Origin of the sequence: Bartonella sp. PS7NMGDW, assembly GCF_042193585.1 — a bacterium.
GTDB classification, from domain to species: Bacteria; Pseudomonadota; Alphaproteobacteria; order Rhizobiales; family Rhizobiaceae; genus Bartonella; species Bartonella grahamii.
On record NZ_JBHILX010000005.1, the window covers coordinates 57672 to 114051 of the forward strand.

Here is a 56380-nt window from a genome sequence, read left to right on the forward strand (position 1 = left end):
GTTTAAAAGTTATCTGGAAACAAATGAAACAAAATTCATCTCAAACGTTGGAAGATTGTATGAAAATTGAAAACCGCATTGCACATCATATGATTAATTCACATGATTTTCATGAAGGTATACGTGCTATGTTAATCGATAAGGACAAAAGACCTCAATGGCAGCCAGATAAACTTTCAAATGTGACAGATGAAATGGTGGATTCTTACTTCCAACCTGTTGAGAAAGAGTTATTATTGTGAAAAATAATTCACACAAACGGATTTCAAAAATCAATTTAATCTATAACTGTTATTTACGGTTTTTGGCACTCATTTGCTTAGTCCTAGGTATTTGTTATTGGATACGCCTTGTTGGTGTTTTTCCAGGTATTCTATGGCGTTTTGATCTTATGCCTTGGCAGTGGCAATTTGCATCAGCTATATTGGCTATTCTCTATCCTATTGCCTTAGTTGGACTTTGGATGTATTCATTATGGGGTATCATCGTGTGGTGGATTGCAGCATTGATTGAAGCAATAACAATATATTATTCTGATTTTATTTATCAGCCATTTCTGCCATTATTTCATGGAATATTGTTTTTAGCTTTCATAATACTGCAAATTGTGATGTTTTTTTTAAAAAGAGTAAAAAATAAAAAAACATCGTGATTGAAATTTTCGAGCCAGAATAACAGGCTCGATTTTCAAACATACGTTCCTCAAAGCGCTAATTCCAGATATACTCTTTCCATAAAGTTCCATAATATATATTATGCGATAATATGATACAGCAAAACAAAAGAAACCCTATTTTAAAACATAAATCATATTTATAATCGTACAATTCACTTTTAAAACTAAATTATGGTATTGAACAGCATATTAAAATATTTGGTCTTTAAGAAAAATTTCTTAAAGACCAAAATAGTTGTAATGAAATTACGTCGTATAAATAATAAAAATTACTGTACTATTTTACAACGTTTTATACGTGCAAGATCACTCAACACAGCATTGCGATTATTTAACGCTGAAATTTCATTACTTTCACTGGATTTAGGATCCATAAAAAACAAAGCAGGCAAAAATACAATACTTGTTGCTGCTAAAGCCACATTTTTATTTCTTGCTTTAGAACGCTCTGCAATTGTATCATTAATCTGACGTTTATTAGCAAAAAACTCCCGTTGAATATCGGCACAACTCATTGATCCGTCATGTAATGTTGTCGTTGAAATATTTTTTTCTAAACGCCCCCCACATGCTGTCAAGGAAACCGCTAAAACCACAATACATACACCCCGCTTAAAATTCTTATACATAAAAGCCTCATTTTTGACATAAAAAACACTAAGTATGTCAAAAATGAAATAAAATAAAGGATAAATTTAAAAGTGTTTTATTTAACTTAAAATATTGCGCATAATAAGCTTACGCATCTGTTTCAAAAGTAAGACCTTGATATGCAGGTTTTACATAGGATGGAACATAATTTATAACCTTGTTGTAATCCAGCGATCTATCCATATGTGTAAGTATTGCTTGTTTTGGCTTTAAATATTCTATCCATTGTAATGCTTGATCAACAGAAAAATGACTCGGATGGGATTTAAATTGGAGAGCGTCAATGATTAGAACATCCAGATCCATTAATTTGGATAAAGTTTTTTCAGGAAATTCACTAACATCCGTACAATAGGCAACATTCCCAATCCGAAAACCTAAGGAATAAATGTTTCCGTGGTTTTGTAAATGTGTATTGACGCTTATTGCTCCGCCCTGCCCCTGAATAATAAATTGACTATCTTCATTGATAAGATGCTCTTTTAAAATGGGAGAATAAGATGAAGCTTTTGGTGTTTGAAAACAATATCCGAAAGCACTTTTGAGATGCTCTAGTGTAAATCTGTCAGCATAGATATCTATTAAACATTTTTGTGCAAGTGCATAGCTGCGTAAATCATCAATACCGTGGATATGGTCTGCATGAGAATGTGTGTAAAGAGCAGCATCAAGATGGCTTACACGCGCATCAATCATTTGTGAGCGAAAATCTGGACCTGTATCAATAACGATTGTTGTTTTGTCTCCTGAAGGTTTAATACGTTCAACTAATAAAGAACTTCTGTAGCGTTTATTTTTAGGGTTATTCGGATCACATGTTCCCCAATCACCATTGGGTCGTGGCACTCCTGGAGAAGGACCACAACCTAATATTGTAAATCGGTATTGATCACACATATCTTTTGCCTTATTTCATTTTACTAAATAAACGAAAAGCATTACGCGTTGTTATTTGAGCTGTTTCTTCAATGCTTAAGCCAATTGTTTCAGCCAAAACAGCTGCTGTATAGCATACAAAAGATGGTTCATTTGTTTTGCCTCGATGGGGATTAGGTGCTAAGAATGGAGCATCTGTTTCTACTAACAAATGCTCATGAGGCACAATTTTTGCTATTTCACGGATTTCAAGTGCACTTTTAAAAGTAAGAATACCTGAAAAAGAAATATAACCACCAAGTTCGATTCCAGCACGAGCAAGTTGCATTCCAGACGAATAACAATGAAGGATAAAAGGAAAAGCTCCTTCTTTTATCTGTTCACGTAATATTTTCTCCATATCGATATCGGCATTGCGTGAATGTATAACAAGAGGAATCTGTGTTTCTCGAGAAGCAATGATATGTTCTTGAAAAACTTTCTTTTGCTCTTCTGGTGTAGAATAATCATAATGGTAATCAAGCCCCCCTTCCCCAAACGCAACAATTTTAGGGTGATTCGAGAGCTGTATAAGCTCTTCCGCTGTAATATTTTGTTCTTCATGCGCATGATTGGGGTGTGTTCCAACGGAACAAAAGACTTGGTCATAGCTTTGCGAGATGGCTAAAAGCTTATCTAACTTATGAACATGGGTTGAAATTGTTATCATACGTTTAACGTCAGCATCTAAAGCCCGTTGGATAACATTATCCAAATCTTGTGAAAAATCTTTAAAATCAAGATGACAATGTGTATCAATCAACATGATGAGTGTCTTCTTTCTTTAAGATATAGCGAGGAAAAATCGGTTCTGGTGGTGGAAGATCAAGCCCTTCTTGAATTTTTGAACGACTTATATGATACAATAACCGATCATCTTCAGCAACCGCAAGGCTATCAAGAAGTTTGGCTGCTGATTGGGGTATGAAAGGCAAAAGCATAATTCCTATTCTCCGCAAGATTTCTACAGTGATATAAAGAACTGTAGAAAATCGCTCTTGGTCATTTTTACGTAAACTCCAAGGTTGTTCGTTGGCAAAATAGCGATTGGCATCCGCTACAATTGAAAAAATAGCTGAAAGTGCTAAATGCATGCTATAGGAAGACATAGCTTGATGTACAGTTTCAAGTACTTGAAGAGATTGTTCTAAAAGCTGTTGATCTTGAGCTAAAAATGAAGTTGGTCTCGGGACTTGTGCATTACAATTTTTGGCAATCATAGACAAGGAGCGCTGCGCTAAATTACCAAGATCATTAGCAAGATCAGCATTAATACGGTTTACAAGGCTTTCATGGCTATAACTACCATCTTGTCCAAATGGCACTTCACGGAGAAGAAAATAACGAACCTGATCAAGACCATAATGATCAACCATTTCAAAAGGATCAACGACATTTCCAATAGATTTTGACATTTTTGCACCACGATTAAGTAAAAAACCATGTGCAAAAATATTTTTAGGCAATTCAATTCCCGCAGACATTAAAAATGCCGGCCAATAGACTGCATGAAAACGAATAATATCCTTACCAATAATATGCGTATTTGCAGGCCAAAAATCACGATTTTTTGAATTTTCATTGAAAAAACCAATTGCTGATAGATAATTTGTAAGCGCATCAACCCAGACATACATCACGTGCTTTGGATTCTCTGGAACAGTAATTCCCCAATTAAAACTTGCGCGTGAAATAGAGATATCTTTTAAACCTGATTTGATAAAACTTATAATTTCATTACGCCGCTCAAATGGAGCAATAAAATCAGGATGTTCTTCATAATATTCAAGAAGAGGCTTTTCATAATGAGAAAGTCTAAAAAAATAACTTTCTTCTTCATTCCATTCAACTGGAGAGCCTAATTCCTTCTCACGACGGATGTTGTCTGGTCCAATTTCCGTATCTTTTTCTTCATAATAGGCTTCTTGGCGAACCGAATACCACCCCGTATAACGACCGAGATAAATATCGCCATTTGCTTCCATCTTTTTCCAAATTTCTTGACAAGCTTGATAATGGCGTTCTTCTGTCGTACGGATAAAATCATCGTTAGAACAATTTAATACTGCAAGCATTTTTTGAAATACAGCACTATTACAATCTGCAAGTTGCTGAGGTGTCATGCCTAATGCTGCTGCGGTTTGTTGCATCTTTAGACCATGCTCATCTGTACCAGAAAGAAAAAATACATTTTTTCCGTTTAATCGTTGAAAGCGGGCTAAGACATCGCTTGCAATTGCACTATAGGCATGCCCAATATGTGGAGCACCATTAGGATAAAAAATGGGAGTTGTTATGTAATATGTGTCACGCATGTCATACTCGTTGTAAAACCCTATAAATAAAAGATATAATGACATAACGTCTGTTCATCGTATTGTCACGGAAAAACTAATCCTCATGAATGATCTTATGAACTTTAAAAAGTAAGTTAATAACAAACTGCTTTTTATCGAGATTAAACAGTTGTATTTCCTCTATTTCTTGATGAATCTCTTGCCATTTTTCCGCATATTTTTTTGAGAGAAATAAGTCTCCCTTTTCAACAAGTATGATAGCTTTTTTTTGAATTTTATTAAGAATTTCATCACAAAATTGTTGAAATTGGAATGTAGAAGAAACAGATGAAAATGTTTGTGCAAGAGTATGTACAATCGTTGCGTTACAAACAGGTTTCTCTAGGAGAGCATCAATTGTTTTAATAATTTCAAGTCCGCCATGGCAAATAAGTAAAGCGGCTTTTCGAGGACTTCCTTCGGATTTTTTAATAATCGTTTCAATTGTTTTCTCATCAGGTAAATCCTGATTGGCGAAAATATGTGTAATAACTTTTTTCATTTCATCGTTATTCAACGGACGGAAAGAAATTTTTTGACACCGTGAATGGATTGTTGGAAGCAATTTTCCGGAAGAATGCGCGATAATAACAAATAACGTTTTTGTAGGTGGTTCTTCAAGTATTTTGAGAATTGCATTTGCTGCATTTCTATTCATATCATCTGCAGAATCAATAATAACAATACGCCATCCATTATCTTGCGATGTTCGGCTTAAAAAATGCATAATATCACGGATATCATCAACGAGTATTCCTGTTTTAAACTTTTGCGTTTTTACATCAAATCGACGTGAAATATACAAAAGACCAGGGTGACTTCCTTGTGTAATTTGGCGCCATGGAGTAGAATAAGGATCGGGTTTCAAGAAAGCCCCCTGTTGAGAACTTAAAATGTTCCAAGCAAGATGAAAGGCTAATGTAGCCTTTCCAATCCCATATTCTCCTTCAAATAATAATGCATGATGCAAACGTTCTTCTTTAAGCATTTGTGTCAAAAAATGACGAACATCCTCATGACCAAAAACAACATCATTCTGGGATGGTGATAAAATTGTATCAATATCATCATATTGGCGTGAGATATTTACATTACTCATGAAAGCTGATCCAACAATACCTGATGACAAATATTTTTTATTTGATGTGCAACGACTTCCACTGAGCCAGTGGCATCAATGACTCGAAATCTATGGGGTTCCTGTTTGGCCAACTGAAGAAAAGCTTGACGCCTTTGTTCTTGAATTTCCAACTGATCTTTTTCAAAATAATCAATTTCTTCTGTTTCTTTTCTTCGTAAATTTGCACGTTTCATACCACACATTGCTGGCATATCTAATAAAAATGTTAAATGAGGCAAGATACCATTGAGTGCAATACACTCTAAAACAGCAAGAAGAGAAGAACTGACTGTATTATTGAGTCCTTGATAAACGCGTGTAGAATCAATAAAGCGGTCACATAAAACGATTTTACCTTTTTGCAAAGAAGGCGCGATAAACTCGGTAACATGGTCGACACGTGCAGCTGTAAACAAAACAGCTTCAATCAACGGTCCATACTGTTGCGCTTGCCCCGACAACAAAATATACCGGATTGCTTCTGCTCCTAGCGTTCCTCCTGGTTCTCGTGTTGTAACAACATCATAACCTTGGTGAGAGAGAAACTCAGCAAGTAAAGAAATCTGCACCGTTTTTCCTACCCCGTCCCCTCCTTCAAATGTAATAAAATAACCTGACACGTATGACCTTAACCTTATTAGCACGTAACTACAAATATTTCCGTAACCATCCAATTGTTATTTCATAGAATGCATTTTTTACTTTTGCAAAGAAACTTCCTTCCTGAACATTCATTCCGGCAAAAACAGGTTTTTCCAGAAGAACCTTTTTATCTTCTAAAATTTGAAGAACGCCAACTGATTGCCCAAAAACGATGGGAGCTTTCAACGGACCATGATATTTAATTTTTGCTTTAACATTTACTTTTTTTTCATTCGAAAGCATAAAACTTATTGGTTTTTTAACAATGAGTGGAACAAAATTTTGCTTACCACCATAAACAGAAGCACGACCAATCGTTTCTTCTTTTGTGAAAATCGTTTTGAGATCAAATGCTGTCATTCCCCATTGAAGAATGTGTTCTATTTCTTTTGTATATTTTTTACCATCTTGCAAACCATTGAGTGCTAAAAAAAGACGTCGATGATTTTTAGAAATGGTGGCAACCATTGAAAATCCTTCTTTTTCGCTGTAGCCAAAACCAAATCCTTCTACACCAATTTCCTTAGAAATAAGAGGGTTTTTATTACGTTGAAAAATATTATTCCACGTAAAATGAGGCTCACGATAAAGTGCATAATAATCCGGATATTCCTGAACAATATGACGTGCTAATATAATCATATCACGCACGGTTACAAATTGTCCCTCTTCGGGTAGCCCTGTTGCGTTAACAAAATGACTTTGAGATAATCCGACCACTTTCGCGCGCTGATTCATCAGTTTTGCAAAATGGGACTCATGTCCAGATATTCCTTCAGCAAGAATAATAGCAGCATCATTTCCATTCATAATAATTAAACCACGTAAAAGATCAGAAACACTGATTTCTGTCTTTATCTTTGCAAACATAGTGGTTGTACCGGAAGGTGCTCCACCTTTACGCCAAGCATTTTCACTTACCTTGAATTTCTGCGTACTCTTTAACAATCCCTTCTTTAAGTGATGAAATACAACTTCTACTGTCATCAATTTTGCTAATGAAGCAGGAAAAAAAGGAATATCACTTTGTTTTTCATAAAGTATTGTCCCTGTATCATCATCGAGTAACAACAATTGTGATGCAGAAATTTGAAAAACTTCTGCTCTCCCCCACGTGTCAAATGCCAATATTCCCCATAAAGTCAATAAGATCCTTAATGTTGTATACATAGCTCTCCTCCCATCCCAAAGATCAACATAAAGAATCTTATATAGGAAAAAACTTTTTTATTTCTGCAAATTGAGGAATTATTGACAACCAAAGAAAAGATTTTATTTTTATTCAGCGTTAGCAAAAGTAATATGATGCACTTTTTATCTTACATCTAAGTTGATTTTAATATTTTAAAGCATGAAAGAAAAAATATTTTTTATTTGTTGTTTTATATTTATAGTACATTGTTTATTATAATAAATTACAATATTTTAAATTTTATATTATTAAAAATACTGTAAGATTCCTTCGTTATATTTCCTCTTATATTGAATTTAATAAAATAGCTTGCTTACGCGTCATAAGTAAGGTTCGTATATGAATAAAATTTATTAAAAAGAGAGTAAAAATACTTCTTATAAACATGACAAGTATTAAAAATTATCGCACAAAAAATTGGAGGCTTGCAAAATGTACGATGGTGGCGGTTTATATCTTCATAAGTGTAAAGATAGTGATGTCTAAAGGCGTTACCAATCATACCATTCACAGGCTCTATCGTAAAATAGGCTTGTAGCGTGTTAAAATATGTCCCTTTTGAATAAGTACCTGAATTCGAATCTTAAATTTAATTGCAATAAGATATTGATTTTATTTATATTTTTTAAGGTTAGGGACCATATAATTAGGTTCGGGAATAGGATTTTCACACTTTCCTTTACAAAGCGCATTCTTTTTGCCAGCTTTCTCTAATAATTTTTTTAATAGTTCTAAATCTTCTTGTGAAATAATGTTTATCAGTCTAGAGAACATACCAATAGCTTCACATCTGAATGTATCAGAAGGCTTTATAGTGAAACTTTTGCGACAAGCATCCGATTCTCTTCTCAAAATTTCTGCTACCTCTTGATCTAAAGTATAGAGTTCAATTATCTTTTCCTCTAATCCTACAGGAACAGATCTTTTGCCAATTTCTACAGATGATAAAAATGCTACAGATATATCTAATTTTTTAGCCATATCTAAAAGGCGTTCTGAATGATCAATGCGGAGTTTGCGTAAGGTTTTACCAAATGGTGTTGGCATCTAAAAAATCCTATTAAAAAAGAAGCTCTCTCGTGATTCTAGCAGAAATTCTTAGGTTTTGGTTAGCTCCTTTTAAAAATTGACTTCCTACCCTCCTTAATACACAAGGTTGTATGGCATGACGGATAAATCTCTTGACATAGGTTTGAAATGTAGTACATTGTAGTACAATTAAGTAGGAGATTTAGCAATGGGAAAAATTCAAGCCCGCATACCTGATGAAGTTCAAGAAATTGCAAGTGCAGTTATTAAGTCTACGGGTTTAACTATATCAGATGCAGTACGCATGTTTATGACCCGCATTGCTAGAGATAGAGCATTACCACTTGATCTATTCCAACCAAATATGGAAACATTACAAGCTATCGAGGATGCCGAAATGGGACGCGTCGAACGTACATCATTAGACGGCTTAAGGACCATGATACGCGCAGATAGAACCCAAGCGCGTAAATCTGAAAAGCAAACCTAAGCTTGCTATGCGGGAAATTGTCTATACGCGTTCATTCCGCCGTGACCTTAAACGTGAAAGCAAAGGTAAATATGCTAATGCACTAGAGGAGGATTTGCTGCTTGTGGTCCAAGCGTTAGCAGAGAATGAACCGCTAAAGGCGCATTGGAGAGATCATGCACTAACAGGTCAGTGGCGCAATTGTCGTGATTGTCACATAAAGCCCGATTTAGTTTTGATCTATCGAAAGCCAGATGCCAAAACACTAGAGCTTTTACGACTTGGTTCCCATTCTGAACTGCGTTTATAATTGGATCTTCAATTCATAGTAAAAAGAATTTTACGCATTTTTTTCTTTTATGACAGTTGTTCAGTTCTTTGAAAACCAATGCTTTAAATGTGCAATGACATTATCTAGCGCGTCCATGAGACGTGCAAAATCAAGGATAAGCAAAAAAAGAAAAAATGCTATCCACTTCATCAAGCGAGACATCATTTTCACGCTTTGATAGGTGATGATCATTTCTTGAAGCATTTCTTTTTCTGCTTCTGTAAGCTCTATATCGTCTTGTGTTTTTTTTCTAGCCATGTTTCCACCCACACAAGCGTTGACCCTGCTTGTTATGCTTTAAGATCTCTCTTGCTAAGTTTGAGCTAATGGTGTTCAGATCTTGTCGGCTTAAATAAATAGGTAACCAACCAACACAAGAAAAAACATATTTATTTGTCGCGCAACCAGTGAGAGAGAGCAGCACGCACATCAGCATCACTTTTTTGATTAACTTCACTTTCCACCTCAAGCCGTGTTGTGGCTGCTTTTAAAGCTTTTTCTGTTTGCTTTTGTTGCTCTACTTTTTTCCCAAGAGTAAAAGCTTTTGCTAAGGCAATAAAAAAAGCGGCTAAAGCCGCACCTGTTACCATCAAGTTTCTTTTCATCCATAAGATCATAGGCGGTGCTCCTGAAAGCGTTTAGCAACAAAGAAAATGCCAGTACATGCGGCTAAAACCATAATGGCGGCTAAAGCCCATTGGATTGGTCCATTACCCGCTAAAAACCCACCAAGACCTGAGAAAGAACCAATAATCGGTGCCAATGCTTCTGCTTTGAGAAACCCTGTTGGTTGTTTCGTTTCTACTGTTTGATAATTAGAAGAAACATAAGCCCCTTTCGCCCATAGCCCTGCCTCTGCTACACGCCGATGTACAAGACCTTGTAAACGCTTACCGCCTGCTTTGGTCCATTTCTGCAATTCGGTTGGTACAGCTTCATAATCCCCCCGATTAAGCCTTTTAAGCAATGTAGAGCTTTGGAAAGCTGCAATACCTACATTATAACAAAAGGAAACAAGGGCGCCGAACTGCTCGTCGCTTAAATTCACACAAACTGCTTTTTCTACCGCCCTCTCATATTGCCGCAAATCTGCTAAAAGCATGGTTTCGGCTTTTTTTTCCGTAATCACCATGCCCTCAACCACTGTTGGTTGACCAGCTTTTTTCGTATGACCATAACCAATCGTCCATACGCCAGAAGCATCTTGATAAGACTGCAAGCGCAAACCTTCCCACTTTTTTAAACAGTATAAACAGTCTTTACTTATTTTCCGTGCCATTGTTCAATTCACCTTATAAATATACCTTTATCAGTACTGCTCCGTCACCGCCGTCGCCGCCAATTTTGTCGCTTCCGTGTTTCCCATCAAAATATCCACCGCCGCCGCCGCCAGCTCCATTGCCGCCACGACCACCTCTACCACCTTTGTAACTCTCACCACCCTGCCCCATGATAGAACCCTTACATTTACCGCCACCGCCGCCGCCGCCGCCAAGAAAAGAACTTCCACCGGTACCAGCTCTCTTGCCGTCACTTCCACTTCCTCCACCATTCCCACCAGAAAAAATAAAGCTTTCACCACTGATGCCCTCCCTGTCTCCTCCTCCATCGCCACCTTTCCCTCCAAAGTTAACAAAAATCATGGAGACGGAATATCCTCCTTCTGCAGTAACAAGCCCTTTGATAATTGTTTTACCACCATTGCATAAAATGTTACTGTCATTGCCTTTACCACCACGACCAATGTAAGCTGTTTTTAATTTATCTAAATCAGAACCTTTCATTTTAACATGCACGCATTGACCGCCGCCGCCGCCGCCATCTTTAACGCCTCCACCTCCACCGCCCCAAGCCCATACTTCGATATCGGTGTCAGCATTAATACCATCAGGCAATGGAATATCTCCGCTTTCTGTCATCAGAATTTCAACAGGTTTTCTAACCCCGCCACCATTGTTGCCGCTACCAGCGCCGCTGCTATTGCTACTATTTGCTTTGATTGAAGCCATCAGTTTGGCTGGTGAGATAAGTGCATCCACTGTCTTTGTGCCATCAATCCAGTCTTTTTTTGCAAGAGGTTGAATGAGATCAACTTTTTTCTGTACACTATCCGCTGTTTCTTGTGCGACACTTGCCACAGCTTGTGCCCTGTCTCCTGTTTTTTGTGCGGACTCAGCTATTGTTTGTGCAAAATCCGCTGTATTGAATGCAGCACTCCCTATACTCCTTGCCTCACTTGCTGCATAAAGCCCTTGTTGTGCGCTTTCCTGTGCGTGTTGTGCCACATCTTTAATTTTATCAATTTTTGCAACCTGTGCACGTTCTTGAGGGGTTAAAATAAGATGCGTATTCCCCTCATTCATATTCTCCATATCAAAGGCATCTTTTTCTATTTTATCTGGATCATAAACTGATTTTGACATACCAACAGACTTTGAGCCTACAAAATAACGAATGGTATTTTTGAGATCTACCGGAGATATGGGATAATAAACACCTTCACTTCCCTTATGCCACTTTTCTATTGTTGGTTGGGTAGCACTCAACCATCGTAGTTTTGATCTTTCCTCTGTGGTTAAGATCTTTTTTGTAGGACCCTCGTTCATATTTTCCATAGAAAATACATTTGCCCCCACATTATCGGGATCATATGTAGCAGCCTTCATATCGCCAATCCCTAAAGACGATATTTTTACCCAGCCAGCGCCTGATAAAATCGCATTCTCATGCACTTCACCACTTGCTTCAATATCACAAATTGTGACCTTATCTTTGTAAGCAAGAGCTCCAATATCTCTCTTTGCAACAGCATCATCAGCCTTTTTTCCTTGAGCAGCGGTTGCAAAATATTCTACCTCATAAGCTGCTGCACTCCCCACTGAAACAGGTGCAAGAGCCTTACTATCTAAAACACCTTCTTTGACTTCTTCTTTTGTTGCTGGTTCAAGCTTAAATATATGTGTGTGATAGGGTAATGGCATCGCGTTTCATTCCTTAGCAATTCTATTTTTGAGGTTGTGGGAGATGAGAGACTGCAATTCATCAATAAGTTTTTGCATGATCTCTATGCGTTGATCTGTCGCTTCTTGATACTCTGCCAAAGCGCTTAAAAGATCATGCTGTATATCGTTTTTGACAAGATCAAGCACCTTATTCAATGGCGCATGAACCATTCGATTGCTTGCATAAAAAAGGACGCGGATTTGCTCCGCGTCCGCAATATCATCAATAGCAGACGGATTATTGATCATCTGAAAACCTTATGATTTTATGGCATAAACAACCGGTACATTAATAGGGCGCGTTTCTGCCTCACCCGTTGAAGAAATCGTTACCTTATGCGTGTGCACTCCAGCAGGTTCTGTTGTCCCTGTAAGGGTTTGATAGTGATAAAAGGGATTCCTTCTGCCAATATCATTGGCGCTCCACCCCACTCCATTATACTGAAAATTGTGTGCGTGCTGCCCCGCCGATTCAACGCTACAAGCATGTGTGTGCGATTTAAGGCAATCTTGCTGTATATCAGCAAATTGTCTACTTCTGTCTAAACCGCGACCATTATCAAAGCCGCGCAAAAACACTCCTCTAAAATCTGGAACTTTAAAGGTTGTATCGCTGTTTTTTCCCCATTTATCCCCTATCGCCTTGAATAATTGCGGATAATCTTTGCGTTCATAAGTAGCGCCATCACATAAAAGCCAGCCGTTTGGGACTTCTTGCATAGCAAAGGTCGCAATAAAACCACAAGGAAAGGTTTCAACCTTCGGTGGTGGAATGGGAGTAGGATTTAAAAGATACCAGCCCTCAAGACCTTTTGTTAATGCGCCATCATTATAGACTATTTCATAAATACCATTTGTTTGTAACTCACCGCCTGTCAATGGTACTATCCCCGTGCTGGTGGCTTTATAGAGTGGCTTTGCTCCTATATTATTCATGTTTATTGTTGTCGTGCCAATATTTATACCACGCGCCTTAAAGCGAATAATGATATCGTTTTTATATTTCGCTATCGGCGAAACCGTCGTCAACGTGATTGATGTTGTTTGTTCCTTTCCATTCACAATAAACTTTGAGTCAAGAGAACCACCATTATCGGCAAGATATTCACGTATACGCTGCATCATGACCCGCGCACTATCATTAACAGAACTAGGCGGCTGCCCTTCTGCCCAATTAATGATACTATCGGAATTGGCATTTTGATCAGCTGTGAGTGACCAGTCATAAATATCAGACATGATAAGCCCCCGTTCTTCTTAATAGCTCTTCGCGCAATTGCTCTTCTTTTTGCCGCCCATAGGAACCAACAGATTGCCGCCTAGAGGGATCAATAAGAGGTGTTAAATCTGTCGGTCCCCCAGTCGATTGTGAGAAACCCGCCATGACTGGTTGCTGTAACATTTGTTGCTGTACCATCTGTGCCTGCTGTTTTTGTCGTTCTCCATTCTCTCTCATTAAATGAAGCAAACCGGAAAAGCCCTTTTTAAGAGCACCTGCATCAATACCTTGTGCTTGCAATGGTGTGGTTTCCATAACCCGTCCTGTTAAATTGTCTCTGCTTTCAGGTGCCATCATTCTGTTTGGGAATGGCGTGTCATATGCCATTAATTGCTTGCCCCCTTGATCACCTTGACCCACCTGATTACCTTGAAGTGTCTTTTGAAGCCTCTCAAACCCACACAAAGGACCCTCCTCGTTTGGTGCTGCTTGTCCATTGCTTTGGTTTTGCTGTATCGTTCTCTTCAAAGCATCTCCCGTTTTATTGTAAAGCCCATAAATATGATTCATAAAATCCCCTGCTGTAGCTTCCATGTTGCCACCGTTGAGTGTGACTGCCTGTCGACCTAAAAGCTGGCTTGCTGGAATATGTGGATTTTTGATAAGCTTTACTGCCCCTGCTGGTCCTTGTTGGTGTGCGAGGTAAAGCTCTGCCTCTGATGGCTCTCTGCCTAATGCTGTTGCTAAATAACGCGTATTATCCTTCGTTAACCGCGCCATAGCATCGGTTGCTTGAAAGGGATCAAACTTGTTATTGAGTTGATACTGTTTTGCTGTTGAATCGAGAAATTGATACAGCCCCCCTGCACTGCTGTTCTTATTTCTTGCATTTGGATTACCATTACTTTCTATCATAGCAACACGTTCAAGAAAGCTTTCTGGCAAACCATATTTTTGTGCTGCCTGTGAGATAGCACGCTTCACATTAGGATGAAAATTGATCATTAGTTTATAACCGTTCTATCAACGCTGCTATTCAAAATAATGCCAACAAAATTAATGAATTTCGTATAATTTTCTCGTGTTATTAAGCGTTTCTTTTCTGCTTCATGAAACGTCTTAATTAGTTCAACAGCTTTTTCTCTTGCTAACCCAAATTCCCCTTTTTCCCGCGCTGTTATAAGCGCTGCAATATCTCTCTCAGTATCTTTATGGACGCTTGAGAATTTGCGTCCAAATTCTCTTGCGAAATTTTTTACAACTGCCTTGATGAAAGCAATCTTTCCTATACCCATAGTCTGTTGTGCCCCCCTCTCTTCTACTTCACCCATATGGTTTGGCAATCGTGCAAAAAGTTTTGTTCTTTCCACTTCTGGTCGCAACACTTTCATAAGTTGCTTGGCTTTGTCCTCACCAAAACTCTGCCGTAATTTTTCTTGACCATTCTGCGTGTCAAACAAACTCAAAAGACTGTGTTCAAAATTCTGTGCATTGCCTGCTGCATCCTCTATTTGTGACCGCATCCCTTTTTGAAACGCATCTTTTTCCATCAACCCAAAACCCGAAAGTTGACTGTTGATTGTATCGAGATTAACGCTCTTCTTCAGCGCTTGTTTTCCCTGCTCTAAGGCATCACCGATAGTACGCTCGTCATAATAAATTTTCCGTGCTTTAGCATAATCTGGAGAGGACGTATCCAAAACGTCCAGAATGCGTTGTTTGAAATCAGTCAAATCTCGAGCATATCCCCATTTTCCTTTGATGCGCGCAGAATTAATTTGATCATCAAAAACCTCTTTCATCTTATGTAAAATCCGCATATTCAGTTTTGGATATCCATTGCTCCCTATAACTGTTGCATCCGCTTCATTTGGCATTTGCGCAATTGCTTTTTTATAGGCTTTTTGGAAGGCAGGAGTTTCTTGCAACCGCGATAAATCTTCACGAACAGCATTAGAAATAGGAGAAGCTTTCGCCCTCTCATAAAATGGTTCAGCCTTTTTCTGTGCTTGTTTGATAATCTCTTGCTTTAAATCAAGCGTATCTACTTTTGGACCCATCACATCTGTCAACGCATCCTTTACCCGCAGTGCACTAGCATCTTGTCTTTCATTCAAACGATTACTTATGAGCGAATAAGTATCATGGTCTTTTTTTGCTGCCTTAAAAGCTCTTGTAGCAAGCCCATCGTGAAGATCAATAATCATTGAATCAGGACCACGCTGTTTTAATGCCCTTTCAAGCTTATCAACACCTTCATCCCCTAAAGTCTGGCTTACATCCCTAAGCGCTCTATCGCTTACCTGAAATGCTTCTTTTTCTGGCATTAGCGCTGCTTTTGCTGCCATTTCAGCTGGGCTTATAGGTCCTCTCAATGCTGCTTTAAGTGATTTTGTCACAAAAGGCGTCACTTTTGATACACCACTGGCAACAAATGGTGTTGCAACGCCTAGCCCTGCACCTAACCCAGCAGACATTAGAGTATCTGCAAGCCCTTCCCCTTCACCACTGCCTGCTATTCCACCATAAATAGCTCCAGTTTTTGCCGCACGCCCCAAGCTAAATTTTGCCGCCTCTTTACTTGCTACTGCTTTCATTGCTGCTTCACCTGCAGCTTTTGCCGCTGCCCGTTCCGCACCCTCTGCTAAAGCAGATTGCACCGCCCTTTCTCCTGCTGCTAAAGCTTTACTGGTTATTTGTGCTCCTGCAACACCAGCTCTACCTCCCAGCACAACATCAGCCCCAATTGCCGCACGAGCAGCAGCAGTAGCCCCTGCCGCGGGTGGAAAGAGGGCAGAAGCAATTACGGGTGCCGCAGCACCCGTTAAATTCCCCGCAAGAGATAGATAAAACTGATCTCGGTTCGCCGCTCTTTGATAGTCACGCCATCGCTTTGTTACTTCATTATATTTTTTGACTGCCTCTTTATCTCCCATCCAATAATCCCAAGGTCCTGCTTCTAATATTCCAGCTATTTCATCATCATACCCCATGGTTAATCCATGAAGAGCACCCCATCCAAAAGCACCCGCAGCACTTGGATGTGGATCATCTTCTTCTGTTGCACCACTATTTCCTGTAACAGAACCACTTAGCCTTTCCTTATTCTTCGCGAAAAGCTCTTGAAGCTGTTCTGGTGTATAGTCACTTATATGCCCAATGACTCTTGTGTTTTTACGATTAATAAGAGGAGGAATTACTTCAGCCATTGGTTTGTTTCTCCTTAATGCGCCCGTCACTATCAACGAACAGCATGCCTTCCGGCAATGCTTCTATCTGTTTTTCTAGTGGATCATTTGACTGTGCATGATTCCCCTTATTCCCTTTATAAGCATCTTCCCCATAGGCGGCTCGAACGAGCTCGCTTGTTGCTTCTGCACCACCAAAAAGAATTGCGCGCGTTGCTGCATTGGATTTGTTGAAAGTGTCAATAACTGTTTTTAACGACTTCTTCATTTGCTCTGCAGAAAGATCTTGATACAGTGCCGCTACAGAGTTTTGCAATGCTTGTAATTCCATATTAGACAAATTCCCAAAGCCAGATGCACCACTTGGTGAAAATGCTTTTGCTTTTCTCAAGGCATCAAGCCCGATACTCGCCTTTAATGAATCAAGCATATGCATAAAATCTTTTGCCTTAGAATTAGGAAGGAACGACATTATAGAACCCGTGAAACCAACAACATGCGGATTTTCCTCAACAATCTTTAGCAATTCTTTAGATGCCGAGAGTATACGATTGGACATCTCCGCCGACTCCAAAATTTTCATTTGCATTTGTTGGTTTTTACGCTCCTCCTCCTTCTGTTCTTGAATTAATTTATGTTCTGCACCACTGCCTGCAATTGGCATCGCACGTATGCCACCAAGTGCTTTTTTATCCTTAATATACATATAACCTGCTTCAGGCTTTGACAGCATGTTATCAGCATTTCCCCCTAATCCAGAAGCAGTGGAACGTTGTCCCCCTTGGACAGGTATAATTTTCCCTGTGCTTGTTGAGACTTGGAAAGTCATATCCTCAGGCAATCCCTGCTCTGCCTTTTCTTCTGATGTCAATGTTCTATAGGCTTCTTGAGAGCTTAACGTGTTGCCTATAACTTTCATGGCAAGATCTGGATATTGCACAAGGGCTTGTGCGTCTTTATCACTATATCCTTTAGAGCGTAAAAACTCAAAAATTGGTCTATTTTGAGCACGTATATTATTGCCCTGCCGCATAACAAGCGCCGCATTTGAAAAACTTTCTTGCGGTGTTTTTCCTGATGCAAGCCCCGCAAAAAAATCCATTAAATGCTCGGAAAATTCTGATTTTCTAAAACGCTCCCATAAGCTACTTGGATTTGCTCCTGTCTGAACAAAGTTATCAAGTGACTTGATATAATCTGTTTTTTGTTCAAGATCACCACTTGCTTTTAAATGCTCCTCTTCTGGTAAGTGTGCATTCAAATGTTTTTCTTCTCCTATGGGTGACTCAAAAAGCTTTTCCTCATCATTTCCAGAATTGTTTTTCAAAGAGTTTTCCGCTATAGATTTCTCATTAAGTTGAGCAATATAATCCATCACATTTTTCTGCTGTCGCCCAGCTTCATCCCCACTAGACTGATCAATGTTCGCAACAAGTGGAGATGGAGGAATCATTGATGCAACACCCCCCTGCTCTGAGAAGTCATGCTTTTGTTGCTCTGGCGCCTCTTGTATCTTAACAGTATCCTTTGAAACATCCGGCAATGGAGGCATTTGGCGCTTTAAATCATCCGTAGACATAATCAATTCTGCTGGCGTTTTTTTCCCAACTTCTCCTCCTCCTGCTTGAGAACCACGAATAAGCTCTGTAGGACTCAATTTTTGTGGAGTATTATCCCCATTGCTCGCATCAAAAGGGTTTGTGCTAAAAGCAGCACGTTCTAAAAAACTTGGCTTGTATCGCCCTTCCAACGGCGTGCTTGGAGGCGTAGAAAGCTGTTCGAACAAATGCTTTGGCAATTGAGGTATGACCTGATACATCAAGGGACGCAAAAATTTTGGATCAAACAACTTTAAAAGAGAATTTGTGTTTTCTTGTTCCATCACTGCACCCTTTCCATCTCAAAGCCAAGCTTGCCATAATCCACATGCAAAAAGCCTGTCGCCTTATGCAAGAAAACAGCTTCTGGCTTTGACTTCAAAACATCCTGTGCCATCACCCCGCGATAGCGCTCTGGGTGCCCCTTGTAGTTGTATTCATAGAGTTTGTGTCCATTTCTCTGCCCAGCTTCTCTGATGTTTTCTTTTGCTCTGATATCACTAAGCCCAGCAAAAGTACCAAGGATAGTTCCAACATTTCCAACAATCTCCCACGGATTAGGTTTTGGCTGTGGAGTCAATGTCGTCATTTGTCCTGTGCGCGTTCCATAATTTCCAGCAACAGCCCCACCAGCTGTAAGCAACTTACTTAACTGGTCCCAATCAAGATTGTTCTGCTGCTCCCATTTTTGCCGCTCTTCATCTAATTGCCGTTGATGATTGGCATCAAGTACACTCCCTCCCGTCAACGCATTGAGATTTGCCTGACCTTGACCTTGAAAGAAATTATTGGCACCCGCCAACTGATTTTGGTTTGCTTGGTCAATGAGACCATTGGCATTCATCATGTTGTTGACATCTTGGTTATATTGCTGTGATAGAGCTTGTGTTGCTATGCCCCCCAATTCATCAGCCAAAACCCCAGTATGTGCACCCGAACCATAACGCCCAGCTCCTGCTAGCGAACTGTTAATAGAGCTTGTTGCCTTATTTAATGTGTTTTGAAGTGCTTCATTAAAGTAAGGGTTATTGCCTATTTGTTGCCCTGAAGCCATGTTCTTTAAGTTTTGGCTTGTTGAATTTTGCCCTGTGGCTATTCCATTTAAAGTGTTGTTATCATAGTTATGCGTATTATTGCTAAGCCCATTAATCGCATTCTTTGTTTGATCACTTAAACCCGCAACTCGCTGCCCGTCATAAACGGCTTTTCCGCTGCCTTGGTTATAAAAAGTCATGGCATCTTGAGCTGCGTGTTCAAAAATACCTTTTGCCCATGCAGGGGGTTCATTTGTTTGCGTCGTGTTTTGGGTATTCTGGATTGGTTTAGAACTTTTTCCCATATTAAAGCTGCTTTCTATATTCTAAAAGATTAACGAGATATCCATGCGATTTAAGAGATTTTTCCCACCCTCGCCTGCCTATGATGACAAGCTCTTTTGCCCCTTTTTCCTTGTAATAAGCTTCAATCTGAGTGATAAGCTTTGTTAAGGGCGCTCCTCCCTTTCCACCAAGCGTGACAATAACCGCCCTTAATGCTCCAGTGACGAGTTCCTGTAACTGTGTTGTGACATGCGCCATAAAGTTTTCATGCGCATCAACGATAATCCAAAGAACTTTTTCTCCCTTCAAAATATCGTTTAAAATGGTCTCTGTATTATAATCATCAGGGAATTTTTGATTAAAGTAAGCTATCGATTTTATGACATTCTCAAAATAGGGCGCCATTTGTTCAGCGCTCCATTTTTCTGTATTATAGATCTTAAAACTCATCTTATGCCTGCGGGTTTGAGCGTTACATCAAAGCCTGTTATATGCGTCCATGGCGTGCCTTCTGGTATTCTCAGACGCAAAGCGTGATAACGCGCCCGTGAGCGGATATTATACATCCCAATATTATAGCCGGCATAACGCTCTTTAGCCCAATTTAATTGGTTCTTGTTATCAATGATAAAAGCCGCCCCAACACTTAAAAAACCTTTTGTTGTATCCGCTTGAACAAAAGCCTCACTCATCAGGTTGATTTGCCTGCCCGTATCCCCCACAATTTGTGAAGCAATAACTGCTTCCATCGGAGGACCTGCAAAAAAACCAAATGTGTTGTCTGGCGTAAAGGCTCCCAAAACAGGCGCACCATTTTGCCACATTTTACTATCAAGAGAAGCTGGTAAATCTTTCAAGCTCTCTTGTACTTCGTCTAAGCCTTCTAATGTATAACCGGCTGCAAAAAGGGGAAATAAGAGAAGGTTTTGCCCCTTAATGACACTCCATATTTGCAAAAGCCAATCATAAACATAAATATGCATCCCTTCAGTGTTATCATTGATAGAAAAATAAACACGAGAATAGACCGGATCAATACATGCCCTCATCTCATCAATGGCAAAGTTATTGTAAAGTGTGAAGATAGTTTTATCGACTTTTCCAAAGCCAATAGGGAGCATTTCACCAGCACTGTTGATTTGATAAAAACCATCATCAGATGCAAAGAAAGTACAGTCTCCACGGCTTGCAATTGCCATACTGCTTTTAGCCCCTATTTTGTCTTTTATTTTTGCAAAACTGAAGATAATTTTAGAGCCTGGTACAAAAGTTGCGTGATAAATAGCGGAGCGCATAAAAATAAGTGGATTTGTTGATTCCGTAGACCCTTGAACATATTCTCCATCAGGAAAATCTTGATAATCGCAACTTTTCTCCCCAACCGTCCAATGTGTTGCATCATTCAAACCGGACCACTGAACACGGTTTGGCTTATCTGTTAGTTGCATCAAGCAAACAAAATCACCCCACACACGCACAAGTCCAGCACGCGGCGGATTACCACTCAAATCACAAAACCTTTCATCTGTTTTCAACGAAAGCATTTGTGGTGGGTCATTGCTATTAACAGCAATGATATGATCACCAAAGGAGGCAAAAGACCAAAGGGCGGTCTCATTGGCGTGATAGTGTGTGTGAGGTTTGCTAATGTCTTTCCAGCCGCGCGTGCTGTTGTCATATTCATAAAGCTTTGTTGGTGCACCCACAATAATGCGCACACCACCCAATGAGCGCACAGCATAGACCCCCAAAATCACATCCGGAAAAGGATCTGAGACCGGCGCCACAATGGGAAACGGAATATACGAATTTGGTGCAGGTAAAACGTTCACGATCTCACTGGAATAACCACTATTAATAAATGCAACATCTGGTCTATACTCAGCAATAGGGATAAAGGTCATCAGAAATCCGTGTGTTGAATTTTTAATAAATTCTTGCGCCGTGATGTTTCAATTTGAAGCGCATCGAGTTGCTCTTGAAACATGGCAAAAGCTGCCGCTGCCATCTGTGGTTCTTTAATAATATTCGTATAAATTTCATATTTTGCACGCGTTTTGATCAGTTCATAGGCTTCACGAAACCATATGGACGCTTCTTGTGCACTCTCAATATCTTTTATTCTCACAGGATCAAGAATAAGCCTGATAGAATAAACGCGCTCTGGTGTTGGATACAAAATAAGCTTTTGTTCAAAATAACTGTATCGTGTAGGCATGCCATGGCTACAATCATCCTCAAGATTCTCAATAACAAGCGGATCTACCTGCAAAAGCTTTGCTTTGCTGTGATTATCTCCATAAACGTAAGCATCAACAATGCGAACAGCAGCCGGAATAACTGGATTTTCCTCTGCGCCATAACGGCTTTTGCCCTTTAGAGTGGTAAAAACAACTTCGCGGCTTTCATTGAAATAAAAAGGCAATCGTTCACAAAAGCGAATAGCCGAAAATATCGCCCTTTGCACTTGATCAACATACTCATCTGTTTGATCATCTATTTCATCCTGAATATCGTTTAACATCTGGATAAAATTTTTATCCCAAGGAGCAATGGTCTGTTTGTCTCCAATCGGACCACCTGTCTGTACTATTATTGTCATATCACCCTCTTCCAAATGTCTTGGGGCATATTGTGTGGGAGGGGGGCGCAAGCAATAAACGCCCCCTTGCCTTTAACGATTGGTGTAAAACTCAACAATCACCTCAGCATCACCCTTGGTGCTTTGCTTGTCTCGTGTCATGTAAATCGTATTTTCAGCCTCTAGCGGAACATTTCGTTCCTCCATAGGTAGGGGCACATTGCCAGTGTAAGATTGCAAAAGCTTTGTTTCTCCATAATCATTGCCATTAGGTTCTTTTCCAAATATAACTTTTACATCTTCAAAATCCGCCATGGTATAAACTTGAATTCTTTTTATCAAAGCCCCACGGGGTAGAACACCAATTTTCGTTATCAGCCCTTGGTCTGTACATTTAACACGCGCCCGTAAAAAACTAACCTGCTGCGTAGAGTTGTTGCGTCCTTGCAAAACAGGTGGCAATCCCTCATCTATCATGCCAACAGTCTCAACAGTCTCAACGGGTTCAACAGGTTCATCAGGTTCCTGTGTAATTAGCGATTTTTCTGCCATAATTGTCATCCTTTAATAATTAGCTTGCTTCAGCAAAAGAAGGGATAACAATCGTGCCAAAGTCTTGTCCCCCTTGATCAGAATGCGGCAAGGTGTAGCGTGATTTTTTCATGCCGATAATGGTCTTTGCAGCCAAACCAAATTCACGTTGATAATCAAACAGTTCTTCAACGAGTTTATAGCGTGTTCCCCCTTTCCCATCGCCTCCTGTTGCTCCATTGCCAACGCGCCCATAAGCCATGATGATACTTTGCGCACCAAGCAACACAGCACGACGAACAGAGGGAACAGGCTCTTGTGTCTTTGAATTAACACCATTGGGGACATGCTCTGCTTCACGTAAGATAACTCCATTATACATCCCCAAAGAACCATTAAAAATTGGGTTCTTAGCTCCAGAGCCATCATAAGCTGCCTTGGTAATGTCTAACCATTGACCACTCTTTGTATTGGTACGCAATTGGGTCACCTGTGTTGGGTGGAGATACATCACATATGCCGATTTTCCATCAACACGAACCGGACGCAAGCGTGGATTTGCCAATTTAGCGCGTTCAACAGCCCGATCTATAAGATCTAATGTAAAAACATCGTCTTTTGTAAGTTCTTCATCAGTCTTTTTCTTATTGGCACGAATAATACGCAATTTGCTTGGCTCTAATGGAGCATTAAAACCATAATGTACGGGTTTAAGGGTTATGGTGCGTCCTTCAAAATGCATCCATGGTGCTGTATAGCCTGCTGCCTGAATGAAGAACATCAAACTTAAGCGATCTGCATACCAATCAACAAGCCCATCTTTTGCTTCTGTTCGTAAATTAAATAAAACACGTTGTTGATCAATGGTGCCTTCATATTTTACGCGTACAGCATGAGAAAGCTCGTTAATGCGCACCGTTTCATTCATAAATTGGAGTGCTTCTTCATTGCCTTCCAGCGTTTGTCCCTCGCTAACGCCATCCCCCATAAGTTGGACTCTTAATCCGCTCGTCACAGAGTCACCAGCGGATTTTCCTAGCATATCCAATACTTGAATAATGCTGTTTTTGCCTTTTCCCATCAGCGGTGCAATGGGCAACGCTTTTGAAGTTTCTGTGTTTAGCATCTTAGCCCAAACGCCAACGGCTAATGGGTCATTAAGATTTACTTCTGTTACTGCCATTTCAATCAATGCCTTTCTTGGTTTTTAAAACTCGCCTTGCGGCTCCCCCAAACGATAACAATCACTTGGTTCTCTCTGTCGCGTCACCACGCACATCTCACGCTCTGCTCATAATTTGTTCAAATTTTTCGGGATTTTTCTCAACCCATACAGCAAATTCGGCTTCTGGCATGGAAAAGAGCGTTCTCACATCCATACCGCCTGTTGGAACTTGCCCGCCGCGCGCTGTAAGCGTCCGCGCTGCTTGAGAGCGCTCTTGAAGAGCTCCCACTTCGTCCTTAACGGGCGCGCCACTATAGCCAAAAGCTTTTGCTTTTTGCACCAGCACCTCAATTGGATTTATACCGGCTTTCTGACACTGCTAGCATATTTGGCGCAATTCAGCACCAATTTGCTGTTGCCGTGCCTCTGGGTCTTTCCATTGCGGATAAAGGCTTGCTTGCGCTTGTAAGACACTGTCTGCTCTTTCATAGAGATAGTCCGTGATACTGTCTAAATCTGGATATTTATCTTGTACCTGCGCTTTGGCTTCCTCAAAATAATCCCCCAACTTTTGGCGTTCATATTCCTCTTGACTCATGCGCTCTTGGCTCTCTCTCATATGAGAAAACTCATCAAGCAATTTCTGTTGTTCTTGTACCTTATGACTAAGCCATGCAAAATGTGCTTTTGGGTCGTCTTCTAGGGAGGGAACATTTTCCTCACGGCGGCGCGTGATTTCTTCCTGCATTGCGGCATATTTTTGCGCAAGTTCAATAGCCAATTCACGCGCTTCAATGGCGCTTTGTTCTGCCTTTTGGCGTGCTTGCCGCTCTTGCTCTAGTTTATCAGATTCTATTACATCAGAATTTGGCTGCTCTTGAAGTGGTTCTACAGCTGGCTGTTCAGAACTTTCCTCTGCATCAAAAACTTCCTCAACTTGTTCAGGCTCGACCAACTCAACAGCATTATCGCTGGCAAAATGTTCATCATAGATTGCTTGTTCTTCAGGCGTAAACTCTTCTTCCATATTCTGTTCCTTCAATGTGCTATTATATTTTTTGTCAAAACTCGATAGTGTTCCAACTGTGCCTGTAGGGCTTTGCGTTCTAAATCACGCTGCGCTATCTCATTTTTTGCCTGTTGCAACTCAAGCTGCATCCGCGCTTGTTCTTGCTTCAAGAAAAGTTCAATATTTTTCTGCTGCAATGCCGCTTGTTTCTGCTGTGCATCAAGTTGATAGAGTGTGCTCTTTGCTTGCGCTTCCTGCTGTAAAACAGCAATCTTTGCTTGCTGCTCTGGGGTTAATTGCGCCCCTTGGCTTTGTTGCATCATCTGTTGTTGCTGTTGTTCTTGTTGTGCCTGCTGTGCTTTTGCCGTTAAATTTGCTATCAATGTTGCCGGTAGTGGGGAAAGCTTAAGAAGATCTGGAATCATCTCCGGTGTTAAGAAACCACCAAGCAACGGCAACATCTGCGTAATTGCCGCAAAAGTTTTCTCTTTTTCATTGGGGCTTGTCGGTGAATCATCAACAATAATGTCATACTCAAGCGTCGTAACAGCTTCACGCGTCAACGGCACATATTGGGCATTCTCTTGTCCAGAAATACGTACCAGACGCCCATCAGAGAGATAATTCTGAATGAGATAAAGGATAATCTTTCCCTGCCTACACCGATAAAGCTTGAGATTATCAAACAGCCCCGCAAGCAAATTAAGCGTTGATTGCCGGCGTGTATTTTCCAACACATTGGCTTGGTTGACCTCCCGTGTTCCGATAAACTCAGCCGATAACCCTGTTACATGCGTTATCGCCTCACGCGATTCATTAAACAGCTGGAAAAATCCAGCGGGGAACTGTGCACTTGGCTTTGGTTGAATTTTTCCAGTCGTAAGTGCTCCCTTCTCTAACCACGTAATGGTATCCGTTCGCGCCCAACTTTCTAACGCTTGGCGCTCATCATCAAAAGCACCTCGCTCTGCCATCAAGCCACCCTTAGACTGGCTATTGAGGATATACATTACTTGGCTAAAATATTTATTCGACCATTTTTGCGGATCTTTTGCGGGACGAACAATCCCGTAAAACTGGTTTTTAAGCTTATCCAGCGTGCCCGTGATGCATTCCCAGCCTAGCTGTCCATCAGGTGCTAACGGTTTATCGGGCTTTGCTAAAAGGCGCCGTCCCAGAAAGGCGCGTCTAACCACTTTTTTATTAAAACGCACACCTTGTAGCTGCGGCATCACTCTTTGAAGCTGTTTAAACTCTTGTTTGCTATAGTTGCGCATCTGACCAGTTTGAAGATCAGGCGCCTTGTAAGTGGTCTCATATTCAAACCAACGGCATTCAACCAGCGTAACATAGCGTTTCCCAGAATACGGATCTGAGAGAGAAGTCGCATTGGAGTCATCTTGATACGCATCAAGCGATACATGAGAATCCTCAGAAGCGGTTGTACTATCGATAGCCCAATCGGCGTTAAGATCTTCAACAGCAACATCAGGAAAAAGACTTTTAGCATCCTCAACGGATTTGCGATCAACATACCACATACGCTGTGCGTCAATGAGATTTGGTCTTACAGCATTGGCATCCCAAACCATTTTTAAGGGATCTAAACGTTGAACAGCAGGTATCCCTTCGGGATCTGTATCATAATCAAGCCGCGTATCTGTCCAGCCCATACCGCAAATAACCATATCCTGAAAAGCATCGGAATCGGCATATTCCGCCTCTGCCTCATCACGAAACCATTCTGCTGCTCCAGTAAGCAATTCATTGGGTATTGCTGCTCCCATTTGCCGTGGTTGAAACTGTACTTCGCGCTTATTATTACGCTCCGCCCCAACAATAGCATTCACAAGGGGTGCAATGCGGTTAAAAGTCATGACAGGACGGCGTTGTGTTTTCAAAACCGCAAGATCTTCTTCCGCCCATTGACGACCATTATAAAAATCAAAATCTTCACGCGCCTGTTCACGCCATTCATTAACATGTTCAATATCTTCTGCGTACCAAGACTTTAAACGCTTATAGATTTCATATTCATCGAGGATTGTCGTTTTTTGAAAGTCTTGATCTAGAATGCCATCCATGATGCCGCTTCTCTTTCCATAGTGCAATAACGCTCTTGCTTGGATTTGACATTTGGTGCTTCATAGACAATGCACATTAAACCAAAGGCATCCGCCCCATGGCTCGACCAATCATGCTCTGCACCCAAACCAATGCCGCGCTTCTCATCCCATTTCTCGTGATACCAATTCAGTGCTTTGCGCCCTGCTACCGTCATCTCTTCATTGAACCAAACAGAAGGCAAAATACGCCGCACCGCCTCTATACGCATCTTAACCGCCCCTGCCCCCTGATTAGGGATCACTTGCGTTTCAAAACCCGCATCATTTAAAGCACTCTCAAAACTCACATTGTGCACACGGTCTCTGGTCGCACCATCATGGGGCAAAACCATCAATGCCTTCTCATAACCATTTTGACGCAACCAGCCTATATGCTCTGATAACGGCTGTCCCTGTGCTTCGTAATAATTAAGCACTCTGATCTCTCGTCCAACAAATTGCGCTATCCATATCGCTGTTGCATCTGCCTTAGCACCCGTGCCCCCAATGTCCCAAAAAGCACGTATTTGCATCAAGGGGTCGCGCGCAACGCGCCCTATCCGCCCCTCTTGCTCAGCTGCCAACATTTCCTTTTGATAATAAGCACCTTGAACCGCTGTAAGATAATCCCCTTCCCAGATATGCTTATAGGTCTCTGGACGGTTTCTCAGATCATCAAGTCGTGCTTCATTCAAGATCTTGGGAAACTTCGGATTGTCTGACCAGTTGATCTCAACACGTTTGATTGCCTCATTGTCTGAAAAGCGAAACCGCTTCTCAACGGGGGCATTCTCTCGCAACGGGTTCCATGTCACCCATAACTCTGCCCACCATCCTTCTCCTTCTTCTCGCAAAGTCGGTATAAGCGTCTGCCAAGCCGTCTCTGTAACGGGCTCTGCCTCATCGACCCAACAAAGCAAAATACGCCCCATAGACTTGATACTTGCAATATTCCGGTCCAGACCAGAAAACTGAAAGGCTATACGACCATCTATCGATTTAATCGACGACTCCCCAACCTTGTAATAGTCCTTTAAAAAGTCATGCGCTTCAATGGCGCGTTTAATCTCCTCCAATGAACTTTCTGCCAAAGAATTCTGAAACTGCCGCGCACAAAGGATAGTGCCTGATATCCCTCTCCTACCAAATTGATAGCCTTTTAAAGCAGCCATCAAGGCAAATGATCTTGTCTTTCCAGACCCTCGCCCACCCCAAGCCGCACGCACCAAAGCCTTACCTGTAAAAATCGGTATAAGCTTTGGAACAATATTAATCTGTCGTGTTGTCATGAACTAAAGGCGCGATTTCTACACGCGTTATCATCTTAATCGCCCCGCCATCTTCCCCTGTCACTTGAAGAGGCAAAATCTTCCCCAACAATGACAGATAAGCAGCGGGGCATTTGATTGCCTGTTTTTCGAGATAAGAGATCAAACCATCATCACCATATCTCTTACCAGCGCGCTCTGCTGCCTTAAGCACTGCTTCTTTCAAAATACGTGTCGTTTTATTTGGCACACCTTTTACCCGCCCTTGACCTGCCTTTGGGGGCGTTCTTTTTGCAAGTTTTTCAGTGGTTTTCATGTGTGTTTCTTTTTGTAAACAAGACAATAAAAAAACCCCGCAAAAGCAGGGCTCTGAACAATCAGATAAACTTATAAGAAAGGTTATACCTTTACCGTAATTCTAGACGCAATTCGACTAGTACAGCAACGCCATAAAACACTATTTTTCATATCCTGTCAACAAAAAAATCACGATATTGTGTATTTTTTATTTTTTTTCACCTAAATCTAGTGTCTTTAATAACCAACCACTCACAATTGTATTATCTAAACGAATCAATTATATGGCTAGAAACTAATAAAAAGCGGGGGAGAACAATGCGTGATATTGTCATAGTAATAGTGGGTATACTCATACTATGGGCTGTAGTCTCTGACATGTGGGAAGAAGCAGAGAATGGTCGGAATACAGAATTTCAAGGTACTCTTTTATTAGTCATAGTACTCGGGGTGCTTTGGTATCTTGAATTTTCAAGAAACTCTTTATTAGTAGTAGCAATTTTGTTGTTTGCTTGGAGAAATTACCTAGGAATAATAGCAAATTTGGAACATGATCGCTTAGTCGAATACTCTCAGATGGCGTTTGATTATGAGAATGAAAAAATTAATAAAGCGATTATACAACGAAACGAAGCAGTTAAGGAAAACAGTAGGATGGTCGATAGACACTACAAAGCGATTAAGAAACAAGAGAAAATAATTGAGGAATTATACGAAAAGCTTTGGCAACAACAGAAACAGATAATGATAATGGAGAAACAGAATAAATCTGGTTGAGAAAAAATCAATTAAAGGTTCAATACTATGACTAATAATTAATAAAAAAGGGGAGAAAATGTGGTTTATTATAGGAATTGTAATCCTTATCTTAATAATCCCAATATTAATTGATATTATTATATTAGTAATTTACGGCATTGGATTATTTCTAGGGGGCATACTTGAAACTCTAAAAGAGTTCCTAAATTTAGTAGGAAAAATACTATTAACAATAATACTGCCAACGTTAGAAACTATCGATTATGCTTTTACAAAGGATAAAAGCAAATGGAACGAAATAATTGAGAAACGAGAAAGATTTAGAGAACATAAAGCGATTAAGAAAAAAAACGGAGAAAAAACAATAAATTATTACTTTCGTTTTGCTAAACGTGGCTTATTTTTACTCTTGCGCCTAGTGGGGCTCTCCTATTTCACAGCAGTAGTTACCTTTATAATTATGTTTTCTACAGGGTACATCATTGCTACGTTTTTCCCCCGCTCTTTTGCCCCTTATTTGTTAGGGACAATTATTTTAATGCTTACTCTTCCCCTTACAGTCTGTATGGCACCAATCCAATATAGAATACAAGCGCTACCTGTTTCATTTTTACTACAAACAATGCTTCTCTGGATTCAGTTTCGCGAAAACCTCTCTATGGGTATTGTATTCTATATCGCATTCTTTGAGCTATTCGTATATATATTATTTAGCTTTTCTCACGCAGTATTTATAGCCGAACTATCAGAAGAGCAATCAACTGCCTTTGAAACATTATAATAAACATTTACCATTTAGTTTTTCTGTCAAAATATTTATGAAGCGCGTTAAGAGCGACCCGCAATGAATTCACAAGATGTGGTAATGTTTGGTCTTCGACAATAATATATTGTATTGCTGCATAAAGATTATACTGTCTATAGAGATGTTGTGTTTCTTTTATCGCCTCTTGCATATTAGAAAACTGTTCTGTTGCAAATTCAACCCATTTTTCTCTTGCTTTGTCATCAGAAGATGATGGTATTTCATCATAAACAGCGCTTGGTAAACCTTTTGCACACAAATAGTCATTTTTCACCTCAAGATATTTTTGCGCAGCATCATACTGGTCTTGAGTAAGCACACCTTGCAAACAAAGCCGCCCAACATAAGTACCAGCAAGCGGATTTTTAGCCTCTTCAATAGTCAAACCAAAGCGTTTAGCACGCATTTCAATTGCCAATTGATTAACAGGATCTTGACGTACTTTCACTTGTGAAATGTAAGCATCTTTCTTTTTCATACATCCCCTAATCTGTGGGAGCCCACATGTTTCTCTTTGTTATATTTTATCAATCAAAATGGTATGCTGTCATTAAGAGATGCACTATGATCAGCAGCACCTGAAGCGATAGCATAATTTTGAGAAGTAACGGAAGAAGGGGCCGATTGATCTTTCTTTGCATCAAGCAAATACAACTCGCCTTTGAATTGTGGTAAGACAATCTCTGTTGTATAACGGTCATGCCCATTTTTATCTTGCCATTTGCGTGTCTGTAATTTTCCTTCTACGTAAACTTTTGAACCTTTGTTGAGATACTGAAGCGCTATTTTTGCTAAATGTGGATTAAAAATCACAACTGAATGCCATTCAGTTTTCTCTACTTTTTGATGAGTATTTTTATCTGTATAGCTCTCAGAAGTCGCTATACTAAAATTGACTATTTCTGCTCCAGAATTCATTGTTTTGCTTTCGGGATCAGCACCTAAACGCCCGATTAACATCACTTTATTTAGCATGTTTTTTCTTACCTTAAACTTGTATTTTAATACATACAAAATCCTAGCATGATTTGCATATTTTTTCAATTATTTCAAAATGATATTATTGTTTTTTAACATATAAAATTATGTTTAATATGCAAAAAAACATAAATAGTTCAGTGTTCATTTAAAACTCTTGATATACATACATAAATGTATTAACATAAGATATGAGAATAAGATTTGAATGGGATGAAACTAAAGCAAAAAGTAATCTTAGAAAGCACCGTGTCAGTTTTGAAATTGCTGCTCGTGTTTTTGCAGACCCGTTCGCCATGGTTAAACAAGACCGTATTGAAAACGGAGAATATCGTTGGCAAACTTTGGGTCTTGTGGATGGTTTTTTACTGCTGCTCGTAGCGCATACTGTCCATGATGATAAAGATGGTATAGAAGTAATCCGTATTATTTCAGCGCGGCGAGCTAACTCGAAAGAAAGGAAACGTTATGAAGAAGAAAGTTCGTTATGAAATTGATGTAGGTAACTTATCACCTTTGACAGATAAACAGAGAGTTGAGGTTGATAAACTGGCTGCAATGCCGGATAGTGCAATTGATCATAGTGATATTCCAACACTAGATGATACGTTCTGGAAAAACGCCGTTCGCAATCCATTCTATAAACCAACCAAAACTGTCACAACAGTACGTGTGGATTCAGACGTTCTAGCGTGGCTTAAAAGTCAAGGGAAAGGATATCAAACGCGGATTAACGCCATTTTACGTGACGCTATGCTTCGTTCAATGCGTTGACCTCTTTCCTGCTACAAAGAGTATCAAACTGCTTTCGATAGTTTTTTATCTCCTTGTTGATTTTATCGAACGTTGAGAAGAGACAACGTCATTTAATCTGAACAGTTTTATAAAATCGGAAAATTTACTATGGCTTTTTAACTGAGCACTGTAGTGTGTAAATAGATATATTTATTAAACTGCGTGTATGTAACATAAGAAACAATACACAAACTAAAAAGGAATACCAAAGAGCAATATCTGAGTACCAAAGTATAGTATCCAATGAAAAAGAAAGCTTATGCTCTACGTAATTAGAAAAAATAGGCAAAGAAACAGTTTCTTTATAACCACTTGGGAAAATTAAAACGACAAGCGCTAAAATTATTATATTTAAAAGTCTGTGCATATACTGTTGTAAATCACGTGTTAATGTCTTCCAACCTGTTGTGTTGCTGCGTTTGTATTTTGGATTGTTCTGCAACTCAAAAGGAATATGAGAACTGCATAAAATTGCAAAAACCGCTGTGACTATTACCAAAGAAACAGATGCGAATGTCAAAATACTTTGAATAAAGTAGGGATTTTTTTTAATTCCTAAAAAACATAAAAATATAAAAGTTATAATGCCAAACAAGGCTCTTAGCTGCTTATCTGTAAACATATTTATTTCCTACGGTACCTTTTTATCGATTTAAATACATGCCTAATCGTAAAATGATCAGCACTTTTCACTAGTTTGCTGTTTTAAGCCGCTTTAGAATTGCTACTGTCATGACACTCTTCACTAGGCTTGCCTATTCTCATGAATGAAATGCGCTTGCCTCCTAAGGCTAGGTTACGCGTATTTTCAACTGCTGTAAAAACTCTCTCAGCAACACCATAAAGCCTGCTTTCTAAATCACGACAATACTGCGCTAGATCAGCGCATGAGGGCACAAATGTTGTGGACATGCCTTTTGCTTCACCACGTATAAGATTTTTAACAGCTTGCAATAAAGACCAGAGTGAAATGCCGTTAAGAGCTGCGATATAAGCCTTTGCACGCGCTTCTACATTTGAAACTTTTTGCATTGTCAAACCACCTTCAAGCACATCAAGAGCCTCTGCTATGTCTTCAACAGACGCTTTCACGGTAAGTAAGTTTTGAACAGTCTGATAAGCTTCTAAAGCTTGTTTCTCTAGGGTTGCTGTCAATTGACTGCCATTGATCAAGGTCCATGGGAATTCCAGAGTTACACATCGCTCTATCTGTTGCACGGTATCTTGTAGAGGCGTCACTAAGCTGTGTTGCACCGATAAGATTACGGATTGTCTCTCCGGTACCACCGCGAGTTCTTTGATCTTTTGAAAAGTTTCCATTGTTTCCACCATTGTTGTTCGTGTTTTTCGTTTTTTCTAAACCCTCGATAGCCTTTCGCACCCAGTTACGCCATGTTGCTTGCCAATCACGTTTGATAGCATTCTTTCCTGCACAGGCTTTCCAAAAATCTCGAAACTTTGCAATTTCGACTTTGACGCGCTCTGGAGGCAAGCCCTCTGCAATGGCAAAATCGTAATCGGGTTCAAAATCCGCAGGCAATCGACAACCGCGATTAGCTTGCGCTCGTTTTGCTTTTTTGGGAACGTTCTCTTGCTCGTGAATGGGAGGTTGGTTTTCTACACCCGTTGTGATTTGCTCTGATGTGGTCTCAACAGCAGCAACCTCTGTTGGCTCGTCAACCTGTTCGTTTGTTTCTAAACTTTCAGAACCAATTTCTTTTTTTGCTAAAACGATAGTTTTAGTTTTTTTATATATATTCTTATTCTGGTTCTTTATAGCTTGATTTTGCTTAGCGTTTGCTTCAGCAAAATTATTAACATGTTGTTTTGTATTATTTTTTGCTTGTGCACCTTTTTTACCAGCCTCACTACGAACTTGCGATATGTGCTCTTTTTTATCAGCAAAATCGTTTAGCTCTTCTTCAACGCGCGTATTCCACACCCAAAAATGGAAATGGCTGGTGCAAGTCCTGATGGGTTCATTGGAGAGGACGGTTTAATCGAAGTCAAATGTCCACAATCAATGACTCATCTTCGTTTTTTTATAGGTGACGAAATCAAGCCAGAATATCACGCACAGATGCAATTCCAAATGGCTTGTACAGGACAAAAGTGGTGTGATTTCGTAAGCTATAATCCAAACTTTGTAGGCAAATCTACTGGTTTGAGAATGAAAATCAAACGCATCAACCGTGATGAGAAACACATTGAAGAGATCAATAAAGCGGTCGAAATCTTTTTAGGGGAAATAGAACAAGAGATGCACAAGATTTTGACAAAAGCTGATTAAACCTATGGGGGTGCTCTCTCCTCCCAGCACCCCCGCCCTTTCCTAACAACTTTTAAGTAATGCATGATTTACGCTACGGGTGGATTGTGCGCAAATTAAGGAAATAAATCATGGAAAAGAAATATGAACTGACAGATGAAACAATCGAAGTTGGGCGCAAAACGCTCCGCCGCATTCGTGCATTGAGAGATTTGGAGGACGTCAAGCAAGGTGATCTTGGCGGCTATATCGAGAAAGAAGACAATCTATCGCATCATGGTAATTGCTGGATTGGTGGTTATGCAACAGTCTATGGTTATGCCAAGGTTTTTGGTGATGCTAAGGTTTACGAAAATGCACAAGTTTATGGTGATGCGCATATTTACGGTCATGCAAAAATTTACGGTGAAGCATGTGTATGTTGGAACGACTGGATTGATGACGATAGAAGAATCTCAACTAGAAAACAAACCAGATGAGAAAATATGAATTGACTGATGAAACAACAGAGGTTGATGGATTTACGCTTCACCGAATTAGAGCATTAAGAGATTTTGGTGGCGTCAAGAAAGGTAACCTTGGGGGCTTTATAGAGGATGAGGACAACCTAAGTCATGAAGCCAACTGTTGGGTTAGTGATGAAGCTATGGTTTATTGTGGTGCCGAAGTTTACGACAGCGCTAAAGTGTTTGATAACGCGAAAGTTGCTTATTTTGCACGCGTTTATGGCAATGCACAAGTTTATGATAACGCAAAAGTATATGGGGGGATATTTTTGGGGACGCACAAATTTACAAATATGCAATTATTGATGGTGATCCAAGAATTTATGGCGACGTAAAAATTTATGCTGATTACAAAATTGTTTACAAAGAAAAGACAGAAAACTTAACAGGGGACGACGTTCCTTTCTAGCAACACAAACAAAATTTTAACACCAGCGTGATTCACGCCACGAGTGAATTACATCTAAAATGAAGGGGAATAAACATGCCACACCGCCCACCTACTATCACGCAACCAGCTATTGCTCGTGCTTTAAGAGAAGCTAAAAAACAAGGATGTGAACTCATAGAAATCAAACCTACAGGGGAATTATTAATTCATATCAATAAAACCATAACACCAACAACGACAGATAATACTTATAGCATTGACGATTTTCCACCGCTTGAAAACGAGCAAGAAGACTACGAGACCAGCAAAAGCTGCCCCTCTGTCGACGGTATAAAGTTTTAGCCATGCCAAAACGCCGTCCACCGCATCTTGTTCGTGAACGTACACGCCATGGTAAAGTTATATGGTATGTACGTATTGGTCATGGACCACGGTTTCGGATTGAAGGAACCTATGGAACGCAAGAGTTTGTTGACAATTATACGCTGGCTATTAAACAAGCGCAAAATGGCTCCTCCAAAACAAAGAGGCGTACCAGACTCACAGAAGGGTCTTTCGATTGGTTGTTACATCAGTATTTACAAAGCATGCAATGGCATAATCAATCAGAATCTACTAAAAAAGTTAAATATCGAATTCTGAATAATGTTTCTAAACATATCGGTGATCGTGCATATAAAAGCATAAACAAACAACACATTCTTGACGCAGTAGAAAGAAGACGAGAGACTCCCGCAGCGGCAAGACATTTTTTAACGGCTTTAAATGGTCTTTTTAATTGGGCGGTTGATAATGCCCTTTTAAATAGAAATCCTGCTTTTAATATAAAGCCGCCAAAATCCTTTAACGCAGAAGGGTTCATACCATGGTTAGAAGAAGATATTGACAAATATTATCACCGTTGGTCACATGGTACACATGAACGCGTCTGGATTGATGTTCTTCTTTATACAGGCTTGCGTCGTGGTGATGCCGTTGGTATCGGCTGGAAAGATGTCAAAGATAATATCATTTATCTCAAAACAGAAAAGAGCCAATTTAAAACAGATGTTTTTCTTCCTATTTTACCAGAACTAGAGGAAACACTTAAAATTGGACCTATTGGAGATGAAACATTTATTTGTGGTAAAGGTGGAAATAAGCTTGTCAAAGAAAGTTTTGGCAACCTCTTTCGTGAAGCATGTAATGCAGCAGGTATTAAAAAATCAGCGCACGGATTGCGAAAATTAGCAGTAACACGTGCAGCCAATGCTGGTGCGACAGTTTCGCAAATGAAAGCGCTTTTTGGCTGAACAGAAGATAACATGGCATCCCTCTATACCAAAACAGCCGATAGAAAACGACTTGCAATAGAAGCAATCAAAAAACTTCAAAAAAGTTAGAAGCATAGTTGACAGTAAGAAAACAAACCAAAGCCCCATCAAAATTATGAATGAAATTAATGCGGCGTTTGAGGTGCATCAGAAACCAGAGGAGAAATAGGTGGTTGTGTCTGTTGCATTGTTTGCCATAAATTATAATTCGTTTGCATATCCAGCCAAAATTTTGCTTTACTAAAACCAGCTAGTTCTAATTTCACTGCAAGTTCGGTACTCATAGAGGCATGTCCGTTAATCACTCTTGATAGAGAAGCTCTTGTCATATGGAGATGATCAGCTAACTTTTGTATTGTTATCCCCATTTCTTCTAAGAAAGCTACTTTTAGAACTTCGCCCGGATGTGCGGGGTTATGCATCATTTGTTTTCGTTCCTTTCATCAATGGTAATCTTGATAATCAACAAGCTCCACATCTGTTCCTATAAAGCGAAAAGTAACACGCCAATTTCCATTCACCCATATGGAATAATATCCCATAAGTTCACCTTTAAGAGGATGCATTTTAAAGGCAGGCGCTTTCAACATTTCAGGCATCGTAGCACTTGTTAAAGCTGTCAAGATAACGCGTAATTTTTTTACGTGATTTGGTCGAATAGCTTTTGTGGAACCCGTTGTATAAAATAATTTTAAGCTCTTATGTTTGAAACTCACAATTGCGATTACCGCCCCTTATCGTATATCGTCACTATACGATCAATAAAAATAAGAGTCAAGCGCCCTGCTAGCAAATCCAGTTATCTAGATAAAATGATTGGGTATAAGCTATAAAAAAGTTAGGGATAGGTAGAAAATAAGTTAAAAGAATCAACGGAATCAAAACTCCCGAACTTTTATATAACCTATTGATTTGATTAAATATTGGCTGGGAGTACGTGAATTGGCAATGTAAGTGTATTTTGTTTGAGACGCTCTGTTTTTCGTGAGGGGACTTACTCCATTAAAGAATACGATAAACAAAAGCATGAGGTAATGCATAATCTCTTCATAAGATATTACCGTGGATGCTTTGGAAAGCTGCAAAAACGAATCAAAAGAAAATATTTTTTTACTTTTTAAGCTTTTTATTCCTCTCAAATTGATTGTATAGTTGCTTTGGAAATTACACAAACAGACCCGATACAATAATCTACCCTCGTCTAGCAAAAGCTATTACAGCAAGAAAAGTAGGCGCTTTATTAAGCAAGCAATATCATAAAACGACGAATAGATCAGCAATGGAGTGGAAAGGACGTACTGAATTTATAATAGCACCCAACCACGCTTTTTTAAAAGGACAACGCGCTTTAAGATGAAAACCTTCCACTAATAAATCCGTAAGTTCTTATCTTTTTTACTAGAGAATTATATAGATAAAAAATCAACGCATTTTTTCTTAAAACAGCTGTAGCCAATTGACCTTTGTTTTTTTGTTTAGCTTATTTATAGAAGCAACTTGATCGAATGGCATCGGCTTATCAACCATGATAGGACCAATTTCTGGCAATTTAACTGCAACAGTTTTATTACGTTGTTCCTGTTCAACAGCAGCTGCTTTAGCTAATTCTTCTTTGTTTCCTGTATTGCGCTTCTCTTTTAACAAAACAGTTTCTCTTTTTTTCAAAGCATTTTCTGACGCCAATGAATATGAGGCAGCATTTCCAGGAGTATAAGAGGCCATTAAATATGCACCATCATAATAGCCAACGGGTGCTTCAGCAATATATTCTACTTTAACATCTGCGACCCCCCTATCTACATACCCCAGTATTGCCGCAGCTTGCCTTGATAAATCAATGATTCTGTCTTTCATAAAAGGTCCGCGATCATTCACTCTAACAATGATTGAAGATCCATTTTTCAAATTAGTAACACGAGCATAGCTAGGTAAAGGCATTGTAGGATGAGCAGCAGTCAAAAGATTCATGTCATAAATTTCACCGTTGGCAGTTAAACGTCCATGAAAATCTGAACCATACCATGATGCTTCGCCAACACGTTTATAAGTCGGATCATTTTGAGGATAATACCACTTTCCTTTTATTTGATAAGGTTTACCAACAACAGCTCGTCCACGCTTTTTTTCTTCCGATTGTTTCTTCTTATTGGATACTTGTTGAGGTAGGACAGAAGTGTTCACGTCAATTGGTTTATTATGATAGGAATCTTTTATTGAAAAATTCATAGTTTGGCTTGCGCAACAAGATACCAGTGACTGAGAAATGACGATCATAGAAAACAATTGAAGTGTTGGTTTAATAATAAAAGTAAATTTCTTTTTTCTATTTGAAGGCATCTATTCAGTCCACTTATTTCTGTTAAGTACTACTGTAAAAACCACGTCACGCTTTTTGTACGCGACGGAAGAATTTACGTTTTTAAATGATTTCCCTCGCGCATATACCACTCTTGAATTTGTCCCTTTTATCAAGAAATTAACACATTGTTAACCTTTTTATGATTTTCGTAAGAAATAAATGTACTATAGTAGATGTTAAAAAGAATAAAAAATAAATAAATCAACATCTTATAGAAAAGTCATTTCATAATATAAACTGTGAATAAGTGGTGATTTTAGCAACTTGTTTTGCGAATCATGTAATGCAGTAGGTATAAAAAAATCAATCTATAGATTGAGAAAAGGAGCAACCACATGTGCTGCCAACATAGGTACAACCGTATCGTAAGCTTAAAGCTCTTTGTTGTTGGACAGGAGACAGCATAGCATCGCTCTATTCCAAAATATCTGATAGAAAATGACTGGCTATAGAATCAATAAGAAACCCCAAAAAGAATCAAAACAAGAAAGATTCTTAAATTTTTGTATAGTCTATTGATATTATTTAAAGTTGGTGAGCGCGCAGGGATTCGAACCCTGGACCTACTGATTAAAAGTCAGTTGCTCTACCAGCTGAGCTACGCGCTCTCACACAAGCTATCTAGTTTGGAGACTATCTAATTTGCAGAAAGTGAAGGGAACATACGGTTGACTTTTCATTTGGTCAACACCTTTTGAAGAAAAATATTATTATTTTCTTCAGTTATCAATAATTTTCCGTTTTCCCTCCCTTTTTTCATCATTGTATAGGTACTCTTTAATCTTCTTTTTGAAGTTTCAATCAAGGAACAATTTCACTGCGAAATATTGCATAGATTCGAAGCGCTAAAATTATAAGAAATTACCCCTTCCCTCACATGGCTTGTTGAGCATAATGGATAGAGAAGAAAAATACTTTTTACTGTAATATCATTTTCTCACTTGAGTGAGAGATCTCAAATACTGTGAGATTCTCTCATTTCAAATCTGTTTATCTTGAAACAATAAAAAGCATTTTTTTGACCGATACAAGTGAGAGAATAAAACTATAAAAAATAAATGAAAATACCTTTTATGCCTCCTTTCAATAACTAAAAATTATCGCAACATTAGGGTTCAGTAAAATAGTATATAGCGGTTGGCACGTTAGACCTGAAAATGGGATAATGAGAAACAATTGCATTTTGAGGGTGTGATTTTTATTCATGCATAATGAATATATAACGAAAGCCAATTTATTCTATAGAATAAAGCAGACATGAAGCAAAAATTTAGTGTTGGATAATTCAGTCACAGCTATAGAGTACTTTTATACATTGTTTAATATTAATGTAGATATATAATATATAAATAATAATTTTATAAAATGATTAAAGTAAGTTTTATATAAATAATAATTTAAATATGTCTATAAATAAATGTATTGCTTCATTAACTTAAATTATAAGATCAAAAATAAATAAAATAATTTTGATTTTGCGAGAAAAATTTGTAAAAGTGTTATATATACATGTATTTTTACTTTACTCCTTTTTTATTATTTTGATTGGAATATTGAATGCTAACATGTAAACAATATGAGCTACTCTTGTTTATTCATAACCATATAAAAGAAACAGGTGTTCCTCCTTCTTTTGAAGAAATGAAAAATGCATTAGAACTTTCTTCAAAGTCTGGTATTCATAAGCTCATTATAGCCTTAGAACAACGAGGGTTTATACGTCGTTTACCCAATCGCGCTCGTGCAGTGGAAGTGATTCGACTCCCTGAGAAAATAACATTTAATCTTTCTTTAGCACGTAAAATTTCTCCCAATATGATAGAAAGAAATAAAAGGGAAATATCAAAAAGCTTGAGTAACCTTGACAACTTTGATGAAGAAGAAAAAAAAAATATCACCATTCCTATCATGGGACGTATTTCTGCGAGCGTGCCCGCCTCTGCTATACTACAACAAATAAACACTCTTTCTCTCCCACGCAATATGGTTAATACAGGTGAGCACTACGCATTAGAAGTTAAAGATAATTCTATGATGGAGGCTGGTATCCTTGATAAAGATACGATCATTGTGAAACGTCAAAATACAGCAATAACAGGTGAAATTATTGTTGCGTTTATTGATAAAAAAGAAGCCACATTAAAACGTTATCGACGCAAAGGCGCTTCTATTGCATTAGAAGCCGCAAATCCTCATTATGAAGCACGTACATACGAATCCGAGCGTGTAGAAATACAAGGTAAACTTACCGGACTTATTCGCAAATATTAAAAATAAACCTTATAGTACGCGATAGATATCGCAATAAGAAGCTGTTGAGTATTTTTTATTGCGCCACACGCAGTTGATTTCCTCTCCACGGCCAAAGGATGCCCCAATTCGGTCTATAAACAATTCAGATCCTTATCGAGCGGGTTTCATTTTCCCTTCCCTCCATGTCCTTCACTTACGCAAGGCGTGACAAGTAAGCTTTAAAATATTCACCACGTACTTTATAAAAGAACTTGAATGCTTTGAAGGAAGCAGCCTTATATCATCGTCCTCAATAAAAGAATTTTACGATATAATAAGATAAAATTGTATGCATGCATAAAAATACATAAAATTTTGTAGAAAAAAATCAAATAACTTTGTAACAGATTGTATTGCATAGGTATAAAAATAAAGAACATTATTTTTAAGTTATAAAAAGCCTAACTCAATCATTCATAGTAATTGTAGGATCATCATGGTAGCACCTCGTATTAGTTTTGTCTCCCTCGGATGCCCAAAAGCACTCGTAGATTCTGAGCGAATTATTACACGCCTTCGCTCTGAAGGGTATGAAATTTCACGTCAACATCAAGGAGCTGATGTCGTTATTGTGAATACCTGTGGCTTTCTTGACTCGGCAAGGAGAGAATCATTAGCCAATATTGATGAAGCTCTCAAAAAAAATGGAAAAGTTATTGTAACAGGGTGTCTTGGTGCTGATCCTGATGTTATTCGCCAAACGTATCCTAATGTATTGGCTATTACAAAACCGCAAGCTTATGAAAGTGTTATAGAAGCTGTTCATACAGCAATTCCTCCTGTTCATGATCCTTTTCTTGATTTAGTTCCTCCCCAAGGTATTCGTTTAACACCTCGCCATTACGCCTACTTAAAGATTTCTGAAGGATGCTCTAACCAGTGTAGTTTTTGTATCATCCCTACTCTGCGTGGTGATCTCACTTCACGTCCCATCAGCGATGTTCTTCGTGAAGCTGAAAAACTCGTGCAAGCGGGTGTAAAAGAACTTTTAGTTATTTCACAAGATACAAGTGCTTATGGTATTGATCTTAAATATCTCGAAAATTCTTGGAAAGATCGTACAATCAAAACAAAATTCTTTGATCTTTGTCGCGAACTAGGCGATATGGGTATTTGGATACGTATGCATTACGTTTATCCTTATCCCCATGTTGATGAAGTTATCGAACTTATGGCTGCAAAAAAAATTCTTCCTTATCTGGATATTCCTTTTCAGCATGCATCACCAGCTGTTTTGCGTCATATGAAGCGTCCTGCACTCATAGAAAAAACAAACCGTAGAATTGAAAAATGGCGAAAAATATGTCCAGATCTTGCTTTGCGATCAACATTTATTGTTGGTTTTCCTGGTGAAACGAATGAAGATTTTAATATCCTGTTAGAATGGTTAGAAGAAGCAAAAATTGAACGCGCTGGGTGCTTTAAATATGAAGAAGTAAAAGGAGCCGCCGCAAATGATTTGGGATTAGAAAATATTCCTGAAGAGGTGAAAGAAAATCGCTGGCATCGTTTTATGGCAAAACAACAACAAATTTCCACACATCTTTTAAAGAAAAAAATTGGAAAAAGACTCCAAGTGCTTATCGATGAAAGTCAAGGAAAAGTTGCCAAAGGTCGTAGTCAATATGATGCTCCAGAAATAGATGGTGTTGTCCATATATCATCACGACGCCCGTTGCGTGTTGGTGAATTTGTCAGCGTTAAAATTGAACAGTCGGATGCCTATGATCTTTATGGTGTAGCAGTTTGAAAATTTAACTTCTTCCCTGTCCTCAATGATGAAGATTTCTATCGGCATTGGTTTATAAAAAGATCAGCTACTCACAATCGAACTTGATCACTTATGTAACTCACTTCATAAGAATTCACGAGCAATCGTTACCCTGAATGTTTCTATACACTAATACCAAGCAGTTATATATTCTCTTAATTTAATGCCTTAAATGAGCCTTAAACGACGATGACGGCGGCGCAAAAGAATAAAATCCACAAGGTTCACCATTTTTACTTAACAAAAGAGCAAATCGACAATCGTACTATTTTCCCATTTTTCATATTGCGACAGTTATTAATAAGTGAAAGGAAACTTTTTTCAATAGTGTTTTATGCACACAAAAATTTCCTTTGTGATATGCAGGCGGATGTTTTTTATGGATGCAATATAAGAGAATTTGAAACAAAATAATCTTACGGTATTTAAATTAAAAAACATAAATTATCATTATAAATAAGTATCTTATCTTAAACTCTTTGAACTTATTTTTTTAATATCTAATCTTTATTAACAGGTCTTAAAATCAAAGAATTTCTTATCAAGCAAATGACTTGGGCGTACATTTGTTAAAGCGCGAATCATCGTATCTTTACGTCCTGGCATTTGCCTTTCGATATTTTTCAGCATTTCTTTCATTGCATTACGTTGTAAACCATCTTGACTACCGCAAAGATTACAAGGAATAATCGGAAATTGCATTGCTTGAGAAAATTTTTCCATATCCTCCTCAGCTGCATAAACAAGAGGACGTAACACAAAAAGATCTCCTTCATCATTTTTAAGTTTTCCAGGCATGGCAGCTAATCGGCCACCGTGAAACAAATTCATAAAAAATGTTTCTAAAACATCATCACGATGATGACCTAAAACTAATGCAGAACATCCCTCTTCACGTGCAATACGATAGAGATTACCACGTCGTAATCGAGAACAAAGTGAACAATATGTCTGCGACTCTGCCAATTTATCTGTAACAATGGAATAAGTATCCTGATATTCAATACGATATGGAATTTTATAAGAACTTAAAAAGTCTGGAAGAATATGCTTAGGGAATCCTGGTTGCCCTTGATCAAGATTACAGGCAAGAATTTCAACGGATAAAATCCCTCGCCATTTTAAGTCTAAAAGAAGCGCTAATAAACCATAAGAGTCTTTTCCACCCGATAAAGCAACAAGCCATTTTTTTCCTGTAGAGAGCATAGAAAAATCATCCAAAGCTTGTCGCATATGACGCAAAAGTCGTTTGCGCAATTTATTAAATTCTACGCTTGAAGGAGCAACACGAAACATTGGATGACAACTATCTGCTTCGCTTATTAAAGGATCATCTCTCCCTTCGTTTTCTTCTATTGCCTGATATTCAACGGAAATATCATTCATAATACTATATCCTGCATAAGTAACAGCTTGTTTTGCAAAGATAAAAACAAATATTAAAGCAAGCTTACATTTATGTTTTTTGAATTCATAAATTAGATACACAAAAAAGAAATGGAACTATATAAGTTTATGGCTATAAAACATAGCAATAAACTTAATATAGAACCATTCACAAAAAGTACTTATTAACTTCAAAGATTGTAAAAACAACACAATATTTTGAAGTTATAATAATAGAAGAGAAAAACAACTTCTCTTGCAGAAAAATTATCGAGAATAAAATTCAACAACCAAATTAGGTTCCATTTGCACAGCATAAGGAACATCTGCAAAAGCAGGAATACGCGTAAAGGTTGCTTTCATCTGTTTATGATCTGCTTCAATATAATCAGGGACATCACGTTCTGCCAATTGCACTGATTCTAAAACTAAAACAAGTTGTTTTGATTTTTCCCGAACCTCAATAACATCACCAGGTTTACAACGATAAGATTGAATATTTGTGCGCCGACCATTTACATTAACATGACCGTGATTGATAAATTGGCGAGAAGCGAAAATCGTAGGCACGAATTTTGCACGATAAACAACAGCATCCAAACGCGATTCTAACAGACCGATAAGATTTTCACCAGTATCGCCCCGTCGACGAGCAGCCTCTTCATAGGTTTTATGAAATTGTTTTTCTGAAATATCTCCATAAAACCCTTTCAATTTCTGTTTAGCACGCAACTGCACCCCATAGTCAGAAAGTTTTCCTTTACGACGCTGTCCATGCTGACCTGGACCATAATCACGACGATTGACAGGAGATTTTGGACGACCCCAAATATTTTCTCCCATACGACGGTCAATTTTATACTTTGTTGTTTCGCGTTTACTCATCGCATTTCCTTATAAAATAAAACACGAGATCTCAAGACCCCAAGGAAACGCGCCCTCCTCTGCCTTTAAATACTAAAGACTGACAGAATACCTTAACATATTAATATGCAAAGTTATCCACGGGACACGTCAATTAATGCTATTTTCTTGAAAAAACAGCTAGATCATCATTATTGGTCTCGTAACCCAAAGTCAACTCCTTTCATGAGTTTTAAGCCAAATCCTTTAAACAAATTCTCCGTTAAAGAAGTGATATTTTTCGATGTTAACAACGCAAAATCTTGATATTTCTTTATATATTGATCGTGTACTTTTTCCGACAGTGGTAATAATGATCTGATATGTTTGGCAATCGCTTTCGCCGGATCAATCCACTCAACGGACCATAAAGCATGTTCACGAAAGAAGTTAATCAAAAAAGGATAATGTGTGCAGGCTAAAACAATAACATCAGTATATTGTCCATTTTTTTCCACAAAACATGGCAGGATTTCTTTTCTTAACTCTTCTGAATCGATAGATTTTCCCCGTAAATAATCTTCAGCAAATCCAGCCAGTTTTTTACTTCCCACAAGCTGAACATGACACTGTCCAGCAAAAGAGTTAATTAATTCATTTGTATAGGCACGTTTAACTGTTCCAGGAGTAGCTAATACGGAAATAAAACCAGATTTTGTTTGTTCAGCAGCTGATTTAATTGCAGGAACCGTTCCTACAAAAGGGACATGAGGAAAATTCTGTCGTAAATCTGCCATCATCAGTGTAGAAACGGTGTTGCAAGCAATCACACATAAGGCTGGATTGTAGCGTGTTAAGAGATTTGTAAAAATCTTTAAAATACGCTCTTTCAAAATATTTTCTTTCCAATTTCCATAAGGAAATCCTGCATCATCAGCAACATAGATAAACTGCATTTCAGAGATAAGAATACGTGCTTCCCTGAACACTGTTAAACCACCAATACCGCTATCAAAAAAAAGAACAGGTCGTTCATCCATTAATTTTCACACTTATTTTTATTTTTTTTACGATCACGCTCTTCAGGTGCTCTACTCCCCCGTGGATATTGTGGCGAAAAATGATCCAAAGAAGATATAATGCCTCGTAATAAACGAACCTCAGGTTCACTAAAGTTAGCGCGCGTAAAAACAGAGCGCAAATTTGCAAGCATTACTTCTTTGCGCTCAAGGGGTCTAAAATACCCACGGATATTCAAAGCCTCTTCTAACTGAGATAAAAAACCATGAAATATTGTTTTATTTGCAGGTTCCATCTCTGCGGCACGAAATGCCGTATCACTGACATTCTCTAGACCTGTTTTCATCCATTCGTAAGACATCAAAAGAACCGCTTGCGCAATATTAAGTGACGCAAAAGCAGGATTAACTGGAAAAGTAATAATTTCATCAACAAGGCTGATTTCATCATTTTCTAATCCCCATCTCTCTCTTCCAAAGACAATACCTGTCTTATGTCCGATACTTTCACGCTGACGTAATACGTTTGCTGCTTCGACAGCACTTTTTACAGTTTTAAATCCGCATCTTTCACGTGCTGTTGTGGCAAAAACATAGTGTAAATCTGCAATTGAATCACGCAATGTATTAAAAATCACAGTGTTGTTAATGACATGATCAGCTTTACTTGCAGCAGCTATAGCTTTTTCATTTGGAAACATTTCTCGAGGTTTGACTAACCGAAGCTTAGAAAGCCCAAAATTTGCCATTGCCCTTGCGACCATACCAATGTTTTCAGGAAGCTGCGGTTCAACTAAAATAATAATGGGACCATTTGTTAAATTTTCACGATTCTTATTCGTTCCAGCCATCAATCTTACCTAGTTTCACTTAAACTATCTCCCTCTCCACTATTTTTTACGAAACCTTCTTCACAGTACTCTAATGCTGTTTAATAATAAATTATAGACAATGTTATCTTTTCACTCAAAGATAATAAATTTTAAAAGCCATTAAAGTGAACGATGGAATTTATAACAATTTATATAGGATATCGTAGCGTTTTTTACATCAATTTTATCTTTTTTATAAGGAATAGCTCCTACAAATCATAATCTCAGTTGAATTATGAAATCATAAATCCTAAAAAAGGGATATGCACTTTATTCCCAAACTTTTTCCTGCAAAGCTTATCCGTCGTTATAAACGTTTCCTTGCGGATGTTCAACAAGATGATCAGCATGTCCTCACCGTGTCTGTACCTAATACAGGATCAATGCTTGGATTAACAGCTTTCAACTCCAATATCTGGCTTTCATATCATAATAACATCAAACGAAAATATGCCTATCAATTAGAAATTATTGAAGCCGATAATACTTTGGTTGGCATTAATACTGCTTTACCCAATAAACTTGCATTAGAAGCAATTCAAAACGGATTACTACCAGAATTAAGTGGATATAAAACAATTTTAAAAGAACAACGCTATGGAACACAATCACGAATTGACTTTCTTTTACGTGATGACATTCTTCCTGACTGTTACCTAGAAGTCAAAAATGTTCATTTTATTCGTCAAAAAGGATTAGCAGAATTTCCTGATAGTAAAACAAAACGTGGAGCACGTCACCTTGATGAGCTCATAGGAGTTGTACAACAAGGAAAAAGAGCTGCTATGCTTTATATTATTCAACGAGAAGATTGCGCAGCTTTTACAATCTGTCATGATCTTGATCCACTCTATGGACGTAAATTTGATTTAGCATTAAAATCAGGAGTAGAATGTTATGCTGTAAAGTGTCACGTAAGTGTAGAAGGCATTTTTCCGATTCAGAGAGTAAAAATAGAAAACAGAAAAAACAATGACTGAGTATATCGAATATAATAAAATCCCTTTAAAATTTAATGGAAAAATCCGCATTTTCGATGATTATGCTTTTGCTAAAATGCGTGAAGTTGGTCGTATTGCTGCAGAATGCCTTGATGCGCTTACGGATATTATTAAGCCGGGCGTTACTACGCAAGAAATAGATGATTTTGTATTTATTTTTGGTGCTAGTAGAGGAGCACTTCCTGCTGATCTAAATTATCATGGATACAGCCATTCATGCTGCACATCTATCAATCACGTTGTCTGTCATGGTATCCCCAATAAAAGACCTTTGCAAGAAGGCGATATTGTAAATGTGGATGTAACCTTTATCCTTGATGGTTGGCATGGAGATTCAAGCCGAATGTATCCTGTTGGAAAAATTAGACGTGCAGCAGAACGCTTGCTAAAAATAACCTATGAAAGTCTTATGAAAGGAATCGCTGTCGTTAAGCCTGGAGCAACGACAGGTGATATTGGGGCAGCCATTCAACAGTATGCAGAATCTGAACGCTGTTCAATTGTGAGAGATTTTTGCGGACATGGTATCGGCCAGCTTTTTCATGATGCACCCAATATCCTCCATTATGGAAATCCTGGAGAAGGAATAGAATTAAAACAAGGTATGATGTTTACAATTGAGCCTATGATTAACCTTGGTAAACCACAAGTTAAGATTTTATCTGACGGTTGGACTGCTGTTACCCGTGACCGTTCTCTGACAGCACAATACGAACATACAATTGGTGTTACAAATGAAGGGTATGAAATATTTACACAATCTCCTAAAAATATTTTTTATATTCCAAATTCGCATACCTAACGCAATGTAGAGATGTTATGGCTAAAAAATTAAATCAAAAGGAAGATACTCAAAGTAATCACTTTGCATTAACATCGAGTTCTCCACTCACCCCAGTATCAGAAAGAAAAAGTGAAGAGCCTCAGAAAAACGCACAGCTTCATAAACATTATCAAGGACATCGTGAGCGTCTTCGGAAGCGCTATTTAAAGTCAAAAGGAAATGCAATCGAAGATTATGAATATCTTGAATTATTGCTTTTTCGCACAATACCCCGTGCAAACACAAAACCCATAGCTAAAAATTTGATAGCGCGCTTTGGTTCATTAGCTGATGTGTTGGGAGCAGATATTCACCGACTTCAAGAAATTCCAGGATGTGGTCCTGCCACTGCAATTGATTTAAAAATTATTTCAGATGTTGCTGGACGTCTTGCTCGTGCGCAATTGTTTAAACGCGATATCTTTTCATCATGGGATAAAGTGTTAGCTTATTGTAAAGCTGTTATGGCTCACGAAACACGTGAACAATTTCGTATTTTGTTTCTTGATAAGAAAAACGGCTTACTTGCTGATGAGGTGCAACAAACTGGAACCATTGATCATACACCTGTTTATCCTCGTGAAGTTATTTCTCGAGCTTTAGAGTTATCTGCATCAGGACTTATCTTAGTCCACAATCACCCCTCTGGCGATTCCACCCCCTCTGATGCAGATATAACAATGACATATAGATTAAAAGATGCAGCAAATGCATTAGGCATTATTATCCATGACCATCTTATTATTGCACGAAATAACCATACGAGCTTTAAAGCGTTAAAACTTATATAAATCTTATGGGATAAAAAGATTCATTTAACTATGAATAACGAATCATTTTTCTAAATCAATATCTAATATAGCCATTGAGAAATTATAGGAGAGCTCATCTTCATCTTCATCTCGATAGATAATGCCTAAAAACTCATCTCCCACATAAACCTCACAAGAATCACTCTTTTTAGGCCGTGCTCTGACTTGCAATGCTGAGTTTTGGAATATATTTTTTAAATAATTATCAAGTTTTTTTATTTCATCAGCATTCACTATGCTCTCCTGTTTTTTTGAAACGACTAAAATAATTGCGTGTCGCGCAAATAAGACACTCCCATGATTCTGTAAAGTCAGTAAAAAATCTTAATCTAAGCATTTACTTAATATTACATATATCTACAACGTTCTTTATACATTCATAAAGAAATTTTACAAAAGGTCTATCATTATTAAATATACCCGTATAGATTAAAAAATGGCAAAAAACTGTATATTTTTAATAATTTTACTTTATTTCCAATTTTAGCATCTGCGTTTAGAATGCATATTCGTAAGAAAAATTGATCAATAATTTCTAATTTTTTCCTTTTATAAAAAATAAAAATAACAATATTTTTTTTATTTAAAACTACATTTTTTAGCAAAAAATATTATTACATCATTCAAAAATAATTCTTTTTAATAACTTTTAAAGTATAATTATCTAACCTTAGAAAAATTACATCTCTAAAAAATATACAAAATAAGCTAATAAGAGTTTATTTTTCTTCCCGTTTTTTATAAAACTTATGTCACAACAGAAAAATTTTTAAATAAGCTTTTTTCAATTTATACGAGATAAAAATACTGAGTATTTTTGTAAATGCTAAAAACTATGAAGAATGCTTATCTTATAGGATAACGAGAAAGAAAATCTATAACACCTTTTTTATAAACTTTATCGCCTACAGCAAGCATATGATCTCGACCAGGAATTGATAAAGCTTCACCACAAGGCAATAAAGCTGCTAATGGCTCTGCAGCACCGCCAATTTCATCTAATGAACCAACGGCAACAAGTGCAGGTTGCTTAATTTTGTAAACTTCAGACGCCGTTAACTCCTGTTTTGATGTAATGATACAAGCAGCAAGAGCACGCCTATCGCTTTTCGTTTGATCTGCAAATTTACGGAACATTAAACCGCGCGTATTGGTAATGGTAGAAATATCTTCTGCTAAAAGTGCCTCAGCAACAGGCTCCCAATTTCCCGCTCCCGTTACCATACCAATACCTAAACCACCAAAAATAACACTGTGTACATATGTTGGATGCAAAAGAGCCATGAAAGCACTAATACGAGCCCCCATAGAATATCCCATAACATGGGCTTTAGATATCTCTAAATGCTGTAGTAACTTTATTGCGTCACCAGCCATAGCTTGAGGTGTATAAAAGACAGGATCATAACTTTTAACTGAATCTCCGTGACCGCGATTATCAAGAGCAATAACACGATATCCTGCTTCAGTGAGAATGCGAAACCAACCTGTTGCATACCAATTCACTCGTGCAGAAGATCCAAAACCATGGATCAACAAAACAGGTGCGCCCTGCCCTTCTTCTCGATAAGCAAATCGCAAACCATTATATTCAAAAAAACGAATATCTTCAGCGGTCATTTTTTATTGCACTTCCCACAAAGTACAGGATGAATAACACGTTGCCCTTTTTGTATCTTTTTTTCAGAAACTTCACCAGCGTTGATCTCAAGTGCAAAAGCTGCAGGAACTTCTGATGAAATGGTATTTGTCGAAAATGGAGAAGTGTTTTCAATAATCGATACAATAATTCCCTCAGAGTTTAAGAAAATCATATCTAAAGGTAAAGGCGTATTTGCCATCCACATAAAAATTTTCTGTTCATCTCCCGATTGAGAACTTTTTAGCGGCTTAAAGAGCATTGCACGATCGCGTGGAAAATCAGTCCGATACATTAAACCAGCTGCTGCTTGAGACGGCGTAAAAGCAACCTCTACCTTATAAAAAACCGTACCTTGCTTTGTATGTATTTCTAAAGGAATCGGATGAACAGGAATTTCTATGGGCTTTTTTGCTACAACAACACGCATTTCTAACATAAAAAGCATTACCAGTAAAACAATATACCCCTTTTTAAAAGGCTTTAACATTCTTGTCTCCACCACAGAAAAATTTAAAATTTTGTTTCTAAAATAAAAAGTACCAGAGTTTAAAAGTCAAAAAAATAAGAGGATTGCTTCCTTGTTGTTTTCTATTTTCTTTCAACGTAATATGCGCAACTTTCTCCATTTGGTTTATGGATTCACTAGAGTCATATTCTCTTTAAAAATCTACCCTATAGCAATTTACGGAATAACCACCTTTAAAAACATAGAAAACATACTGTTTTCATTCGTGAAATTCAATGTGTCGCTAAAGGAATGCCTATATCCGGATAAATCTCTGCTGTCATTAAACCTTTTTCTCCTTTACCAAAACGTACAAGAACAACTTGGCCAGAACGAAGCTCTGCTAAACCAAAACGGCGCAACGTTTCCATATGAATAAAAATATCTTCTGTTCCTTGCCCACGACTAAGAAAACCATATCCTTTGTCACGATTAAACCATTTAACAATTGCACGTTCTAGTCCACTTTCTGGAGTAACAACAACATGGGTACGGGCTGGAACTTCTGATGGATGAATTGCTGAAGAACAATCTATGGATTTCACCTGAACGCACTTTAACCCTCTTTCAGTTTTTTCCACAGCACAAATAACTTTAGCTCCCTCCAAAGCTGTTTGAAAACCATCTCTTCGCATTACCGTAACATGCAATAATATATCGGGGAAATGAGGTAAATCAGGTACAATAAATCCATATCCCTTACTACCATCAAACCACTTAATGACACCACTGATTTCGATAATCTCCCCACAAGCACCTATACTATCTTCAGATAGGGGACAATCTTTTAATGCATCCTTACTCGTCATAATAACGTGATCCTGTAGCTTATAAATTGTACGATATTGATTCTCTAGGTTTAAGTAAACATTGCTCTTGTATCAACACGCAAGCCCCAAGATAAGATTTCCCCATATTGTCGTATCTTCTATGTTAATGTCAGAGAATATCAACATGAATATTTATAAAACTATTTGATTGTAAGCTTTACATATCTTACAAGGAGTGCCCTACAAAAGAGGTTATATGAAAGGTTTTTTTACATAATGATATTTTCATAAATGTGTAACTTGCATGATGAAGAAGTTCAATATAAGGTGAAAAAACAACAATTCAATTAAGGAAAATGCGCAATGCAATTGAAAAAAATCCTTACGACAATCACAGCATTCATGGCATTTACAGCAAATGTTTATGCAAGTGAACCTATCAAAATTGGTGTTTATCTTCCATTAAGTGGTCAAAATGCATTTGGAGGTCAGCTTGAAATTAGAGGTATAGAATTAGCCCATAAAAAAATTCCAGAAATTTTAGGACGTAAAGTGGAACTTGTTATTATTGATAATAAGTCTGATAAAGTAGAAGCGGCTAATGCTGTTATGCGTTTAACAGCAAGTGAAAAAGTAAGTGGAATCATTGGTAGCTATGGTTCCTCACTTTCGTTGGCAGGTGGTGAAATATCTGAAAAAGCAAAGACTCCAACCATTGCCACTTCCTCAACGAGTCCTCTTGTTACACAGGGTAAAAAATATTATTTCCGCGCTTGTTTTATTGATTCCTATCAAGGGGTGGGAATCGCGACTTATATAAGTCAAACTTTACACGCAAAAAAAGCAGCTATCCTCAAAGATATTTCAAACGATTATGCCATTGGTCTTGCAAGCTACTTTATGCGTGCTTTCAAAAAATTAGGTGGTGAAGTTGTCTCAAATTTAAACTATAATTCCGGCGATCAGGATTTTTCAGCTGTTCTTACGCAAATTATCGCGCAAAAACCTGACATCTTATTCATTCCATCTTACTTTTCTGAGGGTGCTATCATTATGAAACAAGCGCGAGAATTAGGAGCAAAGTTTCAAATTATGGGTGGAGATGCTATGGATAATCCAGAAACCATTGCGATTGCAGGAAAAGCTTCAGAAGGTTTCTTACATACGACACTTCCCTATAGTGAGGATATGCCAAATATGTCAGTAGCTGCGCAAGAATTCACAGCAGAATGGAAAAAAGAGTATCCTGACCAAGAGCCGAATATCAATTCTGTTTTGGGATATACGAGTTATATGATGTTCATGAAGGCTATTGAAAATGCTGGTAGCGCTGATCGTGAAAAAATTACTATCGCTCTTAGCAAATTAAAAGATTTTCAAACCCCCTTCGGTGATATGTCAATGGATGAAAATCATAACCCTAAGATTCCTATTGGTATCATTAAAATACAGGATGGAAAACGTGTTTATTTAGAAGAGGTTAAACCTGCTTTTTAATTAAAAAGTTTTACTTATTAAAATGCAAGAATTGGTTGAGGATCTTTTTCTCAACCAAAAACTTAGAAATTTCTTGTTATCCTATGTAAATTAACAAATGTGGAAGGATGAGAGATGAGCACTGAAATGTTCATCCAGTATTTTTTTAATGCACTGGCATTGGGATCTCTTTATGGGCTTATCGCTATTGGTTACACCATGGTCTACGGTATACTGAGACTCATTAATTTTGCTCACGGTGATATCTTCATGCTGGGAGCATATTTTGTTTTCTTTTCCACAATTAGCTTTATGCCTGCTTGGGCAGCACTCCTTCTTTTGTTTCTCGCGGCTCTTATTTATTATTCGGTCTTTATAGGGTTTAAAAAGCGCCCTTCAATTTATTGGATTGCTGTTTTTTTAATCCTTGCGTTAGGTTTTGTTTATTATTTTAAAATTTCTCCACAAGCTTTTACCCCGATTTGGGTTTTAGCTCTTTGTTTTTCTATTTTTATTACAAGTGCAGTGGGTATTGTTGTTGATCAACTTGCCTATAAACCTCTACGCCATGCTCCGCGTATCTCGGCACTTATCGGTGCAATTGGTGTTTCTTTTTTTATTGAAAATCTTTCTACTGTACTCTTTAGTGGTGTTCCAAAAGGTGTAAAACAACCAGATTTTCTTGTAACACCATTTTTATGGCATTTAGGATCAGGAGCAGATGGTATCATTAGAATTGCTCCCATGTCTCTGATCGTTCCCGTTGTGTCATTGATTCTTATTGTTTTACTGTTATGGATTATCCATAAAACAAAACCGGGTCTTGCTATGCGTGCAATCTCCCATGATATTGAAACGACGCGTTTGATGGGTGTGTCTGTCAATAAAGTTATTGCATTTACATTTGGAATAGGCTCAGCTCTTGCCGCTATAGCAGGTATTATGTGGTCTTTACGTTATCCTCAAATTCAGCCTTATATGGGCGTTCTTCCTGGTCTCAAAGCATTTATCGCTGCTGTTATCGGAGGTATTGGTTCGATACCAGGAGCAATGTTGGGAGGATTGTTATTAGGATTTATTGAAATTATGATTATCGCATTTTTCCCCGCGCTATCTGGATATCGAGATGCCTTCGCTTTCATTTTATTGATTCTGATTTTATTGATATTGCCCACAGGATTAATGGGTAAAAAAAGTCAGGAGAAGATCTAATGGCAAAGTCAGTGACAACTGTTTTATCTTGTATAAGTGTTTTAGTTCTCATAGGTTTTTTATTTTATGCTGATAGCCATTTTAATGACTATACGCTTCGTGTCATAAATCTGATTGCTATTAATGCGATATTGGCAATTTCGCTTAATTTGATTTACGGTTTCACAGGTATGTTTTCTCTTGGACATGCTGGATTTATGGCTATTGGCGCTTATGTTTGCGCAATTTTACTTCTTTCCCCTGAACAAAAAGAAATGATGTGGATTCTGGAGCCTATCGCTGAACCATTGTATCATCTGCAATTACCTTTTTTTGTCGCTGTTGTTATAAGTGGTATATGTGCTGCAGTTGTAGGTTTATTGATTGCTTTACCAATATTACGTCTTGGTGGTGATTATCTTGGAATTGCAACATTGGGTTTTGCAGAAATTATTCGCATTGTCATTACGAACGCAACATCGCTTACAAATGGCTCTTTAGGTATCAAGGGAATACCTCAAAATGCAACATTATGGTGGAACTATGGTTGGTTAGCATTTACAGTTCTCTTTATTGTCCTTTTACTGCAAAGCAATACTGGTAACGTATTACGTGCCATTCGTGATGATGAAATTGCTGCGAAAACTATGGGAATTAACGCTTTTTTCTACCGTAGTTTTTCTTTTACTGTTGGAGCGTTTTTTGCAGGTATAGGTGGAGCATTAATGGCTGCTCTTATTTCAACCATTGATCCCAAAATGTTTAATTTTCTTCTAACTTTTAATATTTTGATGATTGTAGTTGCTGGTGGTCTCGGTTCAATTACAGGAAGTATTATTGGCAGCATTATTATTACAGTTATGCTTGAATGGCTTCGTATTATTGAAAGTCCATTTGACTTAGGTTTTATACATATTCCAGAAACACCAGGACTTCGCATGGTTGTTTTTTCTCTTTTATTGCTGGTAATTATCTTGTTTTGGAGAAAAGGGTTGATGGGACAACGAGAATTCTCATGGAATGGAATTTATAGCTTTTTGACACGCAAAAAGCTTTCTAATACTGAGGGAAAGCTATGAACGACACCATCCTTTCACTCAATAATATTATAATGCGTTTTGGCGGATTAGTTGCTGTAAATAATATTAATATGGCAATT

General features: G+C 38.2%; 62 protein-coding genes, 1 tRNA gene and 3 pseudogenes (2 of these 66 only partly in view). 22 read left to right on the forward strand and 44 right to left on the reverse strand.

The window, feature by feature from the left end:
• Together ACFIKJ_RS03975 and ACFIKJ_RS03980 are read left to right on the forward strand one after the other, a co-directional pair.
• Window positions 1-242 carry the final stretch of an enoyl-CoA hydratase/isomerase family protein gene (locus ACFIKJ_RS03975; protein WP_375651952.1) on the forward strand. The gene continues 805 nt to the left of window position 1, outside the view, so only the last 242 of its 1047 coding nucleotides appear in the window; the start codon falls outside the window, past its left edge; it ends in the stop codon at window positions 240-242.
• Window positions 239-652, forward strand: coding sequence for a DUF6163 family protein (locus ACFIKJ_RS03980; RefSeq protein ID WP_375625848.1), 414 nt, complete (start codon window positions 239-241; stop codon window positions 650-652). Before ACFIKJ_RS03975 ends, ACFIKJ_RS03980 begins: the two co-directional genes overlap by 4 nt.
• A gap of 293 nt (window positions 653-945) precedes the next feature.
• Here the strand turns inward: ACFIKJ_RS03980 and ACFIKJ_RS03985 are convergent, their stop codons facing one another.
• From ACFIKJ_RS03985 to ACFIKJ_RS04020, 8 genes are all read right to left on the reverse strand, one after another.
• Window positions 946-1305, reverse strand: coding sequence for a hypothetical protein (locus ACFIKJ_RS03985; protein WP_375627283.1), 360 nt, complete (start codon window positions 1303-1305; stop codon window positions 946-948).
• Window positions 1306-1414: 109 nt separating this feature from the next.
• A complete protein-coding gene (locus ACFIKJ_RS03990; RefSeq protein ID WP_375627282.1) occupies window positions 1415-2224 on the reverse strand; it encodes an MBL fold metallo-hydrolase in 810 nt (269 codons plus the stop codon).
• A 10-nt stretch (window positions 2225-2234) separates the two neighbouring features.
• Window positions 2235-3008, reverse strand: coding sequence for a TatD family hydrolase (locus tag ACFIKJ_RS03995; protein WP_375670277.1), 774 nt, complete (start codon window positions 3006-3008; stop codon window positions 2235-2237).
• Window positions 2998-4557, reverse strand: coding sequence for a methionine--tRNA ligase (gene metG, locus ACFIKJ_RS04000; protein ID WP_375670278.1), 1560 nt, complete (start codon window positions 4555-4557; stop codon window positions 2998-3000). Before metG ends, ACFIKJ_RS03995 begins: the two co-directional genes overlap by 11 nt.
• A 76-nt stretch (window positions 4558-4633) precedes the next feature.
• Window positions 4634-5677 (reverse strand): DNA polymerase III subunit delta', encoded by a 1044-nt coding sequence (locus tag ACFIKJ_RS04005; RefSeq protein ID WP_375625839.1) that lies wholly within the window; start codon window positions 5675-5677, stop codon window positions 4634-4636.
• Window positions 5674-6318, reverse strand: a complete 645-nt coding sequence (gene tmk, locus ACFIKJ_RS04010; protein WP_375625837.1) for a dTMP kinase — start codon at window positions 6316-6318, stop codon at window positions 5674-5676. Before tmk ends, ACFIKJ_RS04005 begins: the two co-directional genes overlap by 4 nt.
• A 28-nt stretch (window positions 6319-6346) precedes the next feature.
• Window positions 6347-7510, reverse strand: coding sequence for a D-alanyl-D-alanine carboxypeptidase family protein (locus tag ACFIKJ_RS04015; protein WP_375627279.1), 1164 nt, complete (start codon window positions 7508-7510; stop codon window positions 6347-6349).
• A 634-nt stretch (window positions 7511-8144) separates the two neighbouring features.
• The gene (locus ACFIKJ_RS04020; RefSeq protein WP_375651955.1) at window positions 8145-8579 is read right to left on the reverse strand and encodes a helix-turn-helix domain-containing protein; all 435 of its coding nucleotides are present in this window, start codon (window positions 8577-8579) and stop codon (window positions 8145-8147) included.
• 190 nt (window positions 8580-8769) lie between these two features.
• Between ACFIKJ_RS04020 and ACFIKJ_RS04025 the strand changes: the two genes are divergently transcribed.
• Window positions 8770-9051 (forward strand): type II toxin-antitoxin system RelB/DinJ family antitoxin, encoded by a 282-nt coding sequence (locus ACFIKJ_RS04025; RefSeq protein ID WP_375625831.1) that lies wholly within the window; start codon window positions 8770-8772, stop codon window positions 9049-9051.
• A 7-nt stretch (window positions 9052-9058) separates the two neighbouring features.
• Window positions 9059-9340, forward strand: a complete 282-nt coding sequence (locus ACFIKJ_RS04030) for a type II toxin-antitoxin system YafQ family toxin (RefSeq protein WP_015856348.1) — start codon at window positions 9059-9061, stop codon at window positions 9338-9340.
• 60 nt (window positions 9341-9400) lie between these two features.
• On the opposite strand, the gene ACFIKJ_RS04035 is transcribed toward ACFIKJ_RS04030, so the two are convergent.
• From ACFIKJ_RS04035 to ACFIKJ_RS04125, 19 genes and pseudogenes are all read right to left on the reverse strand, one after another.
• The gene (locus ACFIKJ_RS04035; protein ID WP_375625829.1) at window positions 9401-9619 is read right to left on the reverse strand and encodes a hypothetical protein; all 219 of its coding nucleotides are present in this window, start codon (window positions 9617-9619) and stop codon (window positions 9401-9403) included.
• Between the two features lie 131 nt (window positions 9620-9750).
• The gene (locus ACFIKJ_RS04040; RefSeq protein ID WP_273788001.1) at window positions 9751-9978 is read right to left on the reverse strand and encodes a hypothetical protein; all 228 of its coding nucleotides are present in this window, start codon (window positions 9976-9978) and stop codon (window positions 9751-9753) included.
• On the reverse strand, window positions 9975-10640 hold the full coding sequence (locus ACFIKJ_RS04045; RefSeq protein ID WP_375670279.1) for a lysozyme: 666 nt from the start codon (window positions 10638-10640) through the stop codon (window positions 9975-9977). The genes ACFIKJ_RS04040 and ACFIKJ_RS04045 overlap by 4 nt, the downstream gene beginning before the upstream one ends.
• A gap of 13 nt (window positions 10641-10653) precedes the next feature.
• Window positions 10654-12342, reverse strand: coding sequence for a hypothetical protein (locus tag ACFIKJ_RS04050; RefSeq protein ID WP_375670280.1), 1689 nt, complete (start codon window positions 12340-12342; stop codon window positions 10654-10656).
• Between the two features lie 6 nt (window positions 12343-12348).
• Window positions 12349-12612: a hypothetical protein gene (locus ACFIKJ_RS04055; RefSeq protein ID WP_375653724.1), complete on the reverse strand. Its 264-nt coding sequence runs from the start codon at window positions 12610-12612 to the stop codon at window positions 12349-12351.
• A gap of 9 nt (window positions 12613-12621) precedes the next feature.
• Window positions 12622-13602 carry a phage tail protein gene (locus ACFIKJ_RS04060; RefSeq protein WP_375670281.1) on the reverse strand — a complete coding sequence of 327 codons (981 nt, stop codon included), beginning with the start codon at window positions 13600-13602 and terminating at the stop codon, window positions 12622-12624.
• Window positions 13595-14587, reverse strand: coding sequence for a transglycosylase SLT domain-containing protein (locus ACFIKJ_RS04065; protein ID WP_375670282.1), 993 nt, complete (start codon window positions 14585-14587; stop codon window positions 13595-13597). Before ACFIKJ_RS04065 ends, ACFIKJ_RS04060 begins: the two co-directional genes overlap by 8 nt.
• Entirely contained in the window at window positions 14587-16791 is a 2205-nt protein-coding gene (locus ACFIKJ_RS04070; protein ID WP_375653728.1) for a hypothetical protein, read from the reverse strand. Before ACFIKJ_RS04070 ends, ACFIKJ_RS04065 begins: the two co-directional genes overlap by 1 nt.
• Window positions 16784-18652, reverse strand: coding sequence for a hypothetical protein (locus ACFIKJ_RS04075; protein ID WP_375653730.1), 1869 nt, complete (start codon window positions 18650-18652; stop codon window positions 16784-16786). Before ACFIKJ_RS04075 ends, ACFIKJ_RS04070 begins: the two co-directional genes overlap by 8 nt.
• The gene (locus tag ACFIKJ_RS04080) at window positions 18652-19707 is read right to left on the reverse strand and encodes a tail fiber domain-containing protein (RefSeq protein ID WP_375653731.1); all 1056 of its coding nucleotides are present in this window, start codon (window positions 19705-19707) and stop codon (window positions 18652-18654) included. Before ACFIKJ_RS04080 ends, ACFIKJ_RS04075 begins: the two co-directional genes overlap by 1 nt.
• A 1-nt stretch (window position 19708) precedes the next feature.
• Complete coding sequence (locus ACFIKJ_RS04085; protein ID WP_208434517.1) at window positions 19709-20092, reverse strand: hypothetical protein; 384 nt, start codon at window positions 20090-20092, stop codon at window positions 19709-19711.
• 41 nt (window positions 20093-20133) lie between these two features.
• Window positions 20134-21591, reverse strand: a complete 1458-nt coding sequence (locus ACFIKJ_RS04090) for a hypothetical protein (RefSeq protein ID WP_375648530.1) — start codon at window positions 21589-21591, stop codon at window positions 20134-20136.
• The gene (locus ACFIKJ_RS04095; protein WP_375648531.1) at window positions 21591-22289 is read right to left on the reverse strand and encodes a hypothetical protein; all 699 of its coding nucleotides are present in this window, start codon (window positions 22287-22289) and stop codon (window positions 21591-21593) included. The genes ACFIKJ_RS04090 and ACFIKJ_RS04095 overlap by 1 nt, the downstream gene beginning before the upstream one ends.
• 72 nt (window positions 22290-22361) lie before the next feature.
• Entirely contained in the window at window positions 22362-22820 is a 459-nt protein-coding gene (locus ACFIKJ_RS04100; protein ID WP_375653732.1) for a hypothetical protein, read from the reverse strand.
• A 19-nt stretch (window positions 22821-22839) separates the two neighbouring features.
• Window positions 22840-23982: a N4-gp56 family major capsid protein gene (locus ACFIKJ_RS04105; RefSeq protein ID WP_375670283.1), complete on the reverse strand. Its 1143-nt coding sequence runs from the start codon at window positions 23980-23982 to the stop codon at window positions 22840-22842.
• Between the two features lie 97 nt (window positions 23983-24079).
• Window positions 24080-24991 (reverse strand): annotated as a pseudogene (locus ACFIKJ_RS04110) (hypothetical protein).
• Between the two features lie 11 nt (window positions 24992-25002).
• Window positions 25003-27057, reverse strand: a complete 2055-nt coding sequence (locus ACFIKJ_RS04115; RefSeq protein ID WP_375653735.1) for a portal protein — start codon at window positions 27055-27057, stop codon at window positions 25003-25005.
• Window positions 27042-28367, reverse strand: a complete 1326-nt coding sequence (locus ACFIKJ_RS04120; protein ID WP_375670284.1) for a PBSX family phage terminase large subunit — start codon at window positions 28365-28367, stop codon at window positions 27042-27044. Before ACFIKJ_RS04120 ends, ACFIKJ_RS04115 begins: the two co-directional genes overlap by 16 nt.
• Window positions 28348-28662 carry a hypothetical protein gene (locus ACFIKJ_RS04125; protein WP_375670285.1) on the reverse strand — a complete coding sequence of 105 codons (315 nt, stop codon included), beginning with the start codon at window positions 28660-28662 and terminating at the stop codon, window positions 28348-28350. Before ACFIKJ_RS04125 ends, ACFIKJ_RS04120 begins: the two co-directional genes overlap by 20 nt.
• Before the next feature lie 299 nt (window positions 28663-28961).
• On the opposite strand from ACFIKJ_RS04125, the gene ACFIKJ_RS04130 reads away from it, so the two are divergent.
• Both ACFIKJ_RS04130 and ACFIKJ_RS04135 read left to right on the forward strand, forming a co-directional pair.
• Window positions 28962-29420, forward strand: coding sequence for a hypothetical protein (locus tag ACFIKJ_RS04130; protein WP_375670286.1), 459 nt, complete (start codon window positions 28962-28964; stop codon window positions 29418-29420).
• Window positions 29421-29478: 58 nt separating this feature from the next.
• Window positions 29479-30183: a hypothetical protein gene (locus tag ACFIKJ_RS04135; RefSeq protein ID WP_375670287.1), complete on the forward strand. Its 705-nt coding sequence runs from the start codon at window positions 29479-29481 to the stop codon at window positions 30181-30183.
• A 7-nt stretch (window positions 30184-30190) separates the two neighbouring features.
• Here the strand turns inward: ACFIKJ_RS04135 and ACFIKJ_RS04140 are convergent, their stop codons facing one another.
• Both ACFIKJ_RS04140 and ssb read right to left on the reverse strand, forming a co-directional pair.
• Complete coding sequence (locus ACFIKJ_RS04140; RefSeq protein WP_375670288.1) at window positions 30191-30685, reverse strand: hypothetical protein; 495 nt, start codon at window positions 30683-30685, stop codon at window positions 30191-30193.
• Between the two features lie 53 nt (window positions 30686-30738).
• Window positions 30739-31182, reverse strand: coding sequence for a single-stranded DNA-binding protein (gene ssb / locus ACFIKJ_RS04145; protein WP_375670289.1), 444 nt, complete (start codon window positions 31180-31182; stop codon window positions 30739-30741).
• Window positions 31183-31376: 194 nt separating this feature from the next.
• On the opposite strand from ssb, the gene ACFIKJ_RS04150 reads away from it, so the two are divergent.
• Together ACFIKJ_RS04150 and ACFIKJ_RS04155 are read left to right on the forward strand one after the other, a co-directional pair.
• On the forward strand, window positions 31377-31676 hold the full coding sequence (locus tag ACFIKJ_RS04150) for a BrnT family toxin (RefSeq protein WP_208439550.1): 300 nt from the start codon (window positions 31377-31379) through the stop codon (window positions 31674-31676).
• Window positions 31654-31959, forward strand: a complete 306-nt coding sequence (locus ACFIKJ_RS04155; RefSeq protein ID WP_375627588.1) for a BrnA antitoxin family protein — start codon at window positions 31654-31656, stop codon at window positions 31957-31959. Before ACFIKJ_RS04150 ends, ACFIKJ_RS04155 begins: the two co-directional genes overlap by 23 nt.
• 127 nt (window positions 31960-32086) lie before the next feature.
• On the opposite strand, the gene ACFIKJ_RS04160 is transcribed toward ACFIKJ_RS04155, so the two are convergent.
• The 3 genes from ACFIKJ_RS04160 to ACFIKJ_RS04170 all read right to left on the reverse strand — a co-directional run bounded on the left by ACFIKJ_RS04160 (window position 32087) and on the right by ACFIKJ_RS04170 (window position 33922).
• Window positions 32087-32602 carry a hypothetical protein gene (locus ACFIKJ_RS04160; RefSeq protein WP_375652106.1) on the reverse strand — a complete coding sequence of 172 codons (516 nt, stop codon included), beginning with the start codon at window positions 32600-32602 and terminating at the stop codon, window positions 32087-32089.
• Window positions 32603-32685: 83 nt separating this feature from the next.
• Window positions 32686-33072 carry a hypothetical protein gene (locus ACFIKJ_RS04165; RefSeq protein ID WP_273754097.1) on the reverse strand — a complete coding sequence of 129 codons (387 nt, stop codon included), beginning with the start codon at window positions 33070-33072 and terminating at the stop codon, window positions 32686-32688.
• Window positions 33056-33922, reverse strand: a complete 867-nt coding sequence (locus ACFIKJ_RS04170) for a hypothetical protein (protein WP_375670290.1) — start codon at window positions 33920-33922, stop codon at window positions 33056-33058. Before ACFIKJ_RS04170 ends, ACFIKJ_RS04165 begins: the two co-directional genes overlap by 17 nt.
• Between ACFIKJ_RS04170 and ACFIKJ_RS04175 the strand changes: the two are divergent.
• From ACFIKJ_RS04175 to ACFIKJ_RS04195, 5 genes and pseudogenes are all read left to right on the forward strand, one after another.
• Window positions 33914-34270 (forward strand): annotated as a pseudogene (locus tag ACFIKJ_RS04175) (YqaJ viral recombinase family protein); the annotation flags it as partial. The gene ACFIKJ_RS04170 and the pseudogene ACFIKJ_RS04175 overlap by 9 nt on opposite strands.
• 110 nt (window positions 34271-34380) lie before the next feature.
• Window positions 34381-34728 (forward strand): hypothetical protein, encoded by a 348-nt coding sequence (locus ACFIKJ_RS04180; protein ID WP_375627265.1) that lies wholly within the window; start codon window positions 34381-34383, stop codon window positions 34726-34728.
• Entirely contained in the window at window positions 34725-35090 is a 366-nt protein-coding gene (locus tag ACFIKJ_RS04185) for a hypothetical protein (protein WP_375653744.1), read from the forward strand. Before ACFIKJ_RS04180 ends, ACFIKJ_RS04185 begins: the two co-directional genes overlap by 4 nt.
• Before the next feature lie 149 nt (window positions 35091-35239).
• On the forward strand, window positions 35240-35488 hold the full coding sequence (locus tag ACFIKJ_RS04190) for a hypothetical protein (protein ID WP_015857131.1): 249 nt from the start codon (window positions 35240-35242) through the stop codon (window positions 35486-35488).
• A gap of 2 nt (window positions 35489-35490) precedes the next feature.
• Window positions 35491-36528 (forward strand): annotated as a pseudogene (locus tag ACFIKJ_RS04195) (tyrosine-type recombinase/integrase).
• A gap of 56 nt (window positions 36529-36584) precedes the next feature.
• On the opposite strand, the gene ACFIKJ_RS04200 reads toward ACFIKJ_RS04195, so the two are convergent.
• The 4 genes from ACFIKJ_RS04200 to ACFIKJ_RS04215 all read right to left on the reverse strand — a co-directional run bounded on the left by ACFIKJ_RS04200 (window position 36585) and on the right by ACFIKJ_RS04215 (window position 39426).
• Window positions 36585-36884, reverse strand: a complete 300-nt coding sequence (locus tag ACFIKJ_RS04200) for a HigA family addiction module antitoxin (protein ID WP_330168901.1) — start codon at window positions 36882-36884, stop codon at window positions 36585-36587.
• Between the two features lie 18 nt (window positions 36885-36902).
• Window positions 36903-37184, reverse strand: a complete 282-nt coding sequence (locus ACFIKJ_RS04205) for a type II toxin-antitoxin system RelE/ParE family toxin (RefSeq protein ID WP_375653764.1) — start codon at window positions 37182-37184, stop codon at window positions 36903-36905.
• A 712-nt stretch (window positions 37185-37896) separates the two neighbouring features.
• Window positions 37897-38796 carry a septal ring lytic transglycosylase RlpA family protein gene (locus tag ACFIKJ_RS04210; protein WP_375627346.1) on the reverse strand — a complete coding sequence of 300 codons (900 nt, stop codon included), beginning with the start codon at window positions 38794-38796 and terminating at the stop codon, window positions 37897-37899.
• A 554-nt stretch (window positions 38797-39350) separates the two neighbouring features.
• Window positions 39351-39426 (reverse strand) — tRNA-Lys (locus ACFIKJ_RS04215).
• 949 nt (window positions 39427-40375) lie between these two features.
• On the opposite strand from ACFIKJ_RS04215, the gene lexA reads away from it, so the two are divergent.
• Both lexA and rimO read left to right on the forward strand, forming a co-directional pair.
• Complete coding sequence (gene lexA, locus ACFIKJ_RS04220; protein WP_375625791.1) at window positions 40376-41089, forward strand: transcriptional repressor LexA; 714 nt, start codon at window positions 40376-40378, stop codon at window positions 41087-41089.
• Window positions 41090-41546: 457 nt separating this feature from the next.
• The gene (gene rimO, locus ACFIKJ_RS04225) at window positions 41547-42860 is read left to right on the forward strand and encodes a 30S ribosomal protein S12 methylthiotransferase RimO (RefSeq protein WP_375625789.1); all 1314 of its coding nucleotides are present in this window, start codon (window positions 41547-41549) and stop codon (window positions 42858-42860) included.
• Window positions 42861-43391: 531 nt separating this feature from the next.
• Here the strand turns inward: rimO and ttcA are convergent.
• From ttcA to ACFIKJ_RS04245, 4 genes are all read right to left on the reverse strand, one after another.
• Entirely contained in the window at window positions 43392-44267 is an 876-nt protein-coding gene (gene ttcA / locus ACFIKJ_RS04230; protein ID WP_375627345.1) for a tRNA 2-thiocytidine(32) synthetase TtcA, read from the reverse strand.
• A gap of 267 nt (window positions 44268-44534) precedes the next feature.
• A complete protein-coding gene (rpsD, locus tag ACFIKJ_RS04235; RefSeq protein ID WP_273722651.1) occupies window positions 44535-45152 on the reverse strand; it encodes a 30S ribosomal protein S4 in 618 nt (205 codons plus the stop codon).
• Between the two features lie 170 nt (window positions 45153-45322).
• A complete protein-coding gene (murI, locus tag ACFIKJ_RS04240) occupies window positions 45323-46150 on the reverse strand; it encodes a glutamate racemase (protein WP_375625785.1) in 828 nt (275 codons plus the stop codon).
• Entirely contained in the window at window positions 46150-46980 is an 831-nt protein-coding gene (locus tag ACFIKJ_RS04245; protein ID WP_375625783.1) for an RNA methyltransferase, read from the reverse strand. Before ACFIKJ_RS04245 ends, murI begins: the two co-directional genes overlap by 1 nt.
• Before the next feature lie 284 nt (window positions 46981-47264).
• Between ACFIKJ_RS04245 and sfsA the strand changes: the two genes are divergently transcribed.
• From sfsA to radC, 3 genes are read left to right on the forward strand one after another with little or no spacing between them, the layout of a single operon-like run.
• On the forward strand, window positions 47265-47981 hold the full coding sequence (sfsA, locus tag ACFIKJ_RS04250) for a DNA/RNA nuclease SfsA (RefSeq protein ID WP_015856408.1): 717 nt from the start codon (window positions 47265-47267) through the stop codon (window positions 47979-47981).
• Complete coding sequence (gene map, locus ACFIKJ_RS04255) at window positions 47974-48804, forward strand: type I methionyl aminopeptidase (RefSeq protein WP_375670291.1); 831 nt, start codon at window positions 47974-47976, stop codon at window positions 48802-48804. Before sfsA ends, map begins: the two co-directional genes overlap by 8 nt.
• A gap of 17 nt (window positions 48805-48821) precedes the next feature.
• On the forward strand, window positions 48822-49616 hold the full coding sequence (gene radC, locus ACFIKJ_RS04260; protein WP_375625778.1) for a DNA repair protein RadC: 795 nt from the start codon (window positions 48822-48824) through the stop codon (window positions 49614-49616).
• 42 nt (window positions 49617-49658) lie between these two features.
• On the opposite strand, the gene ACFIKJ_RS04265 is transcribed toward radC, so the two are convergent.
• The 4 genes from ACFIKJ_RS04265 to ACFIKJ_RS04280 all read right to left on the reverse strand — a co-directional run bounded on the left by ACFIKJ_RS04265 (window position 49659) and on the right by ACFIKJ_RS04280 (window position 52593).
• Entirely contained in the window at window positions 49659-49871 is a 213-nt protein-coding gene (locus ACFIKJ_RS04265; RefSeq protein ID WP_375628388.1) for a DUF3126 family protein, read from the reverse strand.
• A 612-nt stretch (window positions 49872-50483) separates the two neighbouring features.
• Complete coding sequence (locus ACFIKJ_RS04270; RefSeq protein ID WP_375627342.1) at window positions 50484-51257, reverse strand: alpha/beta fold hydrolase; 774 nt, start codon at window positions 51255-51257, stop codon at window positions 50484-50486.
• Window positions 51254-51766: a DUF192 domain-containing protein gene (locus tag ACFIKJ_RS04275; RefSeq protein WP_375651979.1), complete on the reverse strand. Its 513-nt coding sequence runs from the start codon at window positions 51764-51766 to the stop codon at window positions 51254-51256. Before ACFIKJ_RS04275 ends, ACFIKJ_RS04270 begins: the two co-directional genes overlap by 4 nt.
• Before the next feature lie 251 nt (window positions 51767-52017).
• On the reverse strand, window positions 52018-52593 hold the full coding sequence (locus ACFIKJ_RS04280; RefSeq protein ID WP_015856414.1) for a cold-shock protein: 576 nt from the start codon (window positions 52591-52593) through the stop codon (window positions 52018-52020).
• A gap of 324 nt (window positions 52594-52917) precedes the next feature.
• Here ACFIKJ_RS04280 and ACFIKJ_RS04285 point away from each other — a divergent pair, with 324 nt between their 5' ends.
• The 4 genes from ACFIKJ_RS04285 to ACFIKJ_RS04300 form a co-directional block, all read left to right on the forward strand.
• A complete protein-coding gene (locus ACFIKJ_RS04285; RefSeq protein WP_375627340.1) occupies window positions 52918-54051 on the forward strand; it encodes an ABC transporter substrate-binding protein in 1134 nt (377 codons plus the stop codon).
• 114 nt (window positions 54052-54165) lie between these two features.
• Entirely contained in the window at window positions 54166-55242 is a 1077-nt protein-coding gene (locus tag ACFIKJ_RS04290) for a branched-chain amino acid ABC transporter permease (protein ID WP_375625769.1), read from the forward strand.
• Window positions 55242-56300, forward strand: coding sequence for a branched-chain amino acid ABC transporter permease (locus ACFIKJ_RS04295; RefSeq protein ID WP_375625767.1), 1059 nt, complete (start codon window positions 55242-55244; stop codon window positions 56298-56300). Before ACFIKJ_RS04290 ends, ACFIKJ_RS04295 begins: the two co-directional genes overlap by 1 nt.
• Window positions 56297-56380, forward strand: partial view of an ABC transporter ATP-binding protein gene (locus tag ACFIKJ_RS04300; RefSeq protein WP_375627339.1) — the 5' end (the start) only. Its footprint extends 699 nt past the window's final position; only the first 84 of its 783 coding nucleotides appear in the window; its start codon is at window positions 56297-56299; its stop codon lies off the right edge, out of view. The genes ACFIKJ_RS04295 and ACFIKJ_RS04300 overlap by 4 nt, the downstream gene beginning before the upstream one ends.

What these genes read in the sequence shown, in the direction of transcription:
- ACFIKJ_RS03990 (WP_375627282.1), bottom strand. Translation starts at nt 2,224, where the DNA reads ATGTGTGATCAATACCGATTTACAATATTAGGTTGTGGTCCTTCTCCA.
- ACFIKJ_RS04045 (WP_375670279.1), bottom strand. Translation starts at nt 10,640, where the DNA reads ATGGCACGGAAAATAAGTAAAGACTGTTTATACTGTTTAAAAAAGTGG.
- ACFIKJ_RS03995 (WP_375670277.1), bottom strand. Translation starts at nt 3,008, where the DNA reads ATGTTGATTGATACACATTGTCATCTTGATTTTAAAGATTTTTCACAA.
- ACFIKJ_RS04275 (WP_375651979.1), bottom strand. Translation starts at nt 51,766, where the DNA reads ATGTTAAAGCCTTTTAAAAAGGGGTATATTGTTTTACTGGTAATGCTT.
- ACFIKJ_RS04160 (WP_375652106.1), bottom strand. Translation starts at nt 32,602, where the DNA reads ATGTTTACAGATAAGCAGCTAAGAGCCTTGTTTGGCATTATAACTTTT.
- ttcA (WP_375627345.1), bottom strand. Translation starts at nt 44,267, where the DNA reads ATGAATGATATTTCCGTTGAATATCAGGCAATAGAAGAAAACGAAGGG.
- ACFIKJ_RS04105 (WP_375670283.1), bottom strand. Translation starts at nt 23,982, where the DNA reads ATGGCAGTAACAGAAGTAAATCTTAATGACCCATTAGCCGTTGGCGTT.
- ACFIKJ_RS04120 (WP_375670284.1), bottom strand. Translation starts at nt 28,367, where the DNA reads ATGACAACACGACAGATTAATATTGTTCCAAAGCTTATACCGATTTTT.
- ACFIKJ_RS04090 (WP_375648530.1), bottom strand. Translation starts at nt 21,591, where the DNA reads ATGACCTTTATCCCTATTGCTGAGTATAGACCAGATGTTGCATTTATT.
- ssb (WP_375670289.1), bottom strand. Translation starts at nt 31,182, where the DNA reads ATGCTAAATAAAGTGATGTTAATCGGGCGTTTAGGTGCTGATCCCGAA.
- ACFIKJ_RS04290 (WP_375625769.1), top strand. Translation starts at nt 54,166, where the DNA reads ATGAGCACTGAAATGTTCATCCAGTATTTTTTTAATGCACTGGCATTG.
- murI (WP_375625785.1), bottom strand. Translation starts at nt 46,150, where the DNA reads ATGGATGAACGACCTGTTCTTTTTTTTGATAGCGGTATTGGTGGTTTA.
- ACFIKJ_RS04005 (WP_375625839.1), bottom strand. Translation starts at nt 5,677, where the DNA reads ATGAGTAATGTAAATATCTCACGCCAATATGATGATATTGATACAATT.
- ACFIKJ_RS04065 (WP_375670282.1), bottom strand. Translation starts at nt 14,587, where the DNA reads ATGATCAATTTTCATCCTAATGTGAAGCGTGCTATCTCACAGGCAGCA.
- ACFIKJ_RS04035 (WP_375625829.1), bottom strand. Translation starts at nt 9,619, where the DNA reads ATGGCTAGAAAAAAAACACAAGACGATATAGAGCTTACAGAAGCAGAA.
- metG (WP_375670278.1), bottom strand. Translation starts at nt 4,557, where the DNA reads ATGCGTGACACATATTACATAACAACTCCCATTTTTTATCCTAATGGT.
- ACFIKJ_RS04070 (WP_375653728.1), bottom strand. Translation starts at nt 16,791, where the DNA reads ATGGCTGAAGTAATTCCTCCTCTTATTAATCGTAAAAACACAAGAGTC.
- ACFIKJ_RS04295 (WP_375625767.1), top strand. Translation starts at nt 55,242, where the DNA reads ATGGCAAAGTCAGTGACAACTGTTTTATCTTGTATAAGTGTTTTAGTT.
- ACFIKJ_RS04080 (WP_375653731.1), bottom strand. Translation starts at nt 19,707, where the DNA reads ATGGGAAAAAGTTCTAAACCAATCCAGAATACCCAAAACACGACGCAA.
- ACFIKJ_RS04280 (WP_015856414.1), bottom strand. Translation starts at nt 52,593, where the DNA reads ATGACGAGTAAGGATGCATTAAAAGATTGTCCCCTATCTGAAGATAGT.
- ACFIKJ_RS04245 (WP_375625783.1), bottom strand. Translation starts at nt 46,980, where the DNA reads ATGGCTGGAACGAATAAGAATCGTGAAAATTTAACAAATGGTCCCATT.
- ACFIKJ_RS03985 (WP_375627283.1), bottom strand. Translation starts at nt 1,305, where the DNA reads ATGTATAAGAATTTTAAGCGGGGTGTATGTATTGTGGTTTTAGCGGTT.
- ACFIKJ_RS04210 (WP_375627346.1), bottom strand. Translation starts at nt 38,796, where the DNA reads ATGCCTTCAAATAGAAAAAAGAAATTTACTTTTATTATTAAACCAACA.
- sfsA (WP_015856408.1), top strand. Translation starts at nt 47,265, where the DNA reads ATGCACTTTATTCCCAAACTTTTTCCTGCAAAGCTTATCCGTCGTTAT.
- ACFIKJ_RS04190 (WP_015857131.1), top strand. Translation starts at nt 35,240, where the DNA reads ATGCCACACCGCCCACCTACTATCACGCAACCAGCTATTGCTCGTGCT.
- ACFIKJ_RS04140 (WP_375670288.1), bottom strand. Translation starts at nt 30,685, where the DNA reads ATGAAAAAGAAAGATGCTTACATTTCACAAGTGAAAGTACGTCAAGAT.
- ACFIKJ_RS04015 (WP_375627279.1), bottom strand. Translation starts at nt 7,510, where the DNA reads ATGTATACAACATTAAGGATCTTATTGACTTTATGGGGAATATTGGCA.
- ACFIKJ_RS04155 (WP_375627588.1), top strand. Translation starts at nt 31,654, where the DNA reads ATGAAGAAGAAAGTTCGTTATGAAATTGATGTAGGTAACTTATCACCT.
- ACFIKJ_RS04095 (WP_375648531.1), bottom strand. Translation starts at nt 22,289, where the DNA reads ATGACAATAATAGTACAGACAGGTGGTCCGATTGGAGACAAACAGACC.
- ACFIKJ_RS04150 (WP_208439550.1), top strand. Translation starts at nt 31,377, where the DNA reads ATGAGAATAAGATTTGAATGGGATGAAACTAAAGCAAAAAGTAATCTT.
- lexA (WP_375625791.1), top strand. Translation starts at nt 40,376, where the DNA reads ATGCTAACATGTAAACAATATGAGCTACTCTTGTTTATTCATAACCAT.
- ACFIKJ_RS04085 (WP_208434517.1), bottom strand. Translation starts at nt 20,092, where the DNA reads ATGGCGCCCTATTTTGAGAATGTCATAAAATCGATAGCTTACTTTAAT.
- ACFIKJ_RS04060 (WP_375670281.1), bottom strand. Translation starts at nt 13,602, where the DNA reads ATGTCTGATATTTATGACTGGTCACTCACAGCTGATCAAAATGCCAAT.
- ACFIKJ_RS04050 (WP_375670280.1), bottom strand. Translation starts at nt 12,342, where the DNA reads ATGCCATTACCCTATCACACACATATATTTAAGCTTGAACCAGCAACA.
- ACFIKJ_RS04285 (WP_375627340.1), top strand. Translation starts at nt 52,918, where the DNA reads ATGCAATTGAAAAAAATCCTTACGACAATCACAGCATTCATGGCATTT.
- ACFIKJ_RS04030 (WP_015856348.1), top strand. Translation starts at nt 9,059, where the DNA reads ATGCGGGAAATTGTCTATACGCGTTCATTCCGCCGTGACCTTAAACGT.
- map (WP_375670291.1), top strand. Translation starts at nt 47,974, where the DNA reads ATGACTGAGTATATCGAATATAATAAAATCCCTTTAAAATTTAATGGA.
- ACFIKJ_RS04125 (WP_375670285.1), bottom strand. Translation starts at nt 28,662, where the DNA reads ATGAAAACCACTGAAAAACTTGCAAAAAGAACGCCCCCAAAGGCAGGT.
- ACFIKJ_RS04185 (WP_375653744.1), top strand. Translation starts at nt 34,725, where the DNA reads ATGAGAAAATATGAATTGACTGATGAAACAACAGAGGTTGATGGATTT.
- ACFIKJ_RS04020 (WP_375651955.1), bottom strand. Translation starts at nt 8,579, where the DNA reads ATGCCAACACCATTTGGTAAAACCTTACGCAAACTCCGCATTGATCAT.
- ACFIKJ_RS04115 (WP_375653735.1), bottom strand. Translation starts at nt 27,057, where the DNA reads ATGGATGGCATTCTAGATCAAGACTTTCAAAAAACGACAATCCTCGAT.
- ACFIKJ_RS04180 (WP_375627265.1), top strand. Translation starts at nt 34,381, where the DNA reads ATGGAAAAGAAATATGAACTGACAGATGAAACAATCGAAGTTGGGCGC.
- ACFIKJ_RS04025 (WP_375625831.1), top strand. Translation starts at nt 8,770, where the DNA reads ATGGGAAAAATTCAAGCCCGCATACCTGATGAAGTTCAAGAAATTGCA.
- ACFIKJ_RS04075 (WP_375653730.1), bottom strand. Translation starts at nt 18,652, where the DNA reads ATGGAACAAGAAAACACAAATTCTCTTTTAAAGTTGTTTGATCCAAAA.
- radC (WP_375625778.1), top strand. Translation starts at nt 48,822, where the DNA reads ATGGCTAAAAAATTAAATCAAAAGGAAGATACTCAAAGTAATCACTTT.
- ACFIKJ_RS04040 (WP_273788001.1), bottom strand. Translation starts at nt 9,978, where the DNA reads ATGATCTTATGGATGAAAAGAAACTTGATGGTAACAGGTGCGGCTTTA.
- rpsD (WP_273722651.1), bottom strand. Translation starts at nt 45,152, where the DNA reads ATGAGTAAACGCGAAACAACAAAGTATAAAATTGACCGTCGTATGGGA.
- rimO (WP_375625789.1), top strand. Translation starts at nt 41,547, where the DNA reads ATGGTAGCACCTCGTATTAGTTTTGTCTCCCTCGGATGCCCAAAAGCA.
- ACFIKJ_RS04100 (WP_375653732.1), bottom strand. Translation starts at nt 22,820, where the DNA reads ATGGCAGAAAAATCGCTAATTACACAGGAACCTGATGAACCTGTTGAA.
- ACFIKJ_RS04055 (WP_375653724.1), bottom strand. Translation starts at nt 12,612, where the DNA reads ATGATCAATAATCCGTCTGCTATTGATGATATTGCGGACGCGGAGCAA.
- ACFIKJ_RS04135 (WP_375670287.1), top strand. Translation starts at nt 29,479, where the DNA reads ATGTGGTTTATTATAGGAATTGTAATCCTTATCTTAATAATCCCAATA.
- ACFIKJ_RS04270 (WP_375627342.1), bottom strand. Translation starts at nt 51,257, where the DNA reads ATGACCGCTGAAGATATTCGTTTTTTTGAATATAATGGTTTGCGATTT.
- ACFIKJ_RS04130 (WP_375670286.1), top strand. Translation starts at nt 28,962, where the DNA reads ATGCGTGATATTGTCATAGTAATAGTGGGTATACTCATACTATGGGCT.
- ACFIKJ_RS04200 (WP_330168901.1), bottom strand. Translation starts at nt 36,884, where the DNA reads ATGATGCATAACCCCGCACATCCGGGCGAAGTTCTAAAAGTAGCTTTC.